The organism is Microbispora sp. NPDC004025 (genome assembly GCF_053604425.1).
On the sequence record NZ_JBSGHN010000010.1, the window covers coordinates 132698 to 187874 of the forward strand.

The following is a 55177-nucleotide window of genomic DNA, read 5'->3' on the forward strand; positions in this document are numbered from 1 at the left end:
TGCAGGTCGAGAAGCGCCATTTCGATCATCTCCCTTGTATGGATGAGCCAGCCCGGATGAGGCTGAAGAGCGTGTTCACCGGAGGGTCCGTCAGCCGCAGACGATGCTGAGGCTGCTGTTCTCGTGCGGAGTGCAGCCGAGGAGGCTGATGTTGCTGCCGGGGTAGTCACCGCCGCCGCCGGGAGTCTCGAGGGTCTGCAGGTCGAGGAGCGCCATGGGTGTGTTCACCTCCTTCCGGTGCTGGTCGGGACGCGGGACCCGGCGGCGGTGCGCAGGGGGGCCTGCGCCTGGGGCCGTCCGGGGGGCTCGAGGAACGGGAGGTGAACCGGCTCGTCGTGCAGCGCGGTGCCGAGCGCGAACAGCACGCCGGCGCTCCCTGTGGCGAGGTCCATGGACAGGCGGAGCAACTGGGCTCCGGGGAAGGCCAGCCCGCCCTGGCACGGAAGCTCGTGCCAGGCCAGCCGGGCGATCTGCGCCGCGGCGGCCCCGGGGTCGGGGCGGGAGCCGGACGACAGGCAGGCGATCATGCCGGCCCGGCCCGCGAACAGCCCCGGCTGGACGTAGTACGGCAGCGTCAGCACCGACCGGATGGCGGCGAGCGACTCGGCGAAGGTCTCGTCGTGCCGGTGGGCGAGATAGCGGTCCAGTGCCAGGCCGATGCCGGCCGACCCCTCGTCGAGATAGGGGTTGGTCCGCCAGCCCTGCTGCACCTGGAGCTGACCGTCCTCGCGGCCGACGCACCGGCGCAGGTCCTGCCGCAGCGCGGTGGCCGCGAGGTCGAGCAGCCCGGGGTCGCCGGTGCGCTCGTAGGCGTGCAGGAACATCAGGGCGGGTCCCGACGAGCCGTACATCAGGCCCGCGTGCGGATACCTGCCGCCGCTGATCTCGGGCACGTCGTCCGGGCCGCCGAGCCGGTCGGCCACCGCGGCCACGATGCGCGCCGCCCGGTCGCGGAACTCCGGCTCGCCGGTCCTGTCGTGCAGGTGCATCAGGGCGAGGGCGATGCCGGACAGGCCGCGGTAGAGACTCAGGTCGAGCCCTTGCGCCGGCTGCCGTACGCAGAGCTCGGCCACGTCGAGCGCGTCCCGGCGGCGGCCGAGAGCCTCCAGCGCGTACGCCACGCCGTGCAGGCCGTTGTAGAAGCCGATCCCGACGCCGGGCTTGGCGGCCTGCCGGACGAGCCACTCCTCGTGCTCGGGGAACCGCCCGGCCCCGGTCGCCGCCAGCGCGTACAGGACGCCGGCCGCGCCGTTGGCGAGGCTCACGCCGCCGCCCGGCTCGAACTGGACGATGTCGCCGGGGAACAGCCGGTCCTCGCGGTCCGGTGTCGCCGAGGTGAGAATCGCCTTGGCCAGCGCGTCCCGGACCGCGGGCCAGTCCTCCCTCATCCGGCCCGGCCGCGGGAGCAGGCTCGGCTCTGCCGCGGGCGGGTCCTGCCCGAGGATGGTCCGTACGGCTCCCTCGATCAGCGCGGGAGGCACCGGGAACGTCTCAGTGATCAGCCGGCCGAGCTGGGCGGCCTTGGGCCGGTGGAGCTGCAGGAGCATGGTGGTCATCGGGGCGAACACGCCCAGGTGCAGGCAGGCCAGCGCGTACTCGTCGGCCTCGGCTCCGGCCAGCCCGCGTGGCGGCATGAAACCGGGGTTCGCGAGCGTGGGCCGCCTGCGCTCCTCGATCGGCGAGGAGACCTCGAAGTCGATAAGCACCACCCGCTCGCCCTCGACCAGGATGTTGAAGGGGTGCAGGTCGCCGAACACCACGCCGCGCTCGTGCAGCGCCGAGACCGCCGCGCGCACCTTGGCGAGCATCCCGACGGCCCACCCGGCGTAGTCCGCGGTCATCTCGGGCGTGCGGTCGGCCCGGGTCAGGGGGTGCTTCTGGGCGATGAGCTGGCTGAGCGAGGTGCCGTCGATGTACTCCTGCACCAGGAAGTGGTGCTCGCCGACCGTGAAGTAGTCGCGCAGCGCCGGCACGGCGTCGAGGCCGGCCAGGCGTTCCATGATCGCGGCCTCGTGCCGCAGGCGGGTGACGGCGTCACGTCCCTCGACGTCGAGCCCGGCGTGCGGACGGGCCTCCTTCAGCACCACCTTCTCGCCGGTGCGCCTGTCGCGCCCGAGGTACACGCCGCCGCCGTTGGAGAAGTGCAGCACGCTCTCCACGTCGTACGGCACGCCTTCAAGCGTCACCGCGTTGCGGGCGGCCAGGTGCGGTTCGAGGAACGCCGGCAGGGCCACCCAGGGGGGCAGGGCGAACGCCGGGCCGCGCACGTCGGGGACGAGGTTGCCGTCGGCGTCCTCGATCGCGAGCACCCGCTCGCCGCTGTCGTCCAGGCAGTGGCGCTCGGCGAAGCCGCCGTACCGGACGAACAGGGGGCCGTCGCCGTAACGCAGGTCGCTGAGGATATACGGGCCCTCGACGCCGTCCAGGATCTCGGCGAGCTCCTTGAGCGTCAGCTCCAGCTGGGCCTCGTCGACGGGGTAAATGGTGACAAGCTTGCCGCTCGACCCGCGGAACGCGTACTTGGAGTTCTGCATCGTCATCACGCGCCGGCCGCGCAGGAATTTGAAGGCCAGCCCGCGCGGCGCGCAGTAGTCCCAGGCCGCCGCTATCACTCGCTCCGCCTCCGCCAGGGAGGACGAGATGTGGATCTTCCATCCCTGGCTGGGCAGCCTGGCGCCGATCGGCGCGTAGTGCAGCCAGGTGTCGGTCGCAAGATGAGCCCACCCCTCGGGCGCGGGCCGGGCGGCGATGGCGAAGTCGGGATGCTCCGCGCGCTTGCTGTCGAGCGTGTCGTAGAACAAGGGATCTGCGAGGCAGTAAATCTCGTACTTACTAATCACCAGATGTCCCCTTAGGCCGGTCACGTCAAAGAATTCCGGAAATAACGAGAAGGGCCAAGTTACGCCCGTCAACTGCGCTATGTGAAATCTGCACATAACGAACCGTGACGCAGTCATGGGTGGGCGATGATGCCATTCACGGCCGTGTCCGGGACGCGTCGCGGACCATCTGGTCAGATCGCTGGTCAAGGCGCGCGGCGCGCGTACGCCGGCCGGGAGGGGGCGGCACAGCGCGACGATCAGGCGCGGGGGGGCGGCGCCGTGCGGGGGCGGTGACGGGACGCGGCGCCCGGCGGCGATCACAGTCGTGGGGAAACGGCGCGCGGGCCGCGGTTGGGCCGGGAGACCGCCCGGGCGCGGGGAGATCCGGGAACGGGCGCCGGGCCGCGCATGAGCCGGCAGGAATGCCGGCGTCCGGGTTCGCGGAGGCCCGGGCAGGGGGTGGCCGGCAGGCGGCGCGTGGCGCGTGGCGTGGCGGAAGCCGTGCGAGGCGCCGTGGGTGCCGGGGCGGCGGGCCGGGGTGAGCCCGGCCGGCGTCAGCGGCGGTCTCCGCCTCTGTTGGGAATCTCGACGATGACGCGGAACCAGCCGTCCGGGTCGAGGATCGTTCCCACCATGCCGTCGAGCGCCGCCGCCCGGTTGCGCAGGTTGTCCAGGCCGTTGCCGTCGCCCGGCGGGACGGAGGGATCGACCCCGTCGTTGGCGACGGTGAGCGTCACCACGCCGGCCCGCACGACGATCTCGATCGTGCACAGGGTCGCCCTGCTGTGGCGCAGGACGTTGGTCACCGCCTCCCGCACCGTGATCGCGAGCACCGCGCTGACCTCGTCGCCCAGCTCCGCCTCCGCGACCTCGATCTTGCAGTCGGTTCCGTACGCGCGCAGCACGGCCCGCGCGTTGGCCAGTTCCGATGCGAGGGAGACGTCCCGGAAGGAGCGGGTCACGTTGCGGATGTCGGCGGACGCCTGGCGGATCGCCTGCACCACGTCGGCGAGCGCGGGTCGCAGAGGGCTGTCGTCGTCCGCGAGCCGGTAGGCGAGTTCGCTGCGCAGGGTGGCCAGCCACAGGCGGCTGCTCACGAGGTCGTGCACGTCGCGGCCGAACTGCTCGCGCGCTTCCGCCGCCGCCTGCCGTACGGCCTCGGCCTGCATGGCGCGCAGCCGCCGCAGGCGGACCGCGAGGATCACCAGCGCGGCGATCAGGAGCGTACCGAGCAGGACGAGCAGGGCGATGAGGGCGATATGAGGCAAGTAACGACCCTCCAGTCATCCTTGCCGTAACATCGGCCTCGCCATTAGATGCACACGTTAGATCTTTGCATACCGATCAGGAAATATGGCTACTTCATTCGTGTCGAAGTAGGTTCTATTACCACTCCATATAGGGGTTGCCAGAGGCGTCCTAAAAACGGGCGTTCATCAACTGTGAATCCGGCTGTAACAATCCCGGGGCCCTGTCCGCTCCGGGGCACGTTCGGGGGCACGTTCGGGGGCAGAGGGCGCGGGGTCAGGCGAGCGTCCGCACCGCGGCCTCGAAGACCGCGGGCAGGCGCCGCGCGGCCGGCACGATCATCCGGGCCGCGGGGGGATGCCGCCGGGCCCGCACGAGCGCGGTCGTCAGCAGCCGGGAACGCCACGACAGGCGCCGCCAGGCGGTCTCGTAGTCCTCGGGCCGGCCCGCCCGCAGACAGCCGACCAGCGCGCGGGCCGACAGCAGCGCGAGGGAGATCCCCTCGCCGGTGAGCGCGTCGACGTAGCCCGCCGCGTCGCCGACGAGCAGCACCCGCCCGGCCACCCGCCGCCGCACCCGCTGGCGTAGCGGTCCCGCCCCGCGCACGGGGGTGACGGGCGGGCCGTCCAGCCGGGCGAGCAGACCGGGGAACCCGGCCAGGTGCTCGTCGTAGGTCCGCCGCTCGCCGCTCAGCACCGCCACGCCGACCAGGTCGTCGCCCACCGGCGTGACGTACGCCTCGCCGCCGGGCGCCCAGTGCACCTCCACGAAGTCCGTCCACGGCGCGACCCGGTAGTGGCGGCGCAGCCCGTACCTGCGCGGGCCGCGGGAGGGCAGGCCGAGCCCCAGCCGGGTCCTGATCGGCGAGTGCAGCCCGTCGGCGGCGACCAGCCACCGCGCGCGGAGGGGGGCCTCACCCGCCACATCCGCGTGAACGGCCTCGTCGGCGGCGCGCACCGTGTCCACCCGGCCGGGCACGACGCGGACGCCGAGCTGCCGCGCGCGGAGGGCGAGCGCGGCGTGCAGCGCGGTCCGGCGCACGCCCAGCCCGGGGCCGTCGCGGAACTCCGCCTGCACCCGGTGCCGCCCGTCCACGTAGCGGATGCCCAGGAACGGCCTGCCGTCGGGCGCGGCCACCCCGAGGTCCGCCAGCGCGGCGGCGCCGCTGGGCATCAGCCCCTCCCCGCACGCCTTGTCGACCGGGACGGCCCGCGGTTCGACCACGACCGCCTCCATGCCGGCCAGGGCCGCGTGGACGGCGGTGGCCAGCCCGGCGGGCCCGCCGCCGGCGACCAGCACGTCGATCACGCCGCGGTCCCCGTCCCCGCGCCGTGAGCGGCGGGTCCGGGGGCGGCGGTGGCGAGCGCGGCGTTCTCACAGCGCAGGCGCACGGCCATGAGCGGCACGTTGAGCACGGTGAAGACCAGCGCGGTCAGCCAGGCGGAGTGCACGAGCGGCAGCGCCGCGCCCTCCACCGCCACCGCGACGTAGTTGGGGTGGCGCAGCCATCCGAACCGGTACGGCCCGCGCGTCACGAGCGGCATGCCGGGCACGACGACGACCTGCGTGTTCCACTGCGGGCCGAGCGTGGTGACGCACCACCAGCGCAGCGCCTGCGCGGCCAGGACCAGCCCGAACATCGGCCAGCCCAGGCCCGGGACGAACGGCCGGTCCGCCAGCCACACCTCCAGCAGGCAACCGGCCAGCAGGCCGGTGTGCAGGGCGACCATCCAGGGATAGTGGCCCTGCCCGTACACCACTCCGCCCCGGGCGAGGCTCCAGCGGGCGTTGCGGCGCGCGACGACGAGTTCGGCGAGCCGCTCCACCGCGACGAGCGCGACGAGCAGCGCGTACGAGAGCGACACGGGGTCTCCCTACCAGCGCAGCAGGACCAGTTCGGAGCAGAATCCCGGGCCCATCGCCAGCAGCAGGCCCGGCGTGCCCGGCGGTGGCGGCCGCAGGGCGAGGGTGTCGCGCAGCACGTGCAGCACCGACGCGGACGACAGGTTGCCGTTGGCGGCCAGCGAACGCCAGGTGAGGTCGAGCGCGCCGTCCGGCAGCGCGAGCGTCTCCGCGACGGCCTCCAGCACCTTGGGGCCGCCGGGGTGGCAGACCCAGGCGGCGACGTCGCCGGCGGTCAGGCCGTGGTCGGCGAGGAACCCGTGCACGTCGTCGCCGAGGTGCGCGCGGACGACGCCGGGGACCCCGGCGTCGAGCACCACCCGGAAGCCGCTGTCGCGGACGTCCCAGCCCATCACGCGTTCGGAACCGGGATACAGCCGGCTGCGCGTCGCGACGACGGCGGGCCCCGCCGCGCGGCCCGTTCCGGGCGGCTCGCGGTCGTCCCCGTGCGCGACCACGGCGGCGGCGCCGTCCCCGAACAGCGCCCCCGCCACGAGGTTGGCCGTGGAGGTGTCCTCGCGCTGCAGGGTGAGGGAGCACAACTCGACCGAGAGCAGCACCGCCACGTGACCGGGCCAGCCGCGCAGGTAGTCGTGCAGCCGGGCGATCCCCGCCGCGCCCGCCACGCATCCGAGGCCGAACACCGGCACCCGCTTCACGTCCGGGCGCAGCCCGATCCGGTTCACCAGGCGGGCGTCCAGCGACGGCGCGGCGACGCCGGTGACCGACGTGCACATGATCATGTCGACGTCCGCCGGGGTGAGGCCGGCCGCGTCCAGCGCCGCCGTCACGGCCTGCGCGCCCAGGTCGAGCGCGGCCTCGATGAACAGGTCGTTGGCCGCGCCGAAACCGTCGAGCTTGCCGTACTGGTCGAGCGGCAGCACCAGGTTGCGGTGCTCCACCCGGGCGCCGGCGTGCAGCCTGTCGAGAAGCCGGCGGTCGGCGCCCGGAGGAAGACACACCCTCGCCAGGGCGTCCGCGATCTCCGCCTGCGAGTGGCGATGAGGGGGGACGACACCGTGGACGGCCGCGATCCGCGTCATCTCACATCCTCGGGCTGGCGAAAATCGTGACAAGTCCCTCTTGCCCGTTGCGGGCCGCCGCATACCCTCGGAACCGCAGGATGATCCGCATCCGTAAAGTCCGGTTACGCTCGGGGTCGTGACCGGCTCAGGGGCCCTGCCCGACGAAACGGCGGCCGAGACCGGCCGGGGTGCCGCTGTGCCGGGTCGCGGCGCGGGTCCCGGAGGCGACGCTTCGGCGGACGCCGGGGGCGAGCGGCCGGCCGGGCCGCGGCGGATGGTGGCCGGGCTTGTCCTGGCCTGCCATCCGGGTCCGGCCGCGGCGGTGACGGCCCTGGTCACGGCGCTCGTGGCGCTCGCCGGGTGGGGCCTGGCGGAGACCGTGCTCGCGGCTCTCGCCGTGCTGACCGGCCAGCTGTCCGTGGGCTGGTGCAACGACGCCGTGGACGCCGCCAGGGACGCCGCGGCGGCGCGGGCCGCCAAGCCGATCGTGGCGGGACTGGTGACCGCGCGCACGGTGCGCGCCGCGGCGTTCGCCGCGCTGGCGGCCTGCGTGCCGCTCTCGCTGGCCTGCGGCCCGGTCGCCGGGATCACTCACCTGTTCGCCGTGGCCGCGGCCTGGGCGTACAACCTGTGGCTCAAGGGCACGGCGGCCTCGTGGGCGCCGTACGCCGCCGGGTTCGGCGCGGTGCCGGTGTTCGTCGCGGCAGGGATGCCGGGCGGCGTGCCGCCGGCGTGGTGGGCCGTGCTCGCCGCGGCGCTGCTCGGCTGCGCGGCGCACCTCGCCAACGTGCTGCCCGACATCGAGACGGACGTCGCCACGGGAGTGCGCGGCTGGCCGCAGCGCCTCGGCGCCGCGCGGGTGCGGGTTGTCCTGCCGCTGCCGCTGCTGGCCGCGTCCGTGCTCCTGGTGGCCGGGCCGCCGGGACCGGCCGGCCCGGCCCGATGGCTCGCGCTCGCGGGGGTGGCCGCGTGCGCCGCGGCCGGCCTGCTGCTCGGGCGGCGCGTGCCCGGGGCGCCCTTCGCCGCCGCGATCGGCGCCGCCGGCATCGACGTCCTGCTGCTGGCCGCCACGCCGGGCGTCGTCACCGGCGGCTGAGGCGCGCGAGCGCCCGCGGGGTCACCTGCGGGGGAGGAACAGCCCCAGCGCCACGGCCGCGATCGGCACCACGCAGAGGATCGTGAAGACGCCCTGCGGGCCGTACGCCTCCGCCGCGACGCCCAGCAGCGGCGCGGCGAGCCCTCCGACGCTCACGGCGAGCCCGAGCGTGACACCGGCCGCGGTGCCCGGCCGGTTCGGCAGGTAGTCCTGGCCCAGCTTGACCAGCACGGCGAACGGGATGTTGATCGCGATGCCCGCCAGCACGGCGAACAGCAGCGGCAGGTAGGGCCCCGGGAGCAGACGCAGCCCGGCGAGCGCGGGGATGACCAGCAGGCCGCCGATCTGCACCGTGCGCACGAGCCCGATCCGGTCCGCGAGCCGCCCCCCGATCAGGGTGCCCGCGACCCCGCCGACCAGGAAACAGGCCAGTGCCGCGCCCGCGAGACCGCGTCCGGCGCCCAGATGCTCGATCCAGAACAGCTCGATGAAGGTGAGGACGCCGAAGAACGCCACCGACCTGACGACCGCGACGCCGGTGAGGACCATGAAGGGCGCGCACCTGTCGGCGCCGGAGCGGGTGCCCGTCACGGCCGCCCGGGCCGGGGGCCGATTCCTGAGCAGCGCGAACGCGACGAGCAGGGCCGGCGGGATGAACAGCGCCGTCGCGCCGACGCCCATCGCGATCAGGGCGGGCGTGGCCAGCACCGGCGCGAGGAAGAAGCCGACGCTCCCGCCCGCCGCGAAGACGCTCATCGCCGTGGCGCTGTCTCCCGCCGTCTCCCTCGCCCCCTTGCCCGCCGCCGGGTGGAACATGGCCACCCCGAGCCCGGACAGCAGGACGAGGGTCCAGACCGCGGCGTACGGCTCCACCAGCCCGGACAGCCCGAGGCCGAGTCCGGCCAGCGCGACGCCGGCGGCGGCCAGCCAGCCCAGGCGGAAGCGGTCGACCGCCAGGCCGATGAACGGCTGCGGGATCGAACTGCCCAGGGCCGCGGCCAGCGTCAGCCCGGAGGCCGCCACGTAGCCGTAGTGCCGGTCGAGCACGAAATAGGGCACACAGGCCGGCACCAGTCCCTGGTACAGGTCGTCGACGGCGTGCGCGGCCGCCCACAGCCACATGCGCCGCCACGCGGACGTCGCCCGCGCCGTCGGCGCCGAAGCGGTTGTCTCTGTCACTGATCGTCTCCTCGAGAGGCTCCGTCGAGCATCCCGGAGGACCGAGTCGGCGAACTAGCGATACTCTGCCGAGTCATGTCGGCAACCCGCCATCCCGCGAGCGGCGGCGCGTCCCGCGTGCCGCTGGCCCACCGCCAGCGCATCGACTGGCACGACCACACCTCGCACCAGCTCATCCATCCGCACCGCGGGGTGCTGCGGATCTCGACCCCGATCGGCGACTGGGTGGTGCCGCCGCACCGGGGCGTGTGGATACCGGCGGGGGTGGCGCACGCGCACGAGGCGTACGGACCGACCGAGATGCGGGCGCTGGTCTTCGCCCCGCCGGTCAACCCGCTGCGCCTGGACCGGCCCACGGTCCTGGCGATCACGCCGCTGCTGCGGGAGGTGGTGGTCGCCCTGACCGGCGACGACGAGCCGACCGCGCGGCAGCGGGCCAACCTGGAACGCGTGCTGCTCGACCAGCTCCGCGAGGTCGAGGCGCTGCCGCTGTGCCTGCCGGCGCCGTCCGATCCGCGGCTGCGCGACGTGGCCGCGATCCTGGAGGCGGATCCGGCGGACGGCCGCACCCTCGCCGCCCTCGGCGCGGTCGTGGGCGCGTCCGAACGCACGCTCAGCAGGCTGTTCCGGGCGGAGACCGGCATGAGCTTCCCGCAGTGGCGGACCCAGCTGCGGCTGCATCACGCGCTCATCCTGCTGGCCGGCGGCCGTTCGGTGACCTCGACGGCCGCCGCCTGCGGCTACAGCGGCCCGAGCGCGTTCATCCAGTCGTTCAAGCACGCCTTCGGCACGACCCCGCACGCGTACGTGCGCGCGTGAGGCGGGCGGCTACGGCCGGGTGAGCACCAGGTATCCGGCCTCCCGGAAGACCACCCGGTAGCCCCGCTCACGCAGCGCCTCGACCCGGGCGGCCTGCGCGTGGACCGAGCCGAAGGGGAAGACCCTGGCGCCCACGTCGGCGGCGACCCACGGCGCCCCGCGCGGCGTGCGGTCCCACAGCAGGGTCCGCGTACGCGGCGACAGGGCCGGAGCGAGGGAGTCGGCGGCCTCGACCAGCGCGCCGTCCGGCACGGCCGCGACGGCCCGCCCGGCCGCGCGGGTCCGGGCGGTCTCCGCGTGGAAGCCGGGCGTGAACAGCGCGCCGAACGAGAAGAACGGCACGAGCGCGAACGCGACGGCGAGCACCAGCAGCGCCCATCCCCGCAGGAGCACGCCGGGCCTTCCGGGAGAACGCGAGGACGCGCGCAGGGCGCCGTCGACCCCGGCGGCGAAGACCACCGCGACGACGAAGGCCGTGTAGTGGTATCGCGGTGTCCACCAGTTCGGGTAGGTGCTGGCGAGCATGCGTTCCAGCAGCGGCGGCAGCAGAGCGAGGCCCAGCGGGGACAGGGCGGCGGTGAACAGCACGGGAGTCAGCGTCAGCACGAGTGTCCGCAGCTTCAGCGGCGGGTCGGCGAGCAGCGCGGCGACGTCGCCCGGGCGTGTGACGGCACGCACCACGGCCCGGGGGAGGTCCGGGCCCAGGGTCCAGTACGCCCAGTAATAGTCGGCCCTGCCCCCGAAGCGCGGGATGAGGATGCCCGTCGCCACCAGGGTCGCGGCGGTGCCGCCCGCGACGAGCAGCGCCCCCGCGACGCGGTCGCGGCGGCGGGTGAGGAGGAACAGCCCGAACCCGGCCAGCAGCAGGCCCATGTCCTCCTTGACCAGGAGAAGGGCCAGCCCCGCGAGGAGCGCCGCCCGTCTGCGCCCGGCCTGGTACCGCTCCAGCGCGACCGAGGTGAGCAGCGGCACGAACGCCACCTCGTGGAAGTCGAAGGCCACGGCCTCGGCGATAGGCCACGACAGGGCGTAGGCGATCGCGACGGGGTGGGCCACGCGCCGTCCGGCCGTGACCGCCGCGGAGGCGCGGTAGGCGTACGCCCACACGAACGGGATGGACAGCGCGAGGAGAACGGCCTGCGCGACGAGCAGGGTCGCGGGCCCGTCGTGGATCCGGTACAGCGGCGCCAGCAGCGCGAGCGCCGGAGACCAGTGGTCGCCGAGCACGCAGAACCCCGGCCCGAACCCGTTGTGCACCCCCTTCAGCATCGAGACGGGCGGCTGGAGGCGCGCGTACGAGCGGACCGCCTGGTCGAATATCACCAGGTCGTAGGCGCCCGCCCGGAAACGCGCCAGCCTCAGGCACGAGTAGAACGCGTAGAGCGCCGCCGCCGCGACGGTGAGGGCGCAGACGAAGGCGAGGTCCGCGCCGATCCACTTCCCGTCAGGACGGTCTGCGGCGGCCCGACTCCCCGCCCGCGACGGCCGTGCGACCATCCAGGTGACAATCCGCGCGATCCCCGGCATTGGTGTCGTCCGCTTCCGCCTGCTTTCCGCGCAGGTTATCGGCGGCGCCGCCGCACGGACCGGGACCGCCGCCCCGTTTCCCCTCATCGGCCGGCAAAGCTCCGGCCCGCCCTCACCGGTGCGGCGTCAGGACGGAGAACCAGCGGCCGGCCTCGCTCCACACCTCCACCGGGCGGAAGCCGGTACGCCCGGCGAGCGGGCCGATGTCCGACACGCTGACCCGCGCCCAGGCGAACCACGCGGTGGCCCTGCCCTCCCGGCGCAGCCGGATCCGCTCCGAGCGGGTCGCGGCGCCGGGCGGATCGAGTTCGGCGACGACCTCGCCGCCGGGCCGCAGCAGCTCGCGGACCCGCCGCAGCAGGGCGTCGGGATCGCCGCCGATGCCGATGTTCCCGTCGGCCAGCAGCACGGTGCCCCAGCGCCCGGCGCCCGGCACGTGACCGAAGACGTCACGGCACAGGGCCCGCCCGCCGGCGAGACGGGTGAGCCGGACGGCCCGGGGAGTGACGTCGATGCCGAGCGCCCGCACCCCGCGCCGCGTCAGCGCCACGGTCAGCCGTCCCGGTCCCGAGCCCACGTCGAGCGTGGGGTCGGCGCAGCGGGCGAGCATGGCCTCGTCCCCCTCCGCGCCGTCGATCCACCGCCGCGCCTCCAGCGGCCACGTCCCGCCGTCCGCCGACTCGACCTCGACCCGCGCGCCGTCCAGCGACTCCGCGTACAGGGGCCCGATCACGCGGGGACGTCCGTGCCGAGGGCCGCCAGCGTCGCCGCGAACCGCGAGGAGGGGGCCAGCGCGGCCACCGCGCGCGCGTCGGCGGCGGTGTCCACGTCGGTCAGCTCGGGCAGCAGGGCGGCCCGCACGCCCGCGGCGCGGATCCGCTCCATCAGCAGCGCCCCGGTGTCGGGCCGGGACATCGGCAGCCCGGCCAGCAGGGCGGGGTCGGGCCTGCGCTGCCCGAGCAGCCAGAACCCGCCGTCGGCGGCCGGGCCGACCACGACCTCGTGCTCGGCCAGCAGCCGCCCCGCCTCGGCCAGCAGAGCGGGAGTGACCTGCGGGGTGTCCATGCCGATCAGCACGGACGGGACGGGCAGGGCCGCCCAGGCGTCGGCGAAGGCGGCGGCCAGCCGTGCGGCCAGGTCGTCGCCCCGCTGCGCGACCACGTCGTACCCCGCGGGCAGCCACGGCCCGGGCTCGCCGAGCAGGGCGAGCACCCGGCGCGCGGCGGGGGCGGCGGCGACGGCCGCCAGGGTGTCGCGCAGCGCCGCCTCCGCGAGCGCGGCGGCCTCCCGCGCGGTGTACGGCGGCGTGAGCCGCGTCTTGACCGCCCCGGGCACGGGCGCCTTGGCGATGACGACGAGCTGCGCCGTGACCGAGGTCTTCACGCCGCCCGCCACATGTCCCGGACGGTCCTGACGGTGCCGCGGACGGTCCCGGTCACCTTGGACCGGCCCACCCTCGGCAGATAGTCCACCTCGACCTCGCCGACGCGCCAGCCCGCCTCGCTCGCCCGCAGCACCATCTCCAGCGGGTAGCCGAACCGCCGGTCCCGCAGGTCCAGGGCGAGCAGCGCCGTACGGCGGGCCGCCCGCATCGGGCCGAGGTCGTGCAGCGGGGCGCCGGTGCGGCGGCGCAGCCGCCAGGCGAGCACCCGGTTGCCCAGCCGGGCGTGCGCGGGCCACGCCGACCCGGTGACGGGCCTGCGGCGGCCCAGCACGAGGTCGGCGGCGCCGCTCACCACCCCCTCCGCGACGTATGGCACCTGCCGCGGGTCGAGGGAGGCGTCGGCGTCCATGAAGCACACGACGGGGGCGGTCGCCGCGGTGAGACCCGCGTGGCAGGCGGCGCCGAAGCCCGGCCGCGGCTCGGTCACCACGAGCGCGCCGTGCCGGGCGGCGACCTCGGCCGACCCGTCCGTGGACCCGTTGTCCACCACGATGGCGCGGCAGCCGTCCGGCATCCGGCCGAGCACCCAGGGCAGCGCCGCCGCCTCGTCGAGGCAGGGAAGCACCACATCGATCTGCATGCCGCAGAAGCTAGGGCCGCCGGTGCCGCGCAGTTCTTACGAAGTGACTACGGCGGGGGTCCGGTGGCCGCCGGCGAACCTAGCCTGTGGGCCGTGACGACACGACGGCGGGCACTGGCGGCCTGGGCGGCGCTGGTGGCGGGCGCGTTCGCGGCAGGCGGCCTGCTGCACGCCCGCGGCGTGCTGCGCATCGACCACCTTCCGCCGCTGCACGCGCTGGCGCGCCTGCCCACGGCCGCGCTGCTCCCGGCGGCGGCCTTCGCCGTGGTCGCGGTGGCGGTGCTGCCCCGGCTGACCGCGCATCTGCCGATGCGCGCCGCACTGGCGGCGGCCTTCGCCGCGTCGCTCGCCTGGACGGTCCTGCTGGCCGTGTCGGGGGAGGGGCTGGCGTGGCCGTTCACGCACCCGCAGGAGTACCTGGCGGGGCTCGGCGCCGTGGGCGACGACCCCCTCGGCTGGCTGGCCCGTTTCACCCGCGACCTGCCGGCCTACCCCACGCACGTGCGCGGCCATCCGCCGCTGCCGGTGCTTGTGCTGTGGACCCTGGCGGCCGCCGGGCTGCCGGGACCGTTCTGGGCGGCCGTCCTCGTGGTCGTGATGGGATGCTCGGCCACGGCCGCGATCGGGCTGGCCGTCTGGCGCGTCGCGGGGGAGGAGGCGGCCCGGCGCGCGCTGCCGTATCTCGCCCTGTCCCCGGCGGCGGTGTGGATCGCGACGACCATGGACGCGTTCTTCGCGGGCGTGGGCGCGTGGGGGACGGCGCTGCTGGTGTTCGGCGCGCGGAGCCGGGCGGGCCGGGTGGCGCTCGGCCTCGGCGCGGGGCTGGCCCTGAGCGCGCTGCCCTACCTCAGCTACGGCCTGGTGCCGTACCTGCTCGTCCCCCTCGTCGCGGCGGTCGCGGCCGGAGTGCCGCGGACGACCGTGGCCGCCTGCCTGGCCGGGATGGCCGCGGTGAGCGCCCTGTTCGCCGCCGGCGGGTTCTGGTGGCCGGCCGGTGTGCTCGCCACCCACGCCGAGTGGGCGGCCGACCCCGGCGCGGCCCGGCCGTACCTGTATTTCCTGGTCGCGAACCTGGCCGTGCTCGCCCTGGTCACCGGCCCCGCCACCGCCGCCGGGCTCGTGGCGCCCGGGCGGGCCCGCGACCGGATCCTGCCGCTGGCGGCGCTGGCCGCGGTGCTCGCCCTCGACGTCAGCGGCGTCACCAGGGGCGAGGTGGAGCGGATCTGGCTGCCGTACGCCCTGTGGGTCGCCGCCCTGGGAGGGCGCACGGGAGCAGGGCGCACGGGAGCAGGGCATATGGGAGACGGCCGCCTGCTCGCCGCGCAGGCGGCGGCAGGCCTGCTGCTGCAGGGGTTCGTCCGGTCGCCATGGTGACTCAGCCCGCCGTCCCCAGCGGGGCGTGGGCGAACTCGCGCATGCCGTCGGCGAAGCTGATCCGCGCCCGGAAACCCAGCTCGGCGGCGGCGCGGTCAGGGGAGGCCACGATGTGCCGCACGTCGCCGAGCCGGTAACGGCCGGTGACCTCGGGGGCCGGTCCGCCCCGCGCCGCGCTGAGCGCGGTCGCGAGGTCGCCGATCGTGCGGGGCTCGCCGCTGGCCACGTTGTACGCGCGGAGCCCGCCGGGCGGGGCGGACCCCAGCGCGTCGAGTGCGGCGAGGTTGGCCGCCGCCACGTCCCCGACGTGGACGAAGTCCCTGCGCTGCCCGCCGTCCTCGAACACCAGCGGCGCCCGCCCGGCCTCCAGAGCGGACCGGAAGATCGCGGCCACGCCCGAGTAGGGGGTGTCGCGCGGCATGCCCGGCCCGTACACGTTGTGGTATCGCAGAGCGATCGCCGCGCCGCCGGTCTCGCGGGCCCAGCCGGCCGCCAGGTGCTCCTGGGCGAGCTTGCTCGTGGCGTACGCGTTGCGCGGATCGGGCGGGACGTCCTCGTCCACGGTCCCCGGCGTCACCGCCCGCCCGCAGCGCGGGCACGCCGGTTCGAACCGGCCGGCGGCCAGGTCCGTCGCGGCCCGGGGGCCGGGACGCACGGGGCCGTGCTCCGCGCAGTCGTAGACGCCCTCGCCGTAGATCACCATCGACGACGCCAGGACCAGCCGGGCGACCCCGTGCCGCGCCATGGCGGCGAGCAGCACCGCGGTCCCGAGCGCGTTGACCGACACGTACGCCGGCAGGTCGGACACGTCGACGCCGAGGCCGACCTTGGCCGCCTGGTGCACGACGGCGTCGGCTCCGGCGAGCGCGCGGCCGACGGCGTCCTCGTCCCGCACGTCACCCGCGGTGACGCCCGCCCCGCCGCGCAGGTCGAATTCCCGAACCTCGTGCCCGGCGTCCCGCAGCAGAGCGGCGACGCGGCTCCCGATGAAGCCGGCCGAGCCGGTGACCATGATCTTCATCTCGCCACGGTAGCGACGGCCTGACCCGCTGAAAGTTTCACAATTCTTACGGCACGACCGGCAGGGACGGGACCGGTCCTTTGACGGGCCCGCACGGCCGACCGATGATCCGGGCGACATCGTCGGCGGATCTTCGTTCTCGGAAGAGGTGGAAGCGTGCCCAGACTGTCATGGCCGGCCGCGTGGGCGGCGGCGGGCGCCGTCGCCGCCGCGCTGCTGGCGGCCAACATCACCGCGCCGCCGGTGCTCGCGGGCAGCACGGCCGGAGCGCAGGCCGTCCGCGCGCTGACCACGGTCTCGCCGACGCCGTCGCCCTCGCCGGGGGCGGACGTGACGCCGCCGACGGCCCCGGGCGACCTGCGGGCGTGCCCGCCGCCCCCGCCCCCGAGCGGGAGCTTCCAGGGCGTGGTCGGCCTGTGCTGGACGGCGTCCTCCGACGACACCACCGAGTACAAGGTGTTCCTCCTCAGGGACAACGGCTTCTTCGAGGTGGCCTCCACCTCGCGGACGACGGCCGTCGTCCCCGGGCTGGTCCACGGCCGGACCTACACCTTCTACGTCGTCGCCAAGGACGCCGCCGGAAACACCAGCCGGCCCTCCGAGCTGCTCAGCACCCCGGCGGTCTCCGGCGCGAACGCGACGCCGACCCCGCCCACGGGCGACACGACGCCGCCGACCAAGCCGACCGGCATACAGGCCAACTGCCTGCCCGACTTCAAGGGGACGTCGTTCTGCTGGACGCCGTCCACCGACGACGTCGGGGTCACGGGCTACGACGTGTACCGGCGCACCTCCGTCGGCTGGGCGCGGGTGGGCACGCCGATCGGCACGCACTTCACCGAGGGCAACCTCGTCACCGGCCAGTCGTACGTCTACTTCATGGTGGCCAAGGACGCGGCGGGCAATCTCAGCCTGCCGTCCGACCTGGTGACGGCCACGGCGTCGGGCGGCTACCCCACCTACTCGCCGCCGCCGGTCAGCTGCAAGATCGAGTACACGGCGTGGTCGTGGAGCGGCGGCTTCGCGGCCACCGTGAAGATCATCAACCTGGGCCAGACGCCGATGAACAATTGGACGCTGCGCTTCGTCCTCCCGGACGCCGGGCAGAAGGTCACCAGTGGCTGGTCGGCCACCTGGTCCCAGTCCGGCAAGGACGTCACCGCCGCGGCCATGTCCTGGAACTCGGTGATCCCGGGCGGCGGGTCCCTGCAGATCGGCTTCAACGGCTCCCACACGGGCGCCAACCCCGATCCCACCGGCTTCACGCTGAACGGCGGCACCTGCATCCGGGGCTGACCGTCGCACCGGTCCGTCCGGTCCCCGGCCGGACGGACCGGACCCGTTTCTCCGGGACGGACGCGGGCAGTCAGGACGTATGCCGCTGCTCGACACCACGCTGCTCCTGCTGCTCGAGGGCTACGCCTGGCTGCCGGCCCGATGGCGGGAGACCCAGGGAGAGATGGTCCACACCCGGCTGATGGGCCAGCGCGCCGTCGTGCTGCGCGGGCCGGACGCCGTCCGCTTCTTCTACGACGACGACCACGTCCAGCGGGCACCCGCGCTGCCCGAGCCGATCAAGAGCACGTTGTTCGGCCACGGCGCCGTGCACACGCTGGACCAGGCCGCGCACCGGGCGCGCAAGGGCATGTTCATGTCGCTCATGACGCCGCAGAGCGTCGCCGCCCTGGTGGAGGAGACCACCGCGGCGTGGGACGCGGCGGTGACCACGTGGCCGGACAGGGGACACGTCGTGCTCTTCGACGAGGCCGCCCGCGTCATCACCCGGGGAGTGTGCCGATGGGCCGGCATCCCGCTCACCGAGGAGGAGACCGGGCCGCTCGCCGCCGACCTCGTCGCGTTGGTCGACGGCTTCGGGTCGCCCGGCCCGCGGCACTGGCGGGCCCGCGCGGCGCGCGGGCGCCGCGAGGCCTGGCTGGCGGGACTGGTCGAGGACGTGCGGCGTGGCGCGCTGCGGGCGCCGGACACCTCGGCGCTCGCCGTGGCCGCCCGCCACCGTGAGCCCGGCGGAGAACCGCTCGCGCCCCGGATCGCGGCGGTCGAACTGCTCAACCTGGTGCGCCCCACCGTGGCCGTGAGCTGGTTCCTCACGTTCGCCGCGCACGCGCTGCACTGCTGGCCGGTCAACCGCGTCCGCCTGGCCGAGGACGCCGACGGCGCCTACGCCGAGGCGTTCGCCCACGAGGTGCGGCGCTTCTACCCCTTCGCGCCGTTCGTCGCGGGGAAGGCCGTCAAGGACCTCACCTGGAAGGGCGAGCCGATCCTGGCCGACTGGCTCGTGCTGCTCGACATCTGGGGCCAGAACCACGACCCGGCGCTCTGGCCGAACCCGTGCGCGTTCGACCCGCGACGCTTCGTCGGACGGGAGATCGGCCCGTACGACCTGATCCCGCAGGGCGGGGGCGACCCGGCGGCCGGACACCGGTGCCCGGGCGAGCCGGTCGCGGTGGGCCTGCTGGAGGCCCTCGCGCCGCGGCTGGCCCGGCTGGACTACACCGTGCCGGAGCAGGACCTCACCGTCTCGCCGTACCGGATCCCTGCCCGGGTGGCGAGCGGCTTCGTCCTGCGTCCGGCCGGCGCGGCCGTGCCCCGAGAGACGGTGGGGGCGGAACGGCCGCGCCCGGCGGTTCATCCCTTGTAGTTGAACACCTGGCGCAGCGTGTGCCGGACCTCCACGAGGTCCTTCTGGTCCGCCATCACCTGGTCGATCGGCTTGTACGCCTCGGGGTGCTCGTCGACCAGCGCGGCGGCCCGGTCGGAGTTCCAGGTCCGGCCGCGCATCGCCTCCTTCAGCGACGCCGGCGAAAGCTCGCGCTTGGCCCGGCTCCTGGACATCCTGCGTCCCGCACCGTGCGAGCAGGAGTTGTACGACAGCGGGTTGCCCCGCCCGCGCACGATGTAGGACCGGGTGCCCATCGAGCCCGGGATGACGCCCTCGTCCCCGACGTCCGCCTTGATCGCTCCCTTACGGGTGATCCACAGCTCCTTGCCCTGATGGCTCTCCATCTGGGTGAAGTTGTGGTGGCAGTTGATCGTCCGGACCCGGGTGCCGGCGCCGGCGACGCGGAACAGCGCCTCGTTCAGCACCCTGTCCATCCGCGCGCGGGACGCCATCGCGTACCGCTGCGCCCACAGCATGTCCTCGATGTACGCCGTGAACTCCGGGGTGCCCTGGGTGAAGTAGGCGAGGTCGTAGTCCTCCAGCCCGATGGCCAGGCTGCGCATGAGCCGCTTCGCGCCGTTGATGTGCGCGGTGGCGAGCTGGTTGCCGATCCCGCGCGAGCCCGAGTGCAGCACGGTCCAGACCCGGTCGCGCTCGTCGAGGCAGACCTCCACGAAGTGGTTGCCCGAGCCGAGGGTCCCGAACTGGCAGGCGACCGTGTTCTCCTGCTTCGGTGTGAGCGAGGTGTGCGGCCGGCCCAGCTCGCCGAGCGCGCGATCCACCGCGCGGTCGTCGTGCCCCTTGCCCACGCCCGCCGGGATGCGCCGCTCCACCAGCCGCATCAGCGGGTCGAGCGAGTCGGGCAGGTCGGCGGCGGTGAGCGTGGTCTCGGTCGCGACCATGCCGCAGCCGATGTCCACGCCGACGGCGGACGGGATGATCGCGCCCTCCGTGGGGATCACGGAGCCGACCGTCGCGCCGATGCCCACGTGCGCGTCGGGCATGAGCGCGACGTGATTGGGCACGAACGGCAGGCGCGCCGCCCGGGCGGCCTGGTCGATCGTCCCGTCGTCGATCTCGCTCGCCCAGGACAGCACCTTCGGGGCGATGTGCTTCGGCATGGTGGTTCTCCTCCTCGATCGAGATCCACTGTGCCGGGGCGCGGCGGGAATCCCAACCGAATATCGCGCGGAAAGTCGTTTGCCGCCCTACCCGCCCGCCGCGCATCATGCCGCAATGCGCGACGATTCCCGCAAGCCCGGCGACCAGGGGGAGGAGCGGCGTCGCCGTCCCGGTGAGGACGGCCCGCCTCCGCCCGCCAGAGGTGTACGACTGCCGTGGACCGCGGTGCCCGCGCACCTGCGGCTGGCCGTCGAGACGCACCTGGGCGACCGTGTGACCGAGGCCGTCACGCAGCCCGGCGGCTTCTCCCCGGGGGTGGCGGCCCGCCTGCGGCTCGCGGGTGGCGGCAGGGCGTTCGTCAAGGCGGTCGGGCCCGAGCCGAACCCGATCAGCCCCGGCATGCACCGGTCGGAGGCCCGGGTGGCCGCCGCGCTGCCGGCGACCGCGCCCGCGCCCCGGCTGTTCGCGTCCTTCGACGAGGACGACTGGGTGGTGCTGCTGTTCGAGGACGTCGAGGGGCGCCAGCCTGCCCAGCCCTGGGTCCCGGCGGAGCTCGACCTCGTGCTCGGGGTGATGGCCGGCCTGGCCGAGTCGCTCACCCCCGCGCCCGTGGCCGTCCCGTCCGCCGCCGAGCGGCTCGGGGAGGACTACCGGGGTTGGCGGCTTCTGGCGGCGGGGCCGGACGGCCTCGGCATGGACGGATGCGATGCCGAGTGGGCCCGGCGCCACCTGGACCGGCTGGCGGATCTGGAAGCCGCGTGGGAGGCGGCGGCGGAGGGTGACACGCTCGCCCACGCCGACCTGCGGGCCGACAACCTGCTGCTCACGGCGGACGGGGAAGTGGTCGTCGTCGACTGGCCCTGGGCGTGCCTGAGCACACGGTGGTTCGACCTGCTGCACATGCTGCCCAGCGTGACCATGCAGGGGGGCCCGCCGCCGGCCGAGGTCTTCGACGGCCACCCGGTCGCGGCGAAGGCGGACGGCGACGCGGTCACCGCGGTCCTGGCCGCGGTGACCGGCTTCTTCGTGCAGCGGGGACACCTCCCCCCGCCGCCCGGTCTGCCCACGCTCCGCGCGTTCCAGCGCGCACAGGGGCGGGTGGCGCTCGCCTGGCTGCGGCAGCGGACCGGCTGGCGATGACCTCCGGCAGGCGCGAAGCGACCGAGCCCGTGTTCGCGGTACAGGTGACGAGCACCGTGCGCGACCCTGACGCGGGAACCGGGCGGGACGCGTGGAACGCTTGGCGAGGGCGGCGGCGCGAGCCGTGACCGGTGGGACGACGCCCGGAGCGCCCCGGCCGGTTCGCGTGCGCGAGAGGAGAACGACGATGAACCCCGCCTGGGCCGCCGTGGGCGGCGCGGCCACCTTCGTCTGGCTCGGGATGGTGCTGGCGATCTCCTTCCTGGAGGCGCCGCTGAAGTTCCGCGCCCCCGGTGTGACGATCCCGATCGGGCTCGGCATCGGACGGCTCGTCTTCCGCGCGCTCAACGCCGCCGAGGCCGCGCTGGCGGTCGTCGTGATCGCGGCGGTCGCGACCGGCTCACCAGGGCCCGCCGTGGTGGCGCTCACGACCCTCACAGCGGCCGTCCTGGTGATCCAGATCGCCGTCGTACGCCCGCCGCTCAACCGCAGGTCCGACCGCGTCCTGTCCGGCGAGGACCCGGCGCGGCACAGGTCGAGGGCGCACCTGTACTACGTGGCGCTGGAGGTCGTGAAGGTCCTGTCGCTGCTCGCGCTGGGCTGCTTCCTCCTGGCCGTGTAGCGATTCCTCCCTGTCCGCGCCGCGCGGCCGGCGAACCGCCGGGGCCGCCGGGCGGGGTGATCAGGGGCGTTTGACGACGGTGAGCAGGACCGCGCTGTCCTCGACGGCGTCGAGCACGTGGCGTGCGCCGGGAACGGCGAGCAGGTCCCCGGACCGCCCCTCCCAGGAGGCGTCGCCGCTGCTCAGCCGCACATGACCGTGCAGCACCAGCAGGGTCGCCTCACCCGGGCTCTCGTGTTCGGCGAGCCCGGTCCCGGCGGTGAGGGCGAGCAGCGTCTGGCGCAGTGCGTGCTCGTGGCCGCCGTACACGCTGTCGGCCGCGCGCCCGCCGGAAGCGGCGGCGGCGCGCTCGAGTAACTCCCTGGCCCGCACGTCGAGCGAGATCGGCTCCATGGCCTCAGTCTGCCCCACGCCGCGGGCGGTGCCAGGAAAGGTGATGGCCGTTTCGGGCACGTCGCCGTTACGCTGGGGCACGCACACGAAAACGCGGTCCCGGTTGGTAGCCCGGGCGCCCGCCGGCCTTCGGGCCCGGCGGTTTCCGTATCCGCCTCTCGTGTCCCCTCGGGGAGCCTCGGAGGATGTCCGGTGTGCCGGAAAGCGGCTTCGCAAGCCGCCTGTCGGCATACCTGTGGAGGGCATCGTGGCATCCCTGTCCGTGTACTTCGAGAACCCGTTCTGGGTGGGCGTCCTGGAGATCGTCGAGGACGGCGAGCTGCGCGCGACCCGGTTCGTCCTCGGCTCCGAGCCCACCGGCCCCGAGTTGTACGCGTTCCTCATGCGGCACGGGGTCGCCCTGCTCGAACGCGCCCAGGCCGCCCCCGCCGTACCGGTGGACGGGCGCGGGGAGCGGCGGGTCAACCCCAAACGCGCGGCCAAGCTCGCCGCCCGCGCGGCGGCCAGGGTCACGCGGCGCGGCACGGCCGCGCAGGAGGCGCTGCGGCTCGAGATGGAGAAGAGCAAAGGCGAGGCGCGGGTGGACCGGCGCGAACGCGAGCGGGCGCTGGCCGAGCACCGGCGCGAGGTCGCCCGCCGCAAGCGCATCGAGCGCCGCCGCGACCGCTGACCCCGCTCACTCCCGTGCCACCGGCCCGCCGCGCCGCGGTCACGGCGTCGCCCGCGTCGCGGCCGGCCGGGAGCGCCGTGCCCGGGCGCGCAACGCCGCGACGAGCGTGAGCAGCATGGTCACGGCGGAGACGCCGGTGACGACGTGAAGACCGTTGTGGTAGCCGGACAGGGTCGCGGCGCCGCCCGTCGCGCCGCCGGCCGACATCGCGGCGGTCACGATCGCGAGGACGATCGCCGCGCCGACCTGGTATCCCGTCTGCAGCACACCGGCCGCCAGCCCCTGCTCGGAGTCGGCCACACCGGTGGTCGCCTGGACGTTGGCGGCGGGGAAGGAGAGGGGGAAGGCCACGCCGATGAGCAGAATGCTCGGCAGGATCACCCAGGCGTACGGGGACGCCTCGTCGATCCGCAGGAAGAGCAGGTACGACGCGGTGTAGGCGACGAATCCCGCGAAGATCATCCATCGGACCCCGAACCGCGAGATCAGCGTGCCGGCCCGCGGCGCGATCGTCGCGATGAGCAGGCCGACGGGCAGGAAGGCCAGCGCCATCTGCATCGGCGACCAGCCGCGCAGCGACTGCAGATAGAGGCCCCCGATGAACTGGAAGCTCATGTAGGTGCCGAGGATCGCCGCCGCGACCAGGCTCGCGCCCACCAGCGCGCCGTTGCGCAGCATGCCCAGGCGCAGCAGGGGCCGGGCCGTCCGGCGCTCGATGACGACGAAGGCCAGGAGGAGCACCATGGAGGCGGTGAACATCACCAGGGTGCGCGGCGACGTCCACCCCGCGGTGGGCGCCTCGACGATGCCGTAGACGAGCAGCAGCATCGCGGCCGTCACGGTGACGGCGCCGGCGAGGTCGAACGGGCCCCCGCGCCGGCCGGGCGCGACGTCGCGCGGCACGAGCGACAGGGCGCCGGCGAACGCGATGAGCGCCACGGCGACCGGGAGCAGGAACGTCCAGCGCCAGCTGATCTCGGTCAGCGAGCCGCCCACGATGACGCCGGTCGAGTAGCCGACCGCGCCGCACGCGGTGTAGACGCCCAGCGCGCGGTTGCGCGGCGGGCCCTCGGCGAAGCCGGTGACGATGATGGACAGGCCGGCCGGGGCGGTGAACGCGGCGCCGACGCCCATGACGAACCGGGCGACGATCACGACCAGTCCCTCGCCGGTGACACCGCCGGCCAGCGATCCGGCGGCGAAGACGGCGACACCCGCGAGGAACATGCGGCGACGGCCCAGCAGGTCCGCCATGCGCCCGCCGAGCAGCAGGAAGCCGCCGAAGCCGAGAACGTACGCGCTCACGACCCACTGCACGGACTCGGTGGTCATCCCGAGGTCCGCCTGGATCGGCGGCACCGCGATGCCGACCATGATGTTGTCGAGCGCGTCGAGGAAGAACGCGGCGCAGACGCTGACGAGCAGGCCCCACTCGCGCAGCCCCCACGAGTTCCCTTCCGCGGGCGCCTTCGCCCCTGTGACCGGCAGTGACATGAACCCTCTCCCGAGCGCTCGCCGTGCTCCCTATAACCGCCTTCGCTGACTTTAAGGGTTAGAAATGAGGTGCTGCAACCGGTCATCTATGATTGAGTGGTTAGAGTGAGCGGCGGTTGGAGGATGTCGCCATGACCGAGGCCGACCCGCGTCCGTTCGCGCGGGAGCCCCTCGCGCTCGACCTGCTGAACACCCGGTGGAAGGAGCACGGCCGGCTGCACGACCTGCTCGACTCGCCCTCCGGCCTGCGCGTGTGGCTGGCCGGCCACGGGCTGGCGGACCGATTCGCCGCGGACGAGGAGTCGCTGGAGGCGGTCGTCCACGCGCGCGACGTGCTGGCCGCGCTGGCCGCCGGCCCGGGGGGACCCGCGGTCTACCGGCAGGCCGACGACGTCCTCGCGCGCGGCCGCGTCCGGCTCACCCTGACGGCGGAGGGACCCGGCGAGACGACGGAGTTCGACGACCCGGCGTGGGGGGCGGCGTGGACCGCCGTCCGCGACTACCTGGACCTGCTGGCCGCGGCTCCCGAGCGCATCCGCCTGTGCGCCCAGCCGGACTGCATCCGCTACTTTCTCGACACGTCCCGCAACGGCACCCGCCGCTGGTGCTCCATGTCTCTGTGCGGCAACCGGGTCAAGGCCGCCCGGCACTACGCGCGGGCCCGTGACACCGGCGTCTGAACCGGCCGCCCACGCGGCCCTGCTATGGAAAGGTCTCCGTCCATGTCCCGTGGCGCTCTGCCCGAGCACGTCGTCGAACTGCTCGCCCGCCCCAATCCCTGCGTCATCAGCACCGTCCGCCCGGACGGCGCGCCGGTCTCCGTGGCCACCTGGTATCTGTGGCAGGACGGCAGGGTTCTGGTGAACATGGACGCCGGTCGCAAGCGGCTGGGCTACCTGCGCCAAGACCCCCGGGTGTCGCTGACGGTGCTCGACTCCGACGGCTGGTACCGCCACGTCAGCCTGCAGGGACGGGTGGTGTCGCTGGAGGAGGACCCGGACCTGGAGGACATCGACCGCCTCGCCGTCCACTACACGGGTGAACCGTACCCGAACCGCGAACGGCCGAGGGTGAGCGGCTGGATCGAGATCGACACCTGGCACGTGTGGGGGATGTCCTCCGGATCGTGAGGGCGGGCAGGCGCGGGCGTCGCGGAGACAGGGCGGCGGAAGGCCCTCGGGGAAGCCACGAGCACGGCGGCGAAGCCGGCCGGTGCCCGGTCGGGAATCAGGGCGGGGACGGCGAGGTTGTCGCCGTCATGACGGCAGGGCTTAGGCTTGAGGCTCTCTGGGGGTTGGAGGTCCTCTCGTGCTGGTTGACTCGTTCGGCCGGGTCGCGACCGATTTGAGGGTGTCGCTGACCGACCGGTGCAACCTGCGGTGCGCGTACTGCATGCCGCCCGAGGGCCTCGACTGGCTGCCCAAACCGGAACTGCTCACCGGCGAGGAGATCGTCCGCCTGGTGACGGTCGGCGTGGAGCGGCTCGGCATCCGGGAGGTCCGCTTCACCGGCGGCGAGCCGCTGCTGCGGCGGGAACTCGTCGAGATCGTCACCGCGACCACCGCGCTGCGCCCGCGTCCCCAGGTGTCGCTGACGACCAACGGCATCGGTCTGGCCCGCCTCGCGGAGCCGCTCGCGCGGGCCGGTCTCGACCGCGTCAACGTCTCGCTGGACACGCTCGACCGTGACGTGTTCGTCCGGCTCGCGCACCGCGACCGGCTGCGCGACGTGCTGGACGGGCTCGCCGCGGCGACGGCGGCGGGGCTCACGCCGGTCAAGGTCAACGCGGTGCTGATGCGCGGCGTCAACGAGCACGAGGCCGTGCCGCTGCTGCGCCACTGCCTCGACCGGGGATACGAGCTGCGCTTCATCGAGCAGATGCCGCTCGACGCCCAGCACGGCTGGCGCCGCGAGGACATGATCACGGCCGACGAGATCCTCGGGCTGCTCAAGGAGTCCTTCGACCTCACCGAGGACGACCCGCGCGAACGGGGCAGCGCCCCCGCCGAACTGTTCCTGGTCGACGGCGGCCCGCAGCGGGTGGGCGTGATCGGCTCGGTCACCCGGCCGTTCTGCGGCGCCTGCGACCGAGTCCGAATCACCGCCGACGGCCAGGTCCGCAACTGCCTGTTCGCCACCGAGGAGTCCGACCTGCGTACGGCGCTGCGCTCGGGCGCCTCCGACGAGGAACTGGCGGAGCGATGGGTCGCGGCGGTGCGGAGGAAGAAGGCCGGGCACGGCATCGACGACCCCGCGTTCCTCCAGCCGGCCCGTCCGATGTCGGCCATCGGCGGCTGACGGAGCCCCGCAGACCCTGGAGCCCGCCGTGCGTCCTCGTCCCGAGACCGGCATCGAGACCGGAGCGGCGGCGTACGACGCCGTGATCCTGGCGGGGGGCCGGGCCGAGCGCCTCGGCGGGGCGGACAAGCCGGGCGCGCTCGTCGGCGGACTGCCTCTGGTCGAGCGCGTGGCGGCGGCGGTCCGCGACGCCCGCGCCGTCGTCGTGGTGGGCCCGCCGAGGGACATGCCGGGCGTGCTGTTCACCCGTGAGGACCCGCCGGGCGGCGGGCCCGTTCCGGCGCTGCGTGCCGGGCTCGCCGAGGTGACCTCCCCGCTGGTCGTCCTGCTCGCCGCCGACCTGCCGTTCGTCGCCGCCGGTCACGTCGGGGCGCTCCTGGCGGCCGTGCCCGAGGACGGCGCGGGCGCGGTGCTCGTGGACGACGAGGGCCGTGAGCAGTGGCTCACCGGCGCGTGGCGGACGGCGGCGCTGCGGGCGGCGCTCGGCGCGTACCGGGGACGGTCGCTGCGCGGGCTGCTCGGCCCGCTGGCGCCGGCGCCTGTGCGCCCGCCGGTGGCGCCGGGCGAGATCCCGCCGTGGTTCGATTGCGACACCGTCGACGATCTCCGTGCGGCCCGTGAACGGGCCGTGGGACATGGGGTGAAGGGAGCGCGCGTGAACGTGCTGGAGGAATGGACGGCCCTGGTCTGCCGCGAGCTGGGCATCGACCCCGCCCGGGTGGACCGGACCGCGGTGCTCGACCTGACCAGGGACGTGGCGCACGGCGTGGCGCGGCCGGCCGCCCCGTTGACCGCCTACCTGCTGGGGCTGGCGCAGGGGGCCGGCACCGCGCCGCCGGACGTGGTGGAGCGGCTGTCCCGGATGGCGAAGGAGTGGGCGCGGGCGACCGCGGAGGCGCCCGCGACTCCTGACAGGCGTGCTCCTGACAGGCGTGCTCCTGACACGCGTGCTCCTGACACCCCTGGCTCCTGACATCTGCCGCCACGGCCCCGGCGCGCCGCGGGAGGGGAAGGGCGGGCACCGGGGGCCGTTCGGCGGAAGGGCCGTCTCCTAGGGAAGACGACCGCGACGGCCGGTCCGTGAGGTCCGTGCAAAGGTCTTGGAAAAGGGCGACGCCGGGTGGTTACGGGGGCAAACCACCCGGCGCCGCTTCATCGGCGTTCCGACGGGGGCCCGGAACGCCGGCACCAGCGCTCCGACGGGGGACCAGAGCGCTTGGCTAAACTGTACACCTCCAACCCATGGGTTGCGTCAAGACTTTGTCACGACCCGATCTCGCGTCGATGGCGTGGTATCTCGCTTTGGTCAGGTGAGGTAAAGCCGGGGGGCGGAGGAGGCTCGTGACCTCTCTGATTGGCCCCGATTACGGCAAGGTATGGCAAAAGAACGGCCCCCGCGACGAACAGGGCCTTGACGGGCCAGGGGGCCGGTACCGCCACCGCCAGGATCAGGCAGACGAGCCGGATGCCCATCTTGATGAGGTAACTGATCTCCCGCTTGCGCACGTCGTCGGTCAGCGACGGCTGGGCGTCCGTCACCTGGTGAACGACCGGGCGGTCTTTTCTCAACCAGCGCCATGGATTCACGGTTTCCACGGTAGACCCCGGGTGAGGCGGGGTGACGCCCGCACGGCGCTACGATCACGCGACAGGCACAGGCAGGAGGACGTGATGTCGGATCGCACCTACCGGGTGACCGAGATAGTGGGCACTTCGGCCGAGAGCGTCGACCAGGCCATCCGCAACGGCGTCAGGCGGGCCGCCCAGACGCTGCGGCACCTGGACTGGTTCGAGGTGACCGAAGTGCGCGGGCACATCGTGGACGGCGAGGTGGCCCACTTCCAGGTCGGCATGAAGGTGGGCTTCCGCCTGGAGGACGCCGAATGAGGCGATGCGCGGTCCCGGCAGCCTGGTGATGCCGGAACCGCTCGACGGGATCGTCGAGACCGCCGTCGACCAAGCTCAGGCGGGGCTCGCGGCCCCGCTGGGTGCGGTGACTCCTAGCTGGCCTGGCTGACCGTCGACATGTTGAAGTCGGGCACGCGGACCGGTGGCATGACGGCGCGGGTGAACCAGTCGTTCCACTCGCGCGGCAGCGTCTGCTCGCTCGCGCCCACCTCCGTGAGGCGGCCGAGCAGGTCCACCGGCGACTCGTTGAACCGGAAGTTGTTCACCTCGCCCACGACCTCGCCGTTCTCGACGAGGTAGACGCCGTCCCTGGTCAGCCCGGTCAGGAGCAGCGACTGCGGGTCGACCTCGCGGATGTACCACAGGCAGGTCAGCAGCAGGCCCCGCTCGGTCGAGGCGATCATCTCCTCCAGCGAGCGGCCGCCCTCGGGCCCCGTCATGATCAGGTTGTCGATCTGCGGGGTGGTGGCGAGGCCGGTCAGCTCGGCCGAGTGCCGGGTCTGCACGAGGTTGGCCAGGGTGCCGTCGCTGATCCACTCGGTGCGGGTCAGGGGCAGGCCGTTGTCGAAGACCGACTGCTCCCGGCCGGAGGAGTGGGCGACGACGAACGGCGCGCACTCGACGCCGGCCCGCGCGGGGTCGCTGTGCAGCGAGATCGGCAGCGCTGACAGCCGCTCGCCCACCCGGGTGCCGCCGCCGGGCCGGGAGAACACCGTGCGGCCGTCGGCGGCGTCCCGCGCGCCCGCCGCCCAGTACAGGTAGATCAGCAGGTCGGAGACCGCGGTCGCGGGCAGGAGCGTCTCGTAGCGGCCCGGCTCCAGGCTGATCCGCCGCTTCGCCCAGCCCAGCCGCCGGGTGAGCGTCTCGTCCAGGGCGGCCACGTCCACGTCGGAGAAGTCGCGGGTGGCCACACCCGTCCACGCCGAACTCGACATGTCCGCCGACTTGGCGTTCAGTTCGAGCCGCCCGGTCGGCTGGTCGTGGCGCAGCCGCAGACCGGTGGACGAGCCGACGAACGTCGAGGTCACGATGTGTTCCGCGAAGCCGTACAGCCTGCGGCCGGAGGCGTCGGCGGCGGCGAACGCCTCGCCGAGCGCGGGGGCGAAGTCCCTGAACACGTCGATGGAGGTCGGCTCCACCGGGCGCTCCCAGCCCTCCCCGGCGGTTCCCTCCACCAGCGCCCGGGCGTCCTCCGACGGCCGCGCCTCCCGCGCGGCGCGGTCGGCCTCGGCCACCACGTCCGCGAGCTGGTCGGCGCGTACGGCGGAGCGCGAGACGACCCCCACCCCGGCGCCCACGACGGAGATCACGGTGAGCCGGGACGAGCGCGCGACCCCGTTGGTCGTCAGCGTGTTGCCGGCGAAGCGCAGATTGGCGGTCGAGCCCTCGTCCGCGATGACGACGCAGCCGTCGGCCCCGCTCAGCGCGAGCGCCCGCTCCACCGTCTCCTGCGGTGTGGTCACCCCGTCGCTCACTTGCCACCCTCCTGGACGGTGTTGAGGATCCGTACGCCGCGGAACAGCGCCGCGGGGGCGCCGTGGCTGACCGGCGCGACCTGGCCCGGCTGGCCCTTGCCACAGTTGAAGGCGCCGCCGAGCACGTACGTCTGCGGACCGCCGACGGCCTCCATGGAGCGCCAGAAGTCCGTGGTGGTCGCCTGGTAGGCCACGTCGCGCAGCTGCCCGGCCAGCCGGCCGTTCTCGATCCTGTAGAAACGCTGGCCCGTGAACTGGAAGTTGTACCGCTGCATGTCGATCGACCAGCTCTTGTCGCCGACGACGTAGATCCCGCGCCCGACCCGGGAGATCAGCTCGTCGGTGGACGGGCCGCCCGCGGCCGGCTGGAGCGACACGTTGGCCATCCGCTGGATCGGCACGTGCCCGGGGGAGTCGGCGAACGCGCAGCCGTTCGACCGGCCGAGCCCCTTGAGCAGCGCCATCCGCCGGTCGAGCTGGTAGCCCACCAGCGTGCCCTCGCGGACGATGTCGAACGACTGGCCGGCCACGCCCTCGTCGTCCCAGCCCACGGTGGCCAGGCCGTGCTCGACCGTGCGGTCGCCCGTCACGTTCATCACCGGCGAGCCGTAGTGCAGGCTGCCGAGCTGGTCGAAGGTGGCGAACGAGGTGCCGGCGTAGGCCGCCTCGTAGCCGAGCGCCCGGTCCAGCTCGGTCGCGTGGCCGATCGACTCGTGGATCGTGAGCCACAGGTTCGACGGGTCGACCACCAGGTCGTACGGCCCGGCCTCGACCGAGGGCGCCTTGAGCTTCTCGTCCAGCAGGTCGGGGATCTCGGCCAGCTCGGCGGGGAAGTCCCAGCCGGTGCCGGTCAGGTACTCGTACCCCCGGCCGACCGGCGGGGCCAGCGTGCGCATGTCGTCGAACCGGTCGCCGTCGGCCCGCATCGCCGTCAGGACGGGGTGCAGCCGCACCCGCTGCTGCGTGGTCACCGTGCCGGCCGAGTCGGCGTAGAACTTCTGCTCCTTGACCTGCGTCAGCGAGGCCGAGACATGGTCGACCCGGCCGAGCAGACCCGACGACCACTCCGCGAGCAGCGCCGCCTTGTCCGGCAGCGGCACGTCGAACGGGTCGACCTCGTAGGACGACACCCAGGTCACGTCGCCGTACACCGGCTCGGGGGCGAGCTCCACCGGCTCACGGTTGATGGGCGCGCTGACCGCCGCCACCCGGACGGCCTCCTCGGCGGCCCGGGCCGCCGCCTCCGGGGTCAGCTCGATCCCGGACGCGAAGCCCCAGGTGCCGTCCTTGACGACCCGTACGGCGAAGCCGAGGTCGTCGGCGTCCGAGGACCCCTCGAGCCGGGCGTCGAACAGGCGCAGCGTCTCGGCGCGTACGCGTTCGAGCCGGAACGAGGCGTGCTCGGCTCCCAGGTCACGGGCGCGCTGCAGGGCCGCGTCCGCCAGCCGCCGCAGCGGCAGGGCGAGGAAGTCGGGGTCGATCTGGCGCATGTCCACGATCCTAACCCTGTGATCTTGTGTCCAGCGGACAAGTGGACTACCCCCAAGTAGCCGATACCGTCGGTCGCATGGTTCGCTCTGTACTCGTCACCGGCGGAAACCGCGGCATCGGTCTCGCGATCGCCCGTGAGCTCGCCGCCGCGGGGGACGCCGTCGCCATCACCTACCGTTCCGGCGAGCCGCCGGAGGGGCTGTTCGGGGTCCGCTGCGACGTGACGAGCTCCGCCGACGTCGACGCCGCCTTCGAGAAGGCCGAGGCCGAACACGGCCCGGTGGAGGTGGTCGTCGCCAACGCGGGGATCACCAAGGACACGCTGCTGCCGATGATGAAGGAGGAGACCTTCACCGACGTCATCGACACGAACCTGACCGGCGCCTACCGCGTCGCCAAGCGGGCCGTGCGGCCCATGCTGCGGCTGCGGCGCGGGCGCATCATCCTGATCTCCTCCGTCGTCGGCCTGTCCGGCTCGGCCGGTCAGACCAACTACGCCGCCTCCAAGGCCGGCCTGGTCGGCTTCGGCCGGTCGCTGGCCCGCGAGCTCGGCTCGCGCGGCATCACGGTCAACGTGGTCGCGCCGGGGTTCGTGGAGACCGACATGACCGCGGTGCTCGACGAGGCGCAGCAGGAGCAGATCCGCAAGAGCATCCCGCTCGGGCGGCAGGCGCAGACGGAGGAGATCGCCCGGGTCGTCAGGTTCCTGGCGAGCGACGACGCCTCCTACATCACCGGGGCGGTCATCCCCGTCGACGGCGGCCTCGGCATGGGCCACTGAACAGGTCACTGAACCAGGTCACCGAACAGGCCACCGAGCGGACGACAGACTGGAGCTGGACATGGGTTTGCTGGACGGGAAGCGACTGCTGGTCACCGGCGTCCTCACCGACGCGTCGATCGCCTTCAACGTGGCGAAGCTGGCCCAGGAGGAGGGCGCCCAGGTCGTGCTGACCGGCTTCGGCCGCCTCAGCCTGGTCGAGCGCATCGCCAAGCGGCTGCCCGAGCCGCCGCCGGTGATCGAGCTGGACGTCCAGAACGACGACCACCTCGACACGCTCGCCGACCGCGTCGGCGCGCACCTCGACGGGCTGGACGGAGTCGTCCACTCGATCGGGTTCGCCCCGCAGTCCTGCCTCGGCGGCAACTTCCTCAACACCTCGTGGGAGGACGTCGCCACGGCGGTCCACGTCTCGACGTTCTCGTTCAAGTCGCTCGCCGTCGCCTGCCTGCCGCTGATGAAGGAGGGCGGCGCGGTCGTCGGCCTGGACTTCGACGCGACCAAGGCGTGGCCCGTGTACGACTGGATGGGCGTGGCCAAGGCCGGGCTCGAGTCCTGCTCGCGCTACCTCGCCCGCGACCTGGGCAGGCACGGCATCCGGGTCAACCTCGTCGCCGCCGGTCCGCTGCGCACGATGGCGGCCAAGAGCATCCCCGGGTTCAAGGAGTTCGAGGACTCCTGGCCGGAGAAGGCCCCGCTCGGCTGGGACCTCGCCGACACCGCCCCCGCCGCCAAGGCGTGCGTCGCGCTGCTGTCCGACTGGTTCCCCGCCACCACCGGTGAGATCGTCCACGTCGACGGCGGCGTCCACGCGATGGGCGCCTGAGCGTCACCGGGACGGGGCGCCGGCGAACGGGATGGCGGCGGGAGCCGGGTCCTCCAGCGTGTCCACCGGGTGCCGCCACAGCCCCCCGCGGCGCAGCAGGGGCAGGACGCCCTCGCCGAACCAGTAGGCCTCCTCCAGGTGCGGGTGACCGGACAGCACGAACTCGTCGATCCCGAGCGCGTGGTACTCCTCGATGCGCTCCGCCACCTCGGCGTGGCTGCCCACGAGCGCCGTGCCCGCGCCGCCGCGGACCAGGCCGACCCCGGCCCACAGGTTCGGCGAGACTTCCAGCGCGTCGGTGCGGCCGCCGTGCAGGGCCCGCATCCGCCGCTGCCCCTCCGACCCGCTGCGCGCGAGGCCGGCCTGCACCGACGCGATGACCGCGGGGTCGAGCGCGGACAGCAGGCGCTCGGCCTCCGCCCACGCCTGCGCCGAGGTGTCCCGGCTGATGACGTGCAGCCGGATCCCGAAGCGCACCTCGCGGCCGGCCGCGGCCGCCTCCCGGCGGATCCAGCCGATCTTCTCCGCCACCTGCGCGGGCGGCTCGCCCCAGGTCAGGTAGACGTCGCAGTGCCGCGCCGCCACCCGCCCGGCCGCCGGGGACGACCCGCCGAAGTACACCGCCGGGACCGGGGACGGCACCCGGCTCAGCGCGGCGTCCGTGACGCCGACGTGCCTGCCCTCCAGGGTGACCCGTTCCCCGCGCCACAGCCCGCGTACGACCGTGAGGAACTCGTCGGTGCGCTCGTAGCGCTCGTCCTTGGTGAGGAAGTCGCCGTAGGCGCGCTGCTCGTGGTCCTCGCCGCCGGTGACGACGTTGACCAGCAGACGCCCGCCCGAGTGCCGCTGGAACGTGGCGGCCATCTGCGCGGCGAGCGTGGGCGACAGCAGCCCCGGCCGGAAGGCGACCAGGAACTTCAGTCGTTCGGACCCGGCGACCAGCATGGCGGTGGTCAGCCAGGCGTCCTCGCACCAGGCTCCCGCCGGGGTGAGCGCGCCCTCGAAGCCGAGCTGCTCGGCGGCGCGCACGATCTGGCCGAGGTACGCCAGTGAGGCCGGCCGGTCCCCGCCGGCGGTGGTGACGTCGGTGCCGTGCCCGCCGCCGACGAGGTGGCGGCTGTCGCCGTACGTGGGCAGGAACCAGTGGAACGTCAGTGTCATGGCAGTCCCTTCAGGACGCGGCGAGCAGCGGGCGGCGCGCGGCCACGGCCGACGCGAAGGCGTCGACCACGCGGTAGAGCGGGGCGGCGTGCTCCGGGTCGAGGCCGGCCTCGCCGTCGCGGACCGCGATGTGCCGGTCCAGGACGAACCATCCCGGCACGACGTGGTCGGCCCCGAGCGAGGTCAGGACCGGGCGGAGCGCGTAGTCGATGGCCAGCACGTGGGCGGGGCTGCCGCCGGTGACGACCGGCAGCACGACCTTGCCCGCGAGCGCGAACTGCGGCAGCAGGTCGAGCACCGTCTTCAGCAGCCCGCTGTAGGCGGCCTTGTACACGGGGGAGGCGACCAGGACGCCGTCGGCCTCCTCGACGAGGCGGACGACCTCGGCGATGCGCGGATGCCGTGTGTCCGCCGACAGCAGCGCCTCGGCGGGCAGGTCGCGCGCCTGCACGCCGTCGACCTCGTGGCCGAGGAGGCGCAGCCGGTCGGCGAGGTGCGCGCAGAGGGCGGCGGTACGCGAGACCGCCGAGGGGCTGCCGGACAGGGCGACGATGGTGGACATGGCGGAACCTCCGTCAGATGGGACCGGATCAGATCAGGCCGTGCCGCGGGGGCAGGGTCCGGTTCAGCGCGTACCTGCCGATGTGCTGGATCTTCCAGCGCACGGGATCGTGCAGGGTGTGGGTGCGGGCGTTGCGCCAGTGCCGGTGCAGGTTGAGCGAGTCCAGCGCCGACCTGGTGCCGGACACCTCGAACAGCGCGTCGCTCACCTCGACGGCGGCCGGGTCGGCGAAGGCCTTCGCCGTGGCGACCGCGATGGACGCCGCCGCGGCGGTCTCGTCGTCGAGCCGTTCCCGCGCGCGGTCGACCGCCCGCCCGGCCTCGCCCAGCAGGGCCTCGGCGGCCCGTACGGAGACCTCCAGCTCGCCGAAGCGCTGGATGGTCAGGGGGTCGTCGGCGGCGTGGCCGGCCCCGCTCTCGAACCACGGCCTGCTGCGGGTGCGCACGAACTCGGCCGCCTCGGTGAGCGCGGCGCGGGCGATGCCCACGTCGATCGCGGCGTGCAGCAGCTGCGCGTGGGCGCCGTGCAGCTGCGGCCCGGTGAAGGTCAGGTGGTGGGGGACGACGCGGTCGGCGGGCACCCGCACGCCCTCCAGCCGGACCGTGCCGCTGGCCGTGGTGCGCTGGCCCATGCCGTCCCAGTCGTCCACGACCGTCAGGCCGGGCGCGCCGGCCGGCACGTACGCGACGACGAGCCGGTCGGCGGGGTCCTTGGCCAGCACGGTGATCCAGTCGGCGAACAGGGCTCCGGTCGAGTAGTGCTTGACGCCGTCGAGGACGTGGCCGCCGTCCTCGGCGGGGCGCAGCCGGGTGCGGTAGTCCTGCACGTGCCTGGTGCCCGCCTCCGACTGCGCGTTGCCGAACCGCCGGCCCGCCAGGACCTCGGCGAAGAAGAACGCCCGCTGCGCCGCCGACCCCTGCTGCCGCAGCACGTTGACGTACACGTAGTGGCTCTGCGGGATCTGGGCGATGTTGGGGTCGGCGGCGGCGAGCAGGCGGACGACCTCGGCCAGCGTGGCGGTCCGCACGTCGGCGCCGCCGTGCTCACGGGGGACGGTGATGCCGAGCAGGCCGCTCAGCGAGAGCTCGGCCAGCTCGGCGACCGGGAGCACGCGGCGGGCGTCCCGTTCGGCGGCGCCGCCCGCGAAGCGGCCGGCCAGCTCGGCGGCGACGGCGAGGGCCTCCTCATCGCCGGTGACGACGTGCGCGGTCCGGGGAGTGTCGACGAGATCGGTCATGGGATCAGGCCCTGGCCGGTTCCACCGGGAACGCGCCCTTCGCCGTGATCTCCGCCTCCAGTTCGCGGATGATGGGCAGCACGTGGCGGCCGAAATACTCGACCTCCTCGTGGTAGTGCAGGAAACCGAGCAGCAGCAGGTCGACGCCGCGCTTCTTGTACTCGATCGCCCGGTGCGCGATCTGCTCCGGCGTGCCGATGAGGCGGGTGCGGAACCCGTCGTTGTACTGCACCAGGTCCTCGAACGAGGAGTCGGCCCACATCCCCCGTCCGTCCTGGGTGGACCTGCCCGCCTGCCGGACCGCGTCGCGGAACCCGTGAACGGCCTCGACGTCGGCCTTGGCCACGATCTCGCGCAGCGTCTCGCGCGCCTCGGCCTCGGTGTCCCTGGCGATGAGGAAGCCGTTCAGGCCGAACCTCACCCGGCGGCCGTGGGCCCGCGCCACCGCGCCGACCTCCTCGATCTGCTCGGTGACGCCGTCGAAGTCCTTGCCATTGCTGAAGTACCAGTCCGACACCCGGCCGGCCATGGCGCGCGCCGCGGTGGAGTTGCCGCCCTGGAAGATCTCGGGGTGCGGGCGGTCCGGCGCGGACAGCGGCTTGGGCTGCAGGTCGTACCCGTGCAGCCGGTAGAAGTCGCCCTGGAACTCCGTCTTGTCCTCGGTCCAGCTCGCCCGCAGGACACGGATGAACTCCTCGGCCCGGCGGTAGCGCTCGTCGTGCTCCAGCCAGGGCTCGCCCAGGGCGGTGAACTCGCCCTTGAACCAGCCGCTCACCACGTTGACGGCGGCCCGGCCGCCCGACAGGTGATCGGCGGTGCTGACCAGCTTGGCCAGCACCGCGGGGTGCCACAGGCCCGGGTGCACGGCGGCGATCACCTTCAGCCGGCGGGTGGCGAGCAGCAGCGCCAGGCTGAAGCTCGTCGACTCCTGCTGGAACGCCGCGCCGTAGCTGGCCATGTAGCGCACCTGGGACAGCGCGTACTCGAAGCCGTTGTCCTCCGCGAGCACCGCCAGTTTCCGGTTGTAGTCGTAGCTCCAGTCGGTGCGCTGCTCGATCGTGCTGGTGACGAGCCCGCCGCTGACGTTGGGCACCCAGTAGGCGAACCGCAGCGGCTCTGGACTGACGTTCGCGGACACGAATGACCCCTTTCCGGTATTTCCTACTCAGACAATGGGGATAGTACGGCGGCGCCGTCCGGAGTTCCACACGCGATCGGCGGGGGCGTGATAGGGCGGCCCTGTCACCCGGCGGCGCGTGCCCGTGCGCCGGCGCGGCAGTCGCGCGCCCGATCGAGGAGGAGCCGGTGGAGGTCGCGGGCCACCCGGGGGGCCGAGGCGGACCGCTGCGACTGGATCACCAGGAGGACCTCCGCCACGCGCTGCGCCAGCGGCCGGTAGGTGATGGCGCCGTTGCGCAGGAGAGGGTCGCCGGCCACGCTGAACTCGGGAAGCACGGTGGCGCCGAGTCCTTCGGCCACCATGAGCTTGCCCATCTCGGCGCCGTCGGTCGAGTACGAGAACGACGGCGCCCGCCCGCCGAGGAGACGGTGCACCAGGCGGTGCATGACGTAGCCGGCGCGCATCACGATCATGGGCTCGCGGAGCAGGTCGGCGACCTCGACCGCGGGCAGCGAGGCCAGCGGGCTGTCCGGCCGTACGCACACCACCGGGCGGCCGCGCAGCAGCTCGGTCGTGGCGAGGTCGGGCGGCAGGTCGTCGCCGCTCAGGTAGTTCACCAGCCCCAGGTCGAAGCTGCCCTCGCGGATGCGCCGGTGGATCTCGGCCTGCTGCGCGCCCACGACCTCGACCTGTGTCGCCGGATGGGCCTCGCGGAAGGCCCGTACGGCGGGGATCAGCAGCGGGACGGTGGCCGCGTTGACCGTGCCCAGCCTGACCATGCGGGCCGTGTGGTGCTGCTCGTCGGCCGCGCCGCGCAGGCGGTCCACCGCCTCCAGCACACCGTTGATGTAGGGCAGCAGCTCGCGGCCCTTGTCGCTGATCGTGGCTCCGGACCGGCGCCGCTCCAGCAGGTCGACGCCGAGTTCGCGCTCCAGGTTGCGCACGGTCTCGCTCAGGGCCGGCTGGGACAGGTGCAGATGGTCGGCCGCGCGGCGCAGCGAGCCGAGGCGGGTCACCGCGCGGATGTACTCAAGCTGTTCGATGCGCATCGTCGTCCACCTTGTCCGGGGGTGTTCAAGGGCGACCCTACCGGCCGTTCGGCGATTTCCCCACTTAACAAGTAGAGAATGTTGCCTAACCTGGTGAGCGACAGCCGGCGCGACGCGCCGCACACGAGAGGAGACGACACGTGACCATCGCTCACGCCAGCCGGACGGACTGGACGGACGGCCCCGCGCCGCGCACTCCCGCCGAGTGGGTCGCGCGCGCCGGCGAGGTGGCGGCCGTCCTCGCGGTGGACGCCGCCGAGCGCGACAGGGCCGCGAAGACCCCGTACGCCGAGATCGGGCTGCTCAAGGACTCCGGCCTGGTCACGCTGCTCGGCCCGGCCGGGCACGGCGGCGCGGGGCAGGACTGGCCCACCGCCTACCGGGTCGTCCGCGAGGTGGCCGCGGCCGACGGCTCGATCGGTCAGCTGCTCGGCTACCACTACCTGTGGAACTGGGCGGCGCGCCTGGTGGGCACCCGCGAGCAGTGGGAGCGGATCGAGGCCGACGCCGCACGGGACCGGTGGTTCTTCGGCGGGGCCGTCAACCCTCGCGACCGGGACATCGTCGTGCGCGACGAGGGCGACACCCTCGTCTTCGACGGCCGCAAGACCTTCTCCACCGGCAGCAAGGTCTCCGACGTCACCGTCCTGGAGGGCGTGCTGGAGGGCACCGGCAACCATGTCTTCGCCGTCGTCCCCTCCGGCTCCGAAGGGCTCGCCTTCCATGACGACTGGGACAACATCGGCCAGCGGCTGACCGAGAGCGGCAGCGTCACGGTCTCCGGCGTGCGCGCGCCGTGGAGCGACGCCCTGGGATACGTGGACAAGGAGTTCCGGCCGCGCGTCTACGCCACTCTCAACGTGCCGACCATCCAGCTCGTGTTCGTCAACTTCTACCTGGGCATCGCCCGCGGCGCGCTGGAGACCGCGCTGGCGTACACGAGGGAGCACACCCGCCCGTGGCTGCACGGCGGACACGAGCGCGCGGTCGACGAGCCGTACGTCATCGACCTCTACGGCGACCTCACCGCCAAGCTGTGGGCGGCCGAGGCGCTCGCCGACGAGGTCGCCCGGGAGGGTCTGTGGTTCCACCTCAACCCGGACGAGGTCACCCCCCGGCTGCGCGGCGAGCACGAGGTGCGGGTGGCCGCGGTCAAGGCGCACGCCACCGACGTGGCCCTGGAGGTCACCTCGCGTGTGTTCGAGGCCACCGGCGCCCGCTCGACCGCGTCCCGCTACGGGCTCGACCGGTTCTGGCGCAACGTGCGCACCCACACGCTGCACGACCCCGTGGCGTACAAGCGCCGTGAGGTGGGCGTCCACCGCCTGCGGGACGAGATTCCCGAGCCGACCTGGTACTCCTGAGCACAGTGGTACTGCTGAGCGCACGGGAGGCCGGGCTCAGGCGAGCCGGTGACGTCCCGACCTGCCGGGCAGCCGCAGGCCGCCCTCGAGCGGGATCGACTCGCGCGGCTCCTGCTGCTCGGCCCGCGCCCGCCGTGCCGAGACCACGCGGGTCGCCAGCAGCGCGGACAGCAGCAGCGCCGCGGTGAGGGCCGTCCCCGCCGCGTCGTAGGACCGGGAGGCGCGCGCGGGCGCCCCCGCGGGGCCGCCGCGCAGCTCGGGCAGCCCGGGCAGCTTCTGCCCGGGCCACAGGAGGGGGATGACGCCGTCCTCGTCCGGGTCCACCTTGGGCCGGCGGCGCGCCGTCTCCGGCGCGTCCTCGTGCGCCGCGACGAGACGCGGCCGGTACGGCTCGCGCGGAAGGGTGCCCTCGGGGGTCATGGACGCCTTCGGCCGCGCCGGCTTCTTGCCGGCGGGCCGTGCGTGCCGCGCGCCGTCCGCGTCCTCGCCGCTCTCGCGGCGGCCCTGGGACGCGCAGCCCTCGCCGGCGACCAGGGGCAGGCAGGTGCCCTGGACGGCGCGGGTCAGCCCGTCGGTGAGCTTCCGGACGCTCGGGGCGGGGCTGTGCGTGGCGGGGGAGTCGTCCTTGCCGCCGCCCGTCACCGCCTGCGCCGCCGCTCCCGTCGCCGTGTCGGCGGCTCCGCCCGCCGCGCCGACCGCGGTGTCCGCCGCCCCGGTCAGCGTCTGGCCCGCCTTGTCGACCGTCTTGCCGACGTCGTGGACCGCCGTGCCCGCGGCCCCGGTGGTCGTCTTCAGCGTGTCGTCCACGACCTTCGTGACCGGTTCCGTCAACCCGCCGGTGGCCTTGTCCGCGACGTCGGTGACACCGTCCGTCAGCTTGCCCACGCCGTCGACCAGGGAGCAGACGCCGCCGGTGACGCCCGAGAGCAATCCACCGCCTCCCGTGCAGTCGAGCGCCTGTGCCGGGGATGCGGCGAGAGGGAGTCCTCCGGCAAGGGCGATCGCGAGAGCCCCGGCGGAGATCGCGGAGGCCTTGCCTACGATCCCCATGTGTCCCCTTCCGCAGTCTCTGGTCCATCCCCCGACATACCCGTCACTCTTCGCCAGAGCGCGGGGTTATGCAGTAGAAAGTTGCAGTTCGGTATCGATGTGTGATACGTGAGGACGATTCTCGTTCACCTCGCGGCCGGGGCGCGGCGCTCACGGGTCGGAGACGTCGTCCAGAGCCTCGCGGATCTCCCACGGCAGGGTCAGTTTCTCGGCCTGCAACACGCCGAGGAGCTGCGCGTGGGTGCGCGCGCCGACGATCGCCGACGACACGCCCGGGCGGTCGCGCACCCAGGCGAGCGCCACCGCGAGCGGCGACACGCCGAGCCCCTCGGCCGCGGTGGTCACCGACTCCACGATGCTGCGGCACCGCTCGTCCAGGTAGGGCCGGACGAACTCGGCGAAGTGCGGGGTGGCGGCGCGGGAGTCGGCGGGGATGCCGGTGCGGTACTTGCCGGTCAGCACGCCGCGTCCCAGCGGCGACCAGGCGAGGACTCCGGCGCCCACGTGCCCCGCGGCCGGCAGCAGTTCCTCCTCGGCGTCCCTGGCCAGCAGGGAGTACTCCACCTGCGCCGCGACGATCGGGGCCCGCGAGTCGCCGCACCGCTGCCAGGTGGCGGCCGCCGCGAGCTGCCAGCCGGTGTAGTTGCACACGCCCGCGTAGGCCGTACGGCCGGTGGAGACGGCGAAGTCTACGGCGGCGAGCGTCTCCTCCAGCGGCACGCGGGGGTCGAACGCGTGGAGCTGCCACAGGTCGACCTCCTCCAGCCCGAGCCGGGCCAGGGAGGCGTCGAGCGCCTGGATGAGGTGACGGCGGGAGGCGTCCCGCTCCCCTCCGGGGGTGAGCACCGCCTTGGTGGCGATCACCAGGTCCCTGCGCGGCACCACGTCGCGGATGAGCCGGCCGATCAGGCGCTCGGCGTCGCCGCCGCCGTACACGTCCGCGGTGTCGATCAGCGTGCCGCCGGCCTCGGCGAAGGCGGTGAGCTGCGCCGTCGCCTCCTCGGCGGAGGTGTCGCGGGCCCAGGTCATCGTGCCGAGCCCGATCCTGGACACCGACAGACCGCTGCGCCCGACTAGTCGCTGGTCCATGGTGCGGACAGACTAGCCGATAGGCTGTCCGCACCATGGACGTACTACAGGCGATCGTGCTCGGGCTCGTGCAGGGTCTCACCGAGTTCCTGCCCATCTCCAGCTCGGCGCACCTGCTGATCGTGCCCAAGCTGGCGGGGTGGGACGATCCCGGCGCCCCGTTCACCGCGGTGATCCAGCTCGGCACCATGCTCGCGGTGCTCATCTACTTCTGGCGGGACATCGTCCGGATCACCTGGACATGGCTGCGCAGCTTGTGGACGCCGGAGTTGCGGGGGGAACTCGACGCGCGCATGGGGTGGTACATCGGCCTGGGCACGATCCCGATCGGCGTCGCCGGCCTGCTGTTCAAGGACGCGATCGAGGGCCCGGCCCGCAACCTGTGGCTGAACGCGGCCATGCTCATCGTCTTCGGCCTGCTGCTGCTCGCGGCCGACCAGATGGGCCGCAAGAAGAAGGAGGTCGCCGACCTCAACATGCGCGACGGCCTGATCATCGGCGCGTGGCAGATGCTGCCGCTGATCCCGGGCGCCTCCCGCTCGGGCTCCACGATGACCGGCGCGATGTTCCTCGGGTACACGCGCGAGGCCGCCGCCCGCTACTCCTTCCTGCTGTCGATCCCGGCGGTGATCCTGTCGGGGCTGTTCGAGCTGCGGCACATCGGCGACGGCGGCGGCCCGCCGGTGGCGCCGACTGTGATCGCGACCGTCGTGTCGTTCATCGTCGGGTACGCCTCGATCGCCTGGCTGCTGCGTTACGTCGCGCGCCACTCGACCATCGTCTTCGTCGTCTACCGCGTCTTCGCGGGGACGTTCCTCCTCACGTTGCTGACCCTCGGGGTGGTGCAGTCATGACGACCGTTCTGCTCGTACGGCACGGGCTCACCGCGATGACCGGCCCGGTGCTGGCCGGCTGGACGCCGGGCGTCCACCTCGACGAGCGCGGCAGGGAGCAGGCGCGTGCGGTGGCCGAACGGCTCGCGCCCCTGGAACTGGACGCCATCGTGTCCAGCCCGCTGGAGCGGTGCCGGGAGACCGCCGCCGCCATCGCGCAGGGCCGCCCCGTCTCGGTGCAGACCGACGACAGGTTCGGTGAGTGCGGCTACGGCGACTGGACGGGCCGGCCGCTGAAGGAGCTCGCGGAGGAGCCGCTGTGGCGGGTGGTGCAGGCCCATCCCAGCGCGGCGGTGTTCCCCGGCGGTGAGGCCCTGGCGGAGGTGCAGAACCGCGCCGTGCGGGCCGTACGCGACTGGAACGAGCGGCTCGGCGAAAAGGCCACCTACGTGGTCTGCAGCCACGGGGACGTGATCAAGGCGATCGTGGCCGACGCGCTCGGCCTCCACCTGGACCAGTTCCAGCGCGTCACGGCCGACCCCGCCTCCGTCACGGTGATCCGCTACACCCCCCTGCGCCCCTTCCTGCTCAGGGCGAACGACGTGGGCGGGGGAGTGGCCAACCTGGTGCCCCCACCAGGGGTGTCGGAGGACGAAGACGGGGGAGAAACCCTCACCGGAAGCGACGCCGCCGTCGGCGGCGGAGCCGGGACCACATAAGGTCGGGCTATGCCGGTCTTCGACTACGATCCGCCTGACAGGTTCGTGGCCGGTGCCGTGGGGCAACCGGGCGCACGAGCCTTCTTCCTGCAGGCCCGAGGCCAGGGCAGGATCACCACGGTGGCGCTCGAGAAGTTCCAGGTCGCCGTGCTGGCCGACCGCCTCGACGAGTTGCTCGACGAGGTGCTGCGGCGCAGCGGGGGGCGCGCGCCGGTCCCGGCCATGGCCCCCGCGGAACTGGCCGACGAGGGCCCCCTCGACCTGCCGATCGACGAGGACTTCCGGGTGGGGACGATGGCGCTCGCCTGGGATCCCGAGACCGCGCAAGTGATCATCGAGGCGCAGGAGGCGACGGAGGGCGACGAGGAGGACGAGCCGCCGCTGGACGACGACCGGCCCGAGCCCGCCGTCCTCAGGGTGCGGATAAGCGCCGCCGCCGCCCGCGCCTTCAGCCGCCGGGCGCTCGAGGTGGTCGCCGCGGGCCGTCCGCCGTGCCCGCTGTGCGGCCGGCCGCTCGACCCCGAGGGGCACATCTGCGTCCGCCTCAACGGCCACCATCCCGGGGTGTTCTCGGCATGAGAGGCACGGCATGAGGCACGGCGTGAACGGCTGGAAGGGCGGCGGGGCGCCGCGCGGGCGGGGAACCGGATGACGACGGAGGACGAGGCGAGCATCAGCGACGTGGACGGGCCGGGGCTGGACGACGCGGCGGCGATGCGCCTGCTGCGGGAGGGCACCTTAGAAGTGGCCGGACGACTTGTCGAGGCCACGAACATGACGCTTTACTGCTCCATCAGCGACGGTGAGCACGCGGCGGCGTGCGTGTACAAGCCGGTGCGCGGGGAGCGCCCCTTGTGGGACTTTCCCGACGGCACGCTGGCGTCCCGTGAGGTGGCCGCCTACGAGGTGGCGGCCGCCACCGGATGGCGCATCGTGCCGCCGACCGTCTACCGGGACGGCCCCTTCGGCCCGGGCATGGTGCAGCTGTGGATCGACGCCGATCCCGAGGCCGACCTGATGGCCCTCATGCGCAGCCGCAACCCCGCGCTTCGCCGCATGGCCGTCTTCGACGCCGTGGTGAACAACGCCGACCGCAAGGGCGGTCACCTGCTGCCGCTGCCCGACGGGCACGTCTACGGGGTGGACCACGGGGTCTGCTTCGCGGTGGAGGACAAGCTGCGCACCGTGCTGTGGCAGTGGCGCGGCAAGACGCTGCCGCGCGAGTCGGTCAACGTGCTGGTGCGGCTGGAGCGGGAGATCGAGCGGGGCCGCCTCGGGCGGCGCCTGCGTGAGCTGCTGACCCAGGCCGAGGTGGAGGCCACGTGGGAGCGGGTCAAGAGGCTGCTGGCCACCGGGGTCCACCCGCACCCCTCCGAGGACTGGCCCGCGATCCCGTGGCCCCCGATTTGATCGCCGCAGACAGGCTTGCGCAAAACGTGTGGATTGTGCACTCTGCAGGGGTCTCTACCGATATTGGAGGGAACACGCATTGTGTACGGTCATCGTGAGCGTCGAGCCGGAGTCCGGCGCGCCGGTGCTCCTCGCGGGCGTGCGTGACGAGTTCGTCGTGCGGCCGTGGATGTCGCCGGACCGGCACTGGCCCGCGTACCCCGGCTTGGTCGGCGGCCGCGACCTGGAGGCGGGCGGCACCTGGCTGGCCGCCGACCCCGCGGGGCGGCGCGTGGCGGCGCTGCTCAACGGCGAGGGGACGGCGGCCCCGGCGGGCCGGCGTCACTCACGCGGCGAACTGCCCCTCCTGGCCGCCGCCACGGGGGAGCTCCCGTCGCTCGACCTGTCCTGGTACGACCCCTTCCATCTCGTCCTCGGCGGGCTCGACGGTGTGCGGCTGTGGAGCTGGGACGGCGAGGTCCTGACCGAGGAGAAGCTGCCCGAGGGCGTGCACATGATCGTGAACACGGGCTGGGACCGCGGCGAGAGCGTGCCGCGCACCGCCTGGTTCCGGCCCCGGTTCGCCCGCGCCGCCCGGCCCGGATGGACCACGGGCGGCTCGTCCGAACGGTTCTGGGGGGAGTGGCTCGACCCCGCCTCGGGCGCCGGGCTGCCCTGGGACGATCCCCGCGCGCTGGTGATGCGGCGGCGGCTGCCGGACGGCCGGGTCTTCGCCAGCCTGTCGGTCACGCTGGTCGCCCTCGCGGAGCAGGGGCTGCGCTACGACTTCTGCCCCCAACCGGACGACCCGGACACCTGGCACGAGATCGACACCTCGTGGACCAGACCGGCTGAACCGGTCCGCCGGCCTCGCGGATAGGCTTCACACCATGCGATCGTGGTCTGCTCCGAATGTCCCCAGGTTGCCTGGTCCGGGCCTTCCGCTCCGTCTGTACGACACCGCCGCCCGTGAGGTGCGGGAGACGGCCCCCTCCGGCGAGGCCCGTCTGTACGTCTGCGGCATCACGCCGTACGACGCCACCCACCTCGGGCACGCCAACACCTACCTCGCCTTCGACCTGGTCAACCGGGTGTGGCGGGACGCCGGCCACGACGTGCACTACACCCAGAACGCCACCGACGTGGACGACCCCCTCCTGGAGCGGGCCGAGGCGACCGGAACCGACTGGCGCTCCCTCGGCGAGCGCGAGATCGAGCTGTTCCGGTCCGACATGGAGGCCCTGCGCATCCTGCCGCCCCGCGAGTACGTCGGGGTCACCGAGACCGTCGGGGAGATCGCCGATCTGATCGTCCGGCTGGCCGAGCGGGGCGCCACGTACGACATCGACGGGGACGTCTACTTCTCCGTCGCCGCCGCGCCCAAGTTCGGCGCGGTCTCGGGCTACTCCGAGGAGACGATGCTGGAGCTGTTCGGCGAGCGCGGAGGCGACCCCGGCAGGCCGGGCAAGCGCCATCCGCTCGACTGGCTGCTCTGGCGGGCGGAACGACCGGGAGAGCCGTCCTGGGAGTCGCCGTTCGGCCCCGGCAGGCCCGGCTGGCACGTCGAGTGCACCGCCATCGCCCTGCGCAACCTGGGCAGCGGCTTCGACGTCGCCGGCGGCGGTTCTGACCTGATCTTCCCCCACCACGAGATGGGCGCCTGCGAGGGCCACGTGGCCACCGGTGAGTGGCCGTTCGCGCGGGCGTACGTCCACGCGGGCATGGTCGGCCTGGACGGCGAGAAGATGTCCAAGTCCAAGGGCAACCTCGTGTTCGTCTCCCGGCTGCGGCAGACGACCGACCCCATGGCCGTACGGCTGGCTCTGCTGGCGCACCACTACCGCACGGACTGGGAGTGGACGCAGGACCAGCTCGCCGCCGCGGAGGAGAGGCTGGCGCGGTGGCGGGCGGCGGTGGCGCGCCCGGCGGGCCCCGCGGGCGGCCCGGTGTTGGCGGCGGTGCGCGAGCGCCTCTCGGACGACCTCGACGCCCCGGGCGCGCTCGCGGCGATCGACGCCTGGGCGGCGGCGGAGGGCGACGACGCCTCCTCGCCGGAGCTGGTGCGCGACATCGCCGACGCGCTCCTCGGCGTCGCCCTGTAACCCTCCCTCTGATTCTCGCCCTCTGACCCTCGCTCTGACGGCACGGGCCGTCCCCGGGCCGCGCCACGACGGGCGGGACCCGGGGACGCGACCGCGCCGGACGCGCCCTACGGCGCGGGAACGGGGTCGCGGGCGGCGTCGGGACGGTCGACGAAGAGCCCGCCGGCGAGGTCCCCCGCGCGGAGGGCGGAGCCGGCGAAGTTCGCCTCGACCGCGCTCCTCTCCGCCGCGCTGGGAGTGGCGTTGGTGCAGCTCACCGGGGCGCTGTGACCGGACATCAGGTCGGTGCAGCGGCCGGTGCGACGGTCGGGCAGACCGAGGATGTGGCCGATCTCATGGGTGGCGATGCGCAGGGGATGGTAGCCCTCGGCGGTCGCCTCCCTGCCCATCCAGATGGTGCCCCGGCCCAGCCTGGTGACGCTCGTGCGGGGCCAGCCGTTGTCGGCGAGCACCACGAAGTCGGCGGGTGTGCCCGCCACGAGCCGCACGCTGGTGACGGAGGCGTTCCAGACCTGTGCGGCCTGGTCCATCACCGCGTGGAACTCGGCGGCCCGGCTCGCGTCGTACCGCAGCACGCGCACCGCCGCGCTCGCCGTCATGCTCGCCGTCATGCTCGCCGTCGTGCTCGCCGTGGTGCCGCCGGCAGGCTGGGCCGCCCGGGCCGGCGACACCGTGAGCAGCACGGCCGCTCCCGTGAGCAGGGCCGCGACGGCCCGGAGGAACCGTGACACTCGCATGGGGGACATGTGCACCGTCGTCTCCTCGGCTGGGGGATGACCACCACGAGGCGCGCCGGTGACCGGGGTGTCTCGGGTGGGGCTGCCGCAAACGTACGTTCGGCGGACCCGGCGGGGGACAGGCCAGTTTTCCCCTACTACCGCGTTATGGATCGCGAGGCGTTCACCCGAGCGGCACCCGGGGAGCCAGCCAGGGGAACACGACGTACCACAGCGCGGCCACCGCGACGCCGGTCAGCAGCAGGACGACGGCCAGGCGCAGCGCGGTGCCGCCGGGCAGGTGCCGCCAGAGGAATCTGTACACGCCGGTTCTCCCTCGGTCAGTCCTGCCGTTCCTCGCGCCGCACGAGCACGCCCTGGACGACCAGGCGCTGCGCGGCGGAGAACTCGGGATGGCAGGTGGTCATGGTCATCAGCGCGGTCGTGGGCCGCCGCCCCGGATGGCCGGGAACGGGGTCGACGACGCCGACGTCCCCGGGATCGACGACCTCCTTGCGCGTGACCTCATAGGTGTAGCGGGCGTCCCGCGCGTCGACCACGATGTCGTCGCCGCGGCGCAGCTCGTCGAGCCGGTTGAACGGCGCGGCGTAGGTGGTGCGGTGCCCGGAGAGCACGAAGTTGCCCACCTGGCCGGGCAGCGCCGTGCCGGGGAAGTGGCCGGGACCCTTGCGCAGCTCCGCCGGCCCGACGCCCTCGACGACCGCGTACCGGTATCCGGCGCCCAGCCGGGGGATGCGCAGCAGCGCCAGGGCGTCGCCGAGCTTCACCGCACCGGGACCCGCGTGCTCGCCGTGCCTGTCGAAGACGTCTCCGAGCCGCTGCTGCAGGACGCGCTGCTCCCGCTCGGTCTCCGCGCCGGTGCCCCAGAGCAGGTACGCGTAGAACAGCAGCAGGACCAGCCCCACGGGCAGGCACAGCTCGCCGATGACCCTGGTGACCGCTCGCACGCACCGAGTATCGCCCGCAGAGATCTCCGGGCGGCGGCCACGCGGAGGGCGTTGGTGAATTCTTTGGCACGCCCGGTACGTGAGCGGTGAGTCCGTCGTGCGTCCCGCGCCGTACGGCCGCGTCGTCCGGTCGTGTGCGCGGTCCTTCGCCCACCTCCGGCGGGCGGTGCCGGGTCAACACCGTGAAAAGCCAAACGATCATTTGGTTAAACACTGAGCGCCGGACCCGGGGGCTCTTTCCCGAATGAGTACAACGGTGAAGCAGCGAAATACCGCTGGTGACTCAGTAAATGCTCATTCGCTTGAGCCGGCTACATCGGGAGTCCGAAATGACGCGAAAAAACACAGTACCTGTTCTCCTGGCGGTGACGGTTGCGGGCGGCCTGACACTCGGCGCCAACGGCATCGCCAATGCCCAGCCCCGCTCTTCGGCGCCGGGGCTCGCCACCCATCCGGATCGGTGTCGGCCCGGGCCCTGCGACCCCGAGGTCGCCGGGAACGGAAACGCCGGCGGTGCAGCCCAGGAGGAGAGGCGCTCGAACCGGCCCCACCCGCACGCGGGCCACCTGTCGCTTGGCCTCGGGCTGGGCCTGGGGCTGGGGTTGGGAGTGGGGGCTACGGCCGCGGCCGGCGTCGGAGTGCGGGTCGAGCCTGCCGTGAACGCGGCGATCGGGAGTGCGGCAGAGGCGGATTGCGTTTGCTTCCCTGCCACCGATGCGGCCGAGCCTGCTGTGGAGGAGGCCAGGCCGGTGACCCAGCCGGTGACCCAGCCGGTGACCAAGCCCGTTACCCAGCCGGTGACCAAGCCGGAGAGCCGGGTCGAGCCTGTGGTGAAGGCCGAGCCGGAGACCCCGTCCCAGCCCGCGGCCGAGCCTGCTCGGGGGGAGGCCGAGCCCGTGGTGGACGCGCAGGCCAGGCCCATCGACGCGGACGCCGTTGTCGAACCGGTCGTGCCGGTGGCGGTGCAGGAGCAGCGACCGACGTCTGTGCCGGAGACTCAGGTGGTCACACAGCCCAGCGTCGACGACGGCTGGGGGCCGGTGTGGAACAACGGACCCGGCGTCTGGACGGACAACCGGACGCCGAACGGCAACGCGCCGGCTCAGCCCGTCGTCGCGCCTCCGGGCATGGGCGGCAACGCGGGGATACCCCCGGTCCAGAACGCCGCGCAGAACCCCGCGCAGAACCCCGTGCAGAGCGCCCCGGGGGCGCCGCAGGCCGCGCCCGGCCCAAGCGAGCTCGAGAACGTGCCGGAGAAGGGGCCCGAGGAGGCTCCGGAGAAGACGGTGCCGGAGACGCCGATGAGGGTGACCCCTGAGCAGGCGATGCCCGCGGGTGGTCCGGCCGGTGGCGCCGCTCTGCCGTTCACGGGGGCGCCGACGGGAGTCGCCGCCGCGGGCGCGGGCCTGCTCGCCGCCGCCCTCTCCTTCGGCTGCGCCCTGCTGGTCTCCAAGCGCCGCCGCTCCGCACGCGCGAAGTAAACGGCGAGGACAACCGCCAGTTCGCCGTCGTCGGCCCTCGTCTTCGTGCCGGAGGGCCGCTCGCTGTCCGGACGTCGAGCACAGGAGCGGTAAGCCCGTCGCGTGTCCCGCCCCCCACAGCGGGCGCGGGCCGTACCGTGTGCTGCACATCCACCGCGAACTGCGGCGACGCGCTCGTGGTCAATGAAGCGAAAACATGGACGATCCTTCGGTAAGCACCGTGCGCCGTTATGGAGCAAGCCTTCCCGCGACACATATAACAGTCGAGCAGCGAAATGTCGCTGGCAATCAGGGCAAATGCTCAAGCAATTGAGCGCGCGTTATCGGGAGTCCAAGTGGCGCGAACTAAAATACCTATCTTTGTGGCGGCGGCGGTCGTCGGCGGCCTGGCCCTCGGGATCCCCGGGGCCGCGGCGGCGCAGTCCGTCGGCTTCACCGTCCTTCCGTCGGACGACGGCGTGTATCCGCCCAGGCCCGTCGTGGTGGAGAACGTCCAGACGCCGACGGAGCCGGTGGTGGTGAGCGACAACCAGGTGACGCAGCCCAACAACATATGGCCGCAGAACAACTGGCAGGGCTGGAACTGGCCGCAGGCCTACACCAACAACGACACCACGAACAGCAACGCGCAGCCTGTCGTCGCACCCGCCGGTGCGGGCGGCGCCGGCGGGGTCATGCCGGTGCAGAACGCCGTGCAGCAGGCCGCGCCCGAGGCGATGCCGGAGGAGGAAGTCGAAGAGGCGATGCCGGAGGAGGAGACGGACGAGGAGAAGACCTCCGACGAGGACTTCGACGAGGAGGACTTCGAGGACGAGGCGGCGGGCATGGGCCCCGAGGAGACCATGGGCGGGGGCGGTCCCGCGCAGGCCGCGGGCGGCCCGGCCGCAGGCCCGCAGCTGCCGTTCACGGGTGCGCCGATGAGCGTGGCCGCCGCGGGTGCCGGCCTGCTGGCGGTGGCCTTGGGCTGCACGCTGATGTCCGCGCGGCGTCGCCGGTCCAGCGGTGCCGAGTAGGAGAAATCGCCGGCTGGTCGTCATCGGTCTGCCGTCGCTGGCCCTCGGCCTTGTGCTGGCCGGGGGCTGGGCGGCCCACCTCGGGCTGAGCGTGCGCGACCAATTGGAGGCGACGCGGGCCGCCCTGCTCCGGCTGCGGCCGGGCGACTTCGGGGCGGCCCGCTCCGCCGCCGTGACGCTCGCCGAAGCCCGCGGCCACGCGGCCGAGGCGCGGCGGCTGACCGGCGGTCTCTACTGGGCGATGCTCACGCACCTTCCCCTGGTGGGCGACGGCGCGGCGACGGCCAGGGGGCTGGCCGCGTCCGTCGCGGACGTCACCGACGTGCTGACCGGAGTGGAGCGCGCGGCCGCGCCGCTGCTGTCTCCGAGCGCGCAGTCGCCGGGGGACCTGCGGCGCGCGCTGGCCGCCCTCGACGCGATGGCACCCGTGCTGCGCGACGGTGTCGTCCGCGTGGAGTCGGCGAGGTCACGTGTCGCGCGCACGCCGGCGTCGACGGGGCTGGCCGCCCTGGACGGCGCGCGTGACACCGTGCTCCGTGAGACGGTCCGGCTCAGGGGCCTGCTGAGCCGGGGAGCGGACGCCGCGGCCCTCCTGCCGCCCATGCTCGGCCGCGGCGGCCCCCGCCGCTACTTCCTGGCGTTCGAGACCAACGCCGAGGCCCGCGGCACCGGCGGCCTCGTCGGCGCGTTCGGCATCCTGAAGGCCGACGGCGGCAGGGTGTCGGTGACGCGGCTGTCGGCCAACACCGGCATGGCGGCGAGCGCGAAGCCCGTCGCCGACCACGGCCAGGGGTTCGCCTCGCGGTACGGGCGGGGCGCGACCACCACGCTGTCGGTGTCCAACCTGTCCCCGCACTTTCCCTACGCGGCGGCCACCTGGACCGGCTTGTGGCGCCGGCAGACCGGCCAGGAGCTCGACGGGGCCATCGCGACCGACCCGGTCGGCCTGTCCTACATCCTGGGCGCGATCGGGCCGGTGAGACTTCCCGGAGGCGAAACGGTGACGGCCGGTAACGTCGTCGACCTCACCGAACGGGTGGCCTACGCCCGCTATCCCGATCCTGCCGAGCGCAAGAAATACCTGATCAGGATCGCCGGCGCGGTCAGCGAGGCGCTGACCGGATCGCTGCGTGAGCCCGCGCGGCTGCTGCCCGCCTTCTCACGCATGGTGAGCGAGCACCGGCTCCGCGTCTGGAGCCGCAACGAGGACGAGCAGCGCCGCCTGGCGGCCACCCCCCTCGGCGGGGTGCTGCCCGAGCGGCGGGGGCCGTACGCCGGGCTCGTGGTCAACAACTCGGCCGGCACCAAGCTCGACTACTACCTGGACCGCTCGCTCACCTACGAGCTCGGGCCGTGCCGCCCGGACGGGCAGCGCACCTCCCGGGTGCGGATCCGGCTGACCAACGACGCGCCGCGCGGGCCGCTGCCGACGTACGTGACCGACCGGCTCGACGACCCGGAGCACCCGCACGCCGCCGGGTCCAACCTGCTCTGGGTGTCGCTGTACGCGGCGGTCGGCGCGAAGGCCACGGCGGTGCGGCTCGACGGGCGGCCCATCTCGTACTACGCGGAGACCGAGCGGTCCCATCCCGTCTACTCCAAGGTCCTGGAGTTCGCGCCCGGACAGTCGAGGACGCTGGAGATCGACCTGCTCGAACCGTACTCGGCGGCGGCCCCGGTGGTGCCCTCACAGCCGCTCGTCCGCCCGCAGCGGACGAGGGTGACGGCCGACAGCAGGGGCTGCTCCTCCTGACGAGCCCCAGGGGGGCACCGACAGGAACCGTAAAACCCGGCGTGCCGCGAACGGCGGCGCGCCGGGAGCGGCCTAACGTCCCGCCCATGGAACGTACGTATGCGGGGGAGACCGCGGCGCAGGAGACGGACGCGGACACGGACAGCAGGCCGAAGGACGCGGAGACCTTCCGCGTCCTGTTCGTGTGCACGGGGAACATCTGCAGGTCGGCCATGGCCGAACGGCTCGCCCTGGCCGCGCTCGGACCGGATTCGCCGATCCGCGTGGGCAGCGCGGGAACCCGCGCCAGGGCGGGGCTGCCGATGGCCGAACGGGCACGGACGGTGCTCCTGCGGCTCGGCGGGGACCCGGCGGGTTTCGCGTCACGTCCGCTCACCGCCGAGGCGGTGGCCGGCGCCGATCTCGTGCTGGCGGCCTCGTCCGAGCACCGCGCCGCGGCGGTGGCCCTGCGTCCGCGCTCGGCGCCGCTGTCCTTCACCATGGCCGAGTTCGGCGCGCTGGCCGAGGCCGTGCCGGCCGAGAACCTCCTGCGCCATCGGGACCCCGTACGGCGGGCGCGGGCGCTGCTGGATGAGGCCCACGCGCTGCGAGGGCTGGTCCGGGTGGACCAGCCCGACATCGCCGACCCCTACGGGCGTTCCCGCAGGGCCTACCGGGAGGCGGCGCGCCGTATCGTGGACGCGCTCGCCGTTCCGTTGCGCCTGCTCGGACAGGTGCCGGCGCCCTGACCCCCGCAGCTCCGCTCCGCGCGGCCGCTCCGGGGCCCGGTTCGCCCGCTCATGCCTCCACCGGCTCGGGAAGCTTCGGCGTCTCCTGCTCGGCCTGGGTGTAGCGGTACTCGTAGTAGTCGCCCCGCTTCGCCGGCACGAAATTCAGAACCGTCCCGACGAGACGGGCGTCGATCGACGACAGCAGTTCCTCGGCGCGTGCCACCTGCTCGCGCCGCGTCTTGCCGTGCCGTACGACGAGCAGGGCGCCGTCGCACACCGCGGACAGGGCCGCGGCGTCGGTGACCGGCAACAGCGGCGGCGCGTCGATGATCACGATGTCGTACTCCTCGGTGAGCTGGGCGAGCACCGAGCGCATGCCCCGGGAACCGAGCAGTTCGCTGGGGTTCGGCGGGATCCTGCCACTGGGCAGGACGGACAGGGCCGGCTGCCCCCACGTCTGGATGACGTCGTGCAGCCGAGCCCGCTCGATGAGGACGTCGGTGAGACCGGTGCCGCCCTCGATGCCGAGATAGGTGGCGAGACGGGGGCGGCGCAGGTCGGCGTCGATGAGGATCACCCGCCGGCCCGCCTGGGCCATCGTGATCGCCAGGTTGGCGGAGGTGGAGGACTTGCCCTCAGCGGGGAGGCAACTGGTCACCACCAGCGACTTGAGCTGCTTGTCCACCTTGATGAACTGCAGGTTGGTGCGCAGGGATCGGTAGGACTCCGCCCGTGAGGATCGGCCGTCCCCGCGGACGATCAGCGGGTGCTGCCGGGCGTCCCGCTCGAAGCTGATCATCCCGAGAACCGAGCTCCCGGAGACCTGTTGCAGCGCCTCCAGGGTCTTGATGCTCGTGTCCAGGCGATCGCGCAGCACGAGCGCGCCGATGGCGGCGAACAGCGCCAGCAGAAGTCCGAGCGCCACGTTGAGCAGCGGCTTGGGAGACACCGGTGCCTCCGGGACCTCCGCCGCGTCCACCACGGAGACCCGGACCGTGGCCCGGCTCTTGGCACTGGGCCGCTCGAGCTGGTCGACCAGCGCGGAGAAGGCCGCCCCCAGGGCGTTGGCCCGGGCCGCGGCGCGCCTCGGATCGGTGTCGGTGACGGTGGCGCGCAGGAGCGAGGTGCTGGGGATGGACTCGGCCGTGATGCTCTCCTGGAGGCTGGAGACGTCCGCGCCGTGAGCGATCTGGCCGACCACCCGGCGACTGGTAAGCAGGGTGGCGTAGGACTGCACCCGCTGCTGCGACAGGGCTCCGGCCTGGAGGGCGGCGGAGATGCTGCCCTCCCTGTCGTCGCCGGAGACCAGCATGGAGATCGTCGAGACGTACTTGGGCGGCGTGTTCGCGGTGATGACGAGCGCGGCCGTCACCCCGGTGAGGAGCGAGAGCAGCAGGAGCAGCCAGTTCCTGCGGATGAGTCGCACGTAATAGAGCAGTTCCATGTCATTTCCGTCTGGCGAGGTGAGAGGACTGTGCGCGGAGCGGCGGGTAGACCCGCACCCGTTGCGGCAGGCCGATAAGAACGGAGGCGGCCACCAGCCCGATGAGCGACGCGCTGAGCGGTGAGATCCAGCGCAGCGTCATCAGCAGGTCCAGCACCCCGGTCACGGCCGCGAGGACGGCGAGCGCCAGGGCGGTGAGCCGCTTGCTGAGACCGAGTTTGTGCAGCCGATGGGACAGGTGGTCCGTCCCGCCCTGCATGATCGACCGCCCGGCCCTCGTGCGCGACAGCACCACGACTCCCGTGTCGACGGTCGCGACGAAGGTCGGCAGGAGCAGGCCCGCGATCGCGGTGCCGGGGCCCCGGCCTGTGACCAGCAGGGCCGCCGAGGAGGCGAGGACGAATCCGATGAACAACGAGCCGGCGTCCCCCATGAAGATCTTCGCGGGCGCCCAATTGAACGGCAGGAACCCCAATACGG

The 55177-nt window shown here is 73.5% G+C and carries 56 protein-coding genes (1 of these 56 only partly in view); 26 read left to right on the forward strand and 30 right to left on the reverse strand.

Features of this window, described 5'->3' with window-relative positions; genetic code table 11:
- Positions 1–90: 90 nt before the first annotated feature.
- The 6 genes from ACWEQG_RS24215 to ACWEQG_RS24240 form a co-directional block, all read right to left on the reverse strand.
- The gene (locus ACWEQG_RS24215) at positions 91–228 is read right to left on the reverse strand and encodes a SapB/AmfS family lanthipeptide (RefSeq protein ID WP_346227216.1); all 138 of its coding nucleotides are present in this window, start codon (positions 226–228) and stop codon (positions 91–93) included.
- Positions 225–2840: a class III lanthionine synthetase LanKC gene (lanKC, locus tag ACWEQG_RS24220; protein WP_452287954.1), complete on the reverse strand. Its 2616-nt coding sequence runs from the start codon at positions 2838–2840 to the stop codon at positions 225–227. The genes ACWEQG_RS24215 and lanKC overlap by 4 nt, the downstream gene beginning before the upstream one ends.
- A 536-nt stretch (positions 2841–3376) precedes the next feature.
- Positions 3377–4090 (reverse strand): sensor histidine kinase, encoded by a 714-nt coding sequence (locus ACWEQG_RS24225; RefSeq protein WP_452287956.1) that lies wholly within the window; start codon positions 4088–4090, stop codon positions 3377–3379.
- Between the two features lie 256 nt (positions 4091–4346).
- Positions 4347–5378, reverse strand: coding sequence for an NAD(P)/FAD-dependent oxidoreductase (locus ACWEQG_RS24230; protein ID WP_452287958.1), 1032 nt, complete (start codon positions 5376–5378; stop codon positions 4347–4349).
- Positions 5375–5935, reverse strand: coding sequence for an isoprenylcysteine carboxyl methyltransferase family protein (locus ACWEQG_RS24235; protein ID WP_363473213.1), 561 nt, complete (start codon positions 5933–5935; stop codon positions 5375–5377). The genes ACWEQG_RS24230 and ACWEQG_RS24235 overlap by 4 nt, the downstream gene beginning before the upstream one ends.
- Positions 5936–5944: 9 nt before the next feature.
- Positions 5945–7015, reverse strand: a complete 1071-nt coding sequence (locus ACWEQG_RS24240; RefSeq protein ID WP_452287960.1) for a type III polyketide synthase — start codon at positions 7013–7015, stop codon at positions 5945–5947.
- A 118-nt stretch (positions 7016–7133) separates the two neighbouring features.
- Here ACWEQG_RS24240 and ACWEQG_RS24245 point away from each other — a divergent pair, with 118 nt between their 5' ends.
- Positions 7134–8093 (forward strand): UbiA family prenyltransferase, encoded by a 960-nt coding sequence (locus tag ACWEQG_RS24245; RefSeq protein WP_452287962.1) that lies wholly within the window; start codon positions 7134–7136, stop codon positions 8091–8093.
- Between the two features lie 21 nt (positions 8094–8114).
- Here the strand turns inward: ACWEQG_RS24245 and ACWEQG_RS24250 are convergent, their stop codons facing one another.
- On the reverse strand, positions 8115–9272 hold the full coding sequence (locus tag ACWEQG_RS24250; protein ID WP_452287964.1) for an MFS transporter: 1158 nt from the start codon (positions 9270–9272) through the stop codon (positions 8115–8117).
- 75 nt (positions 9273–9347) lie between these two features.
- Here ACWEQG_RS24250 and ACWEQG_RS24255 point away from each other — a divergent pair, with 75 nt between their 5' ends.
- Positions 9348–10091, forward strand: coding sequence for an AraC family transcriptional regulator (locus ACWEQG_RS24255; protein ID WP_452287966.1), 744 nt, complete (start codon positions 9348–9350; stop codon positions 10089–10091).
- Between the two features lie 9 nt (positions 10092–10100).
- On the opposite strand, the gene ACWEQG_RS24260 is transcribed toward ACWEQG_RS24255, so the two are convergent.
- From ACWEQG_RS24260 to ACWEQG_RS24275, 4 genes are all read right to left on the reverse strand, one after another.
- On the reverse strand, positions 10101–11588 hold the full coding sequence (locus ACWEQG_RS24260; RefSeq protein WP_452287968.1) for a DUF2079 domain-containing protein: 1488 nt from the start codon (positions 11586–11588) through the stop codon (positions 10101–10103).
- 142 nt (positions 11589–11730) lie between these two features.
- Complete coding sequence (locus ACWEQG_RS24265; protein WP_452287970.1) at positions 11731–12351, reverse strand: methyltransferase domain-containing protein; 621 nt, start codon at positions 12349–12351, stop codon at positions 11731–11733.
- Positions 12348–13001 carry a TIGR04282 family arsenosugar biosynthesis glycosyltransferase gene (locus ACWEQG_RS24270; protein WP_452287972.1) on the reverse strand — a complete coding sequence of 218 codons (654 nt, stop codon included), beginning with the start codon at positions 12999–13001 and terminating at the stop codon, positions 12348–12350. Before ACWEQG_RS24270 ends, ACWEQG_RS24265 begins: the two co-directional genes overlap by 4 nt.
- Complete coding sequence (locus ACWEQG_RS24275) at positions 12998–13642, reverse strand: glycosyltransferase family 2 protein (protein ID WP_182905429.1); 645 nt, start codon at positions 13640–13642, stop codon at positions 12998–13000. Before ACWEQG_RS24275 ends, ACWEQG_RS24270 begins: the two co-directional genes overlap by 4 nt.
- A gap of 93 nt (positions 13643–13735) precedes the next feature.
- On the opposite strand from ACWEQG_RS24275, the gene ACWEQG_RS24280 reads away from it, so the two are divergent.
- Positions 13736–15016 (forward strand): hypothetical protein, encoded by a 1281-nt coding sequence (locus ACWEQG_RS24280; protein WP_452287974.1) that lies wholly within the window; start codon positions 13736–13738, stop codon positions 15014–15016.
- Between the two features lies 1 nt (position 15017).
- On the opposite strand, the gene ACWEQG_RS24285 is transcribed toward ACWEQG_RS24280, so the two are convergent.
- The gene (locus ACWEQG_RS24285; RefSeq protein ID WP_452287976.1) at positions 15018–16037 is read right to left on the reverse strand and encodes an NAD-dependent epimerase/dehydratase family protein; all 1020 of its coding nucleotides are present in this window, start codon (positions 16035–16037) and stop codon (positions 15018–15020) included.
- 156 nt (positions 16038–16193) lie between these two features.
- On the opposite strand from ACWEQG_RS24285, the gene ACWEQG_RS24290 reads away from it, so the two are divergent.
- Positions 16194–17333, forward strand: coding sequence for a cellulose binding domain-containing protein (locus ACWEQG_RS24290; protein WP_452287978.1), 1140 nt, complete (start codon positions 16194–16196; stop codon positions 17331–17333).
- A gap of 79 nt (positions 17334–17412) precedes the next feature.
- Positions 17413–18696: a cytochrome P450 gene (locus ACWEQG_RS24295; RefSeq protein ID WP_452287980.1), complete on the forward strand. Its 1284-nt coding sequence runs from the start codon at positions 17413–17415 to the stop codon at positions 18694–18696.
- Here ACWEQG_RS24295 and ACWEQG_RS24300 read toward each other — a convergent pair.
- Positions 18684–19838 (reverse strand): RtcB family protein, encoded by a 1155-nt coding sequence (locus tag ACWEQG_RS24300; protein WP_452287982.1) that lies wholly within the window; start codon positions 19836–19838, stop codon positions 18684–18686. The two genes, ACWEQG_RS24295 and ACWEQG_RS24300, sit on opposite strands and share 13 nt — an antisense overlap.
- A gap of 115 nt (positions 19839–19953) precedes the next feature.
- On the opposite strand from ACWEQG_RS24300, the gene ACWEQG_RS24305 reads away from it, so the two are divergent.
- Together ACWEQG_RS24305 and ACWEQG_RS24310 are read left to right on the forward strand one after the other, a co-directional pair.
- Positions 19954–20979: a phosphotransferase family protein gene (locus tag ACWEQG_RS24305; protein ID WP_452287984.1), complete on the forward strand. Its 1026-nt coding sequence runs from the start codon at positions 19954–19956 to the stop codon at positions 20977–20979.
- 187 nt (positions 20980–21166) lie between these two features.
- Positions 21167–21601 (forward strand): hypothetical protein, encoded by a 435-nt coding sequence (locus ACWEQG_RS24310; protein ID WP_452287986.1) that lies wholly within the window; start codon positions 21167–21169, stop codon positions 21599–21601.
- 60 nt (positions 21602–21661) lie between these two features.
- On the opposite strand, the gene ACWEQG_RS24315 is transcribed toward ACWEQG_RS24310, so the two are convergent.
- Positions 21662–21994 carry a cupin domain-containing protein gene (locus ACWEQG_RS24315; protein WP_452287988.1) on the reverse strand — a complete coding sequence of 111 codons (333 nt, stop codon included), beginning with the start codon at positions 21992–21994 and terminating at the stop codon, positions 21662–21664.
- Between the two features lie 247 nt (positions 21995–22241).
- Here ACWEQG_RS24315 and ACWEQG_RS24320 point away from each other — a divergent pair, with 247 nt between their 5' ends.
- Positions 22242–22664 (forward strand): YjdF family protein, encoded by a 423-nt coding sequence (locus ACWEQG_RS24320; protein ID WP_452287990.1) that lies wholly within the window; start codon positions 22242–22244, stop codon positions 22662–22664.
- A gap of 39 nt (positions 22665–22703) precedes the next feature.
- On the opposite strand, the gene ACWEQG_RS24325 is transcribed toward ACWEQG_RS24320, so the two are convergent.
- Positions 22704–24158, reverse strand: a complete 1455-nt coding sequence (locus tag ACWEQG_RS24325; protein ID WP_452287991.1) for an MFS transporter — start codon at positions 24156–24158, stop codon at positions 22704–22706.
- Between the two features lie 131 nt (positions 24159–24289).
- Between ACWEQG_RS24325 and ACWEQG_RS24330 the strand changes: the two genes are divergently transcribed.
- The 4 genes from ACWEQG_RS24330 to ACWEQG_RS24345 all read left to right on the forward strand — a co-directional run bounded on the left by ACWEQG_RS24330 (position 24290) and on the right by ACWEQG_RS24345 (position 27429).
- Positions 24290–24838, forward strand: a complete 549-nt coding sequence (locus tag ACWEQG_RS24330) for a CGNR zinc finger domain-containing protein (RefSeq protein ID WP_452287993.1) — start codon at positions 24290–24292, stop codon at positions 24836–24838.
- A 42-nt stretch (positions 24839–24880) separates the two neighbouring features.
- Entirely contained in the window at positions 24881–25288 is a 408-nt protein-coding gene (locus tag ACWEQG_RS24335) for a PPOX class F420-dependent oxidoreductase (protein ID WP_452287995.1), read from the forward strand.
- A 178-nt stretch (positions 25289–25466) separates the two neighbouring features.
- Positions 25467–26456, forward strand: coding sequence for a GTP 3',8-cyclase MoaA (gene moaA, locus ACWEQG_RS24340; protein ID WP_452287997.1), 990 nt, complete (start codon positions 25467–25469; stop codon positions 26454–26456).
- Between the two features lie 28 nt (positions 26457–26484).
- Positions 26485–27429 (forward strand): NTP transferase domain-containing protein, encoded by a 945-nt coding sequence (locus ACWEQG_RS24345; protein WP_452287999.1) that lies wholly within the window; start codon positions 26485–26487, stop codon positions 27427–27429.
- A gap of 290 nt (positions 27430–27719) precedes the next feature.
- Here ACWEQG_RS24345 and ACWEQG_RS24350 read toward each other — a convergent pair whose 3' ends face one another.
- Positions 27720–28043 (reverse strand): DUF3099 domain-containing protein, encoded by a 324-nt coding sequence (locus tag ACWEQG_RS24350; RefSeq protein WP_346227255.1) that lies wholly within the window; start codon positions 28041–28043, stop codon positions 27720–27722.
- Positions 28044–28127: 84 nt separating this feature from the next.
- Here ACWEQG_RS24350 and ACWEQG_RS24355 point away from each other — a divergent pair, with 84 nt between their 5' ends.
- Positions 28128–28343: a dodecin gene (locus tag ACWEQG_RS24355; RefSeq protein WP_079314915.1), complete on the forward strand. Its 216-nt coding sequence runs from the start codon at positions 28128–28130 to the stop codon at positions 28341–28343.
- 113 nt (positions 28344–28456) lie between these two features.
- On the opposite strand, the gene ACWEQG_RS24360 is transcribed toward ACWEQG_RS24355, so the two are convergent.
- Together ACWEQG_RS24360 and ACWEQG_RS24365 are read right to left on the reverse strand one after the other, a co-directional pair.
- Complete coding sequence (locus ACWEQG_RS24360) at positions 28457–29839, reverse strand: metallopeptidase TldD-related protein (protein ID WP_452288001.1); 1383 nt, start codon at positions 29837–29839, stop codon at positions 28457–28459.
- On the reverse strand, positions 29836–31329 hold the full coding sequence (locus tag ACWEQG_RS24365) for a TldD/PmbA family protein (protein WP_452288003.1): 1494 nt from the start codon (positions 31327–31329) through the stop codon (positions 29836–29838). The genes ACWEQG_RS24360 and ACWEQG_RS24365 overlap by 4 nt, the downstream gene beginning before the upstream one ends.
- A gap of 77 nt (positions 31330–31406) precedes the next feature.
- On the opposite strand from ACWEQG_RS24365, the gene fabG reads away from it, so the two are divergent.
- Both fabG and fabI read left to right on the forward strand, forming a co-directional pair.
- Positions 31407–32111, forward strand: coding sequence for a 3-oxoacyl-[acyl-carrier-protein] reductase (fabG, locus tag ACWEQG_RS24370; RefSeq protein ID WP_363473754.1), 705 nt, complete (start codon positions 31407–31409; stop codon positions 32109–32111).
- A gap of 61 nt (positions 32112–32172) precedes the next feature.
- Positions 32173–32937, forward strand: coding sequence for an enoyl-ACP reductase FabI (gene fabI, locus ACWEQG_RS24375; protein ID WP_346227259.1), 765 nt, complete (start codon positions 32173–32175; stop codon positions 32935–32937).
- Between the two features lie 3 nt (positions 32938–32940).
- Here fabI and ACWEQG_RS24380 read toward each other — a convergent pair whose 3' ends face one another.
- From ACWEQG_RS24380 to ACWEQG_RS24400, 5 genes are all read right to left on the reverse strand, one after another.
- Positions 32941–34098 carry an LLM class flavin-dependent oxidoreductase gene (locus ACWEQG_RS24380; protein ID WP_452288005.1) on the reverse strand — a complete coding sequence of 386 codons (1158 nt, stop codon included), beginning with the start codon at positions 34096–34098 and terminating at the stop codon, positions 32941–32943.
- Between the two features lie 10 nt (positions 34099–34108).
- The gene (gene ssuE / locus ACWEQG_RS24385) at positions 34109–34660 is read right to left on the reverse strand and encodes an NADPH-dependent FMN reductase (protein ID WP_452288007.1); all 552 of its coding nucleotides are present in this window, start codon (positions 34658–34660) and stop codon (positions 34109–34111) included.
- A gap of 28 nt (positions 34661–34688) precedes the next feature.
- The gene (locus ACWEQG_RS24390) at positions 34689–35897 is read right to left on the reverse strand and encodes an SfnB family sulfur acquisition oxidoreductase (RefSeq protein WP_452288009.1); all 1209 of its coding nucleotides are present in this window, start codon (positions 35895–35897) and stop codon (positions 34689–34691) included.
- A gap of 4 nt (positions 35898–35901) precedes the next feature.
- On the reverse strand, positions 35902–37035 hold the full coding sequence (sfnG, locus tag ACWEQG_RS24395; RefSeq protein ID WP_452288011.1) for a dimethylsulfone monooxygenase SfnG: 1134 nt from the start codon (positions 37033–37035) through the stop codon (positions 35902–35904).
- Between the two features lie 104 nt (positions 37036–37139).
- On the reverse strand, positions 37140–38066 hold the full coding sequence (locus tag ACWEQG_RS24400; RefSeq protein ID WP_452288013.1) for a LysR family transcriptional regulator: 927 nt from the start codon (positions 38064–38066) through the stop codon (positions 37140–37142).
- A 140-nt stretch (positions 38067–38206) separates the two neighbouring features.
- Between ACWEQG_RS24400 and ACWEQG_RS24405 the strand changes: the two genes are divergently transcribed.
- Entirely contained in the window at positions 38207–39430 is a 1224-nt protein-coding gene (locus ACWEQG_RS24405) for an acyl-CoA dehydrogenase family protein (RefSeq protein ID WP_452288015.1), read from the forward strand.
- A gap of 36 nt (positions 39431–39466) precedes the next feature.
- On the opposite strand, the gene ACWEQG_RS24410 is transcribed toward ACWEQG_RS24405, so the two are convergent.
- Together ACWEQG_RS24410 and ACWEQG_RS24415 are read right to left on the reverse strand one after the other, a co-directional pair.
- Positions 39467–40480 carry a hypothetical protein gene (locus ACWEQG_RS24410; RefSeq protein ID WP_452288017.1) on the reverse strand — a complete coding sequence of 338 codons (1014 nt, stop codon included), beginning with the start codon at positions 40478–40480 and terminating at the stop codon, positions 39467–39469.
- Positions 40481–40630: 150 nt separating this feature from the next.
- On the reverse strand, positions 40631–41569 hold the full coding sequence (locus ACWEQG_RS24415; RefSeq protein ID WP_363473225.1) for an aldo/keto reductase: 939 nt from the start codon (positions 41567–41569) through the stop codon (positions 40631–40633).
- A 35-nt stretch (positions 41570–41604) separates the two neighbouring features.
- On the opposite strand from ACWEQG_RS24415, the gene ACWEQG_RS24420 reads away from it, so the two are divergent.
- From ACWEQG_RS24420 to mshC, 6 genes are all read left to right on the forward strand, one after another.
- On the forward strand, positions 41605–42423 hold the full coding sequence (locus tag ACWEQG_RS24420) for an undecaprenyl-diphosphate phosphatase (RefSeq protein WP_452288019.1): 819 nt from the start codon (positions 41605–41607) through the stop codon (positions 42421–42423).
- Entirely contained in the window at positions 42420–43121 is a 702-nt protein-coding gene (locus ACWEQG_RS24425; RefSeq protein ID WP_452288021.1) for a histidine phosphatase family protein, read from the forward strand. Before ACWEQG_RS24420 ends, ACWEQG_RS24425 begins: the two co-directional genes overlap by 4 nt.
- A 9-nt stretch (positions 43122–43130) precedes the next feature.
- A complete protein-coding gene (locus ACWEQG_RS24430) occupies positions 43131–43700 on the forward strand; it encodes a DUF3090 family protein (protein WP_169985798.1) in 570 nt (189 codons plus the stop codon).
- A gap of 69 nt (positions 43701–43769) precedes the next feature.
- Positions 43770–44531 (forward strand): SCO1664 family protein, encoded by a 762-nt coding sequence (locus ACWEQG_RS24435; RefSeq protein ID WP_363474354.1) that lies wholly within the window; start codon positions 43770–43772, stop codon positions 44529–44531.
- A gap of 94 nt (positions 44532–44625) precedes the next feature.
- Entirely contained in the window at positions 44626–45390 is a 765-nt protein-coding gene (locus ACWEQG_RS24440; protein ID WP_452288023.1) for an NRDE family protein, read from the forward strand.
- A 10-nt stretch (positions 45391–45400) separates the two neighbouring features.
- Positions 45401–46612: a cysteine--1-D-myo-inosityl 2-amino-2-deoxy-alpha-D-glucopyranoside ligase gene (mshC, locus tag ACWEQG_RS24445; RefSeq protein ID WP_452288025.1), complete on the forward strand. Its 1212-nt coding sequence runs from the start codon at positions 45401–45403 to the stop codon at positions 46610–46612.
- Positions 46613–46719: 107 nt separating this feature from the next.
- Here mshC and ACWEQG_RS24450 read toward each other — a convergent pair whose 3' ends face one another.
- The 3 genes from ACWEQG_RS24450 to ACWEQG_RS24460 form a co-directional block, all read right to left on the reverse strand.
- Positions 46720–47358: a snapalysin family zinc-dependent metalloprotease gene (locus tag ACWEQG_RS24450; protein ID WP_452288027.1), complete on the reverse strand. Its 639-nt coding sequence runs from the start codon at positions 47356–47358 to the stop codon at positions 46720–46722.
- 154 nt (positions 47359–47512) lie between these two features.
- Positions 47513–47653: a hypothetical protein gene (locus ACWEQG_RS24455; RefSeq protein ID WP_363473724.1), complete on the reverse strand. Its 141-nt coding sequence runs from the start codon at positions 47651–47653 to the stop codon at positions 47513–47515.
- A gap of 16 nt (positions 47654–47669) precedes the next feature.
- Positions 47670–48296, reverse strand: a complete 627-nt coding sequence (locus tag ACWEQG_RS24460) for a class E sortase (RefSeq protein WP_452288029.1) — start codon at positions 48294–48296, stop codon at positions 47670–47672.
- Between the two features lie 749 nt (positions 48297–49045).
- Between ACWEQG_RS24460 and ACWEQG_RS24465 the strand changes: the two genes are divergently transcribed.
- The 4 genes from ACWEQG_RS24465 (at position 49046) to ACWEQG_RS24480 (ending at position 53271) form a co-directional block, all read left to right on the forward strand.
- A complete protein-coding gene (locus tag ACWEQG_RS24465; protein ID WP_452288031.1) occupies positions 49046–49777 on the forward strand; it encodes a hypothetical protein in 732 nt (243 codons plus the stop codon).
- Positions 49778–50139: 362 nt separating this feature from the next.
- Positions 50140–50790, forward strand: a complete 651-nt coding sequence (locus ACWEQG_RS24470) for a hypothetical protein (RefSeq protein ID WP_452288033.1) — start codon at positions 50140–50142, stop codon at positions 50788–50790.
- Entirely contained in the window at positions 50780–52543 is a 1764-nt protein-coding gene (locus ACWEQG_RS24475) for a DUF4012 domain-containing protein (RefSeq protein ID WP_452288035.1), read from the forward strand. Before ACWEQG_RS24470 ends, ACWEQG_RS24475 begins: the two co-directional genes overlap by 11 nt.
- 86 nt (positions 52544–52629) lie before the next feature.
- Entirely contained in the window at positions 52630–53271 is a 642-nt protein-coding gene (locus tag ACWEQG_RS24480; RefSeq protein WP_452288037.1) for an arsenate reductase/protein-tyrosine-phosphatase family protein, read from the forward strand.
- Positions 53272–53320: 49 nt separating this feature from the next.
- Here ACWEQG_RS24480 and ACWEQG_RS24485 read toward each other — a convergent pair whose 3' ends face one another.
- Both ACWEQG_RS24485 and ACWEQG_RS24490 read right to left on the reverse strand, forming a co-directional pair.
- Complete coding sequence (locus ACWEQG_RS24485) at positions 53321–54697, reverse strand: polysaccharide biosynthesis tyrosine autokinase (protein ID WP_452288038.1); 1377 nt, start codon at positions 54695–54697, stop codon at positions 53321–53323.
- A gap of 1 nt (position 54698) precedes the next feature.
- Positions 54699–55177 carry the final stretch of a glycosyltransferase family 4 protein gene (locus tag ACWEQG_RS24490; protein WP_452288040.1) on the reverse strand. It continues 553 nt past the right edge of the window, so the window shows 479 of its 1032 coding nt (coding positions 554–1032); the start codon falls outside the window, past its right edge; it ends in the stop codon at positions 54699–54701.

What these genes read in the sequence shown, in the direction of transcription:
- ACWEQG_RS24480 (WP_452288037.1), top strand. Translation starts at nt 52,630, where the DNA reads ATGGAACGTACGTATGCGGGGGAGACCGCGGCGCAGGAGACGGACGCG.
- ACWEQG_RS24400 (WP_452288013.1), bottom strand. Translation starts at nt 38,066, where the DNA reads ATGCGCATCGAACAGCTTGAGTACATCCGCGCGGTGACCCGCCTCGGC.
- ACWEQG_RS24325 (WP_452287991.1), bottom strand. Translation starts at nt 24,158, where the DNA reads ATGTCACTGCCGGTCACAGGGGCGAAGGCGCCCGCGGAAGGGAACTCG.
- ACWEQG_RS24355 (WP_079314915.1), top strand. Translation starts at nt 28,128, where the DNA reads ATGTCGGATCGCACCTACCGGGTGACCGAGATAGTGGGCACTTCGGCC.
- ACWEQG_RS24485 (WP_452288038.1), bottom strand. Translation starts at nt 54,697, where the DNA reads ATGGAACTGCTCTATTACGTGCGACTCATCCGCAGGAACTGGCTGCTC.
- ACWEQG_RS24255 (WP_452287966.1), top strand. Translation starts at nt 9,348, where the DNA reads ATGTCGGCAACCCGCCATCCCGCGAGCGGCGGCGCGTCCCGCGTGCCG.
- ACWEQG_RS24240 (WP_452287960.1), bottom strand. Translation starts at nt 7,015, where the DNA reads ATGACGCGGATCGCGGCCGTCCACGGTGTCGTCCCCCCTCATCGCCAC.
- ACWEQG_RS24310 (WP_452287986.1), top strand. Translation starts at nt 21,167, where the DNA reads ATGAACCCCGCCTGGGCCGCCGTGGGCGGCGCGGCCACCTTCGTCTGG.
- ssuE (WP_452288007.1), bottom strand. Translation starts at nt 34,660, where the DNA reads ATGTCCACCATCGTCGCCCTGTCCGGCAGCCCCTCGGCGGTCTCGCGT.
- ACWEQG_RS24365 (WP_452288003.1), bottom strand. Translation starts at nt 31,329, where the DNA reads ATGCGCCAGATCGACCCCGACTTCCTCGCCCTGCCGCTGCGGCGGCTG.
- ACWEQG_RS24305 (WP_452287984.1), top strand. Translation starts at nt 19,954, where the DNA reads ATGCGCGACGATTCCCGCAAGCCCGGCGACCAGGGGGAGGAGCGGCGT.
- ACWEQG_RS24335 (WP_452287995.1), top strand. Translation starts at nt 24,881, where the DNA reads ATGTCCCGTGGCGCTCTGCCCGAGCACGTCGTCGAACTGCTCGCCCGC.
- ACWEQG_RS24330 (WP_452287993.1), top strand. Translation starts at nt 24,290, where the DNA reads ATGACCGAGGCCGACCCGCGTCCGTTCGCGCGGGAGCCCCTCGCGCTC.
- fabG (WP_363473754.1), top strand. Translation starts at nt 31,407, where the DNA reads ATGGTTCGCTCTGTACTCGTCACCGGCGGAAACCGCGGCATCGGTCTC.
- ACWEQG_RS24380 (WP_452288005.1), bottom strand. Translation starts at nt 34,098, where the DNA reads ATGACACTGACGTTCCACTGGTTCCTGCCCACGTACGGCGACAGCCGC.
- ACWEQG_RS24295 (WP_452287980.1), top strand. Translation starts at nt 17,413, where the DNA reads ATGCCGCTGCTCGACACCACGCTGCTCCTGCTGCTCGAGGGCTACGCC.
- ACWEQG_RS24430 (WP_169985798.1), top strand. Translation starts at nt 43,131, where the DNA reads ATGCCGGTCTTCGACTACGATCCGCCTGACAGGTTCGTGGCCGGTGCC.
- ACWEQG_RS24285 (WP_452287976.1), bottom strand. Translation starts at nt 16,037, where the DNA reads ATGAAGATCATGGTCACCGGCTCGGCCGGCTTCATCGGGAGCCGCGTC.
- ACWEQG_RS24450 (WP_452288027.1), bottom strand. Translation starts at nt 47,358, where the DNA reads ATGTCCCCCATGCGAGTGTCACGGTTCCTCCGGGCCGTCGCGGCCCTG.
- ACWEQG_RS24390 (WP_452288009.1), bottom strand. Translation starts at nt 35,897, where the DNA reads ATGACCGATCTCGTCGACACTCCCCGGACCGCGCACGTCGTCACCGGC.
- ACWEQG_RS24420 (WP_452288019.1), top strand. Translation starts at nt 41,605, where the DNA reads ATGGACGTACTACAGGCGATCGTGCTCGGGCTCGTGCAGGGTCTCACC.
- ACWEQG_RS24315 (WP_452287988.1), bottom strand. Translation starts at nt 21,994, where the DNA reads ATGGAGCCGATCTCGCTCGACGTGCGGGCCAGGGAGTTACTCGAGCGC.
- ACWEQG_RS24415 (WP_363473225.1), bottom strand. Translation starts at nt 41,569, where the DNA reads ATGGACCAGCGACTAGTCGGGCGCAGCGGTCTGTCGGTGTCCAGGATC.
- ACWEQG_RS24410 (WP_452288017.1), bottom strand. Translation starts at nt 40,480, where the DNA reads ATGGGGATCGTAGGCAAGGCCTCCGCGATCTCCGCCGGGGCTCTCGCG.
- ACWEQG_RS24425 (WP_452288021.1), top strand. Translation starts at nt 42,420, where the DNA reads ATGACGACCGTTCTGCTCGTACGGCACGGGCTCACCGCGATGACCGGC.
- fabI (WP_346227259.1), top strand. Translation starts at nt 32,173, where the DNA reads ATGGGTTTGCTGGACGGGAAGCGACTGCTGGTCACCGGCGTCCTCACC.
- ACWEQG_RS24435 (WP_363474354.1), top strand. Translation starts at nt 43,770, where the DNA reads ATGACGACGGAGGACGAGGCGAGCATCAGCGACGTGGACGGGCCGGGG.
- ACWEQG_RS24260 (WP_452287968.1), bottom strand. Translation starts at nt 11,588, where the DNA reads ATGGTCGCACGGCCGTCGCGGGCGGGGAGTCGGGCCGCCGCAGACCGT.
- ACWEQG_RS24300 (WP_452287982.1), bottom strand. Translation starts at nt 19,838, where the DNA reads ATGCCGAAGCACATCGCCCCGAAGGTGCTGTCCTGGGCGAGCGAGATC.
- ACWEQG_RS24275 (WP_182905429.1), bottom strand. Translation starts at nt 13,642, where the DNA reads ATGCAGATCGATGTGGTGCTTCCCTGCCTCGACGAGGCGGCGGCGCTG.
- mshC (WP_452288025.1), top strand. Translation starts at nt 45,401, where the DNA reads ATGCGATCGTGGTCTGCTCCGAATGTCCCCAGGTTGCCTGGTCCGGGC.